Consider the following 54,355-nt stretch of genomic DNA (forward strand, 5'->3'; position numbering starts at 1 on the left):
GGTCGGAACCGCCGAAGGTGCACATCGAGGGCTTGGCGAAGGGAACATCGACGCGGCGGTCGAGCTTGCCGTCCGACGTGAAGCGCAGCAGGCAGCCTGCGTCGTTCGCGCACGTCCAGTAGCAGCCATCGGCATCCACGACGGCGCCATCGGGACGTCCAACGTGGTCGCCGAGATTGGCGAAGGCGCGGCGGTTCGACGGCACGCCGGCATCGGTATCGTAGTCGAAGGCCCAGATCTGGCGGCTGCTCGGATGCGAATCGGACAGGTACATCGTCTTCCCATCCGGCGACCAGGACAGGCCGTTCTGCGTGACCAGCCCTTCCACCACCGGCCCGGACAGGCCGCGTTCATCGTAGCGGTACAGCTGGCCGACCGCCTTCGCCGCACTCATGTCCATGAACATGGTGCCGCTCCAGAAGCGGCCCTGGCGGTCCGTGCGGCCGTCGTTGAAGCGCATGCCTGCGCCCAGCGCGTCCGCAGAAGGCTTCGCCAGCAGTTCGGTCTTCGCCACCGGACCGTCGCTCAGCATCACGCTGAACATGCCGGTCTCCATGCCCGCAATCAGGCCGCCGCCCGGACGCGGCGCGACGCATGCGGCCATTTCCGGAACTTCCCAGTAGCGCGAATTACCGGAGGCGTCCAGCCTCCAGATGCGCTTCGCCGGAATGTCGACCCAGAACCAGGCCTGGTGCGCCGCATCCCACGCCGGGCTTTCGCCCACCGTGCAGTGAACGCCGCTTACGCGTTCCATGCCAGGTCGCCGTTGACCACGCGCGCGATCTTCAGCGGGTTGTCGGTGGCCAGTTCGGCCGGCAGCAGTTCAGCCGGAACGTCCTGGTAGCTCACCGGACGCAGGAAGCGGTCGATGGCCGACGCGCCCACCGAGGTCGAACGGCTGTCCGAAGTCGACGGGAACGGGCCGCCGTGCACCATGGCGTGCGCAACTTCCACGCCGGTGCCGAAGCCGTTGAACAGGATACGGCCGGCCTTGCGCTCCAGCGTTGGCAGCAGCTTGCGGGCGGTGGCGATGTCGGCGCCGGTGGCGTGCACGGCCGCGGTGAGCTGGCCTTCCACGTGTTCGGCAACCTGGATCAGTTCCGCTTCGTTGCGGCAGCGGATCAGCAGCGAGCATGGGCCGAAGATTTCGCCTTCCAGCTCCGGCTTGGCCAGGAAGTTGGCCGCGTCGGTGGCATACAGCGCAGCAACCGCGCCGCAGGTCATGCCGGTGGTGGCGCCCTGTGCAACCAGCGATACGCCGTCGATGGCGGCCAGCTTGGCCACGCCCGAGGTGTAAGCCTGGTGGATGCCGGGGGTCAGCATCGTTGCCGGGTTCTTCGCTTCCAAAGCCGCTTTGGCGCCGGCCAGGAACTTGTCCAGCGCCGGGCTTTCAATCGCCAGCAGCAGGCCGGGATTGGTGCAGAACTGGCCCGCGCCCAGGGTCAGCGAATCGGCGAACTGCTGCGGCAGTTTTTCGTTCGAGGACAGCGCGCCTTCCAGCATGAACACCGGATTGATGCTGCTCATCTCCGCATACACAGGGATCGGCTCCTTGCGTTCCGCGGCAGTCTTCATCAGCGCCAGGCCGCCGCTGCGCGAACCGGTGAAGCCGACGGCCTTGATGCGTGCATCCGCCACCAGGTTCTGGCCGATGCTCTGGCCTGCGCCGATCAGCATCGAGAACACGCCTTCCGGCATATCGCATTCGATCGCAGCCTTCTGCACGGCCTTGGCCACCAGCTCGGAAGTGCCGAGGTGGGCGGAGTGCGCCTTCACGATCACCGGGCAGCCGGCCGCCAGCGCGGAGGCGGTATCGCCGCCCGCCACCGAGAATGCCAGCGGGAAGTTCGATGCGCCGAACACGGCCACCGGACCGAGGCCGATCTTGCGCAGGCGCAGGTCGGGACGTGGGGCAGGCGCACGGTCGGGCAGTGCAGAATCCAGCGTCGCGGTCAGGAAGCGGCCGTCGCGCACTACTTTCGCGAACAGGCGCAGCTGGTTGCAGGTGCGGCCACGCTCGCCTTCCAGGCGGGCTTGCGGCAGGCCGGTTTCCTGCATCGCGCGCTCGATCAGGGCCGGGCCCAGATCCATGATGCGGTCAGCGATGGTTTCCAGGAACTTGGCGCGCTTTTCCAGCGGCAGGTTGCGGTAGACGTCGAAGGCGTCCCACGCCAGCGCGCAGGCGCGTTCCAGCTCGGCAGCGCTGGCCAGCCCGAAGGCCGGCTCGATCTGCTCATTGCGCGATGGATCGATCGCTTTGACCGTGCCTTCCTTGCCTTGCACGGCCGAGCGGCCGATGATCATTTCGCCTTTGATTTGCATTTGTATTTGCTCCTTATTGAGGGCCTTGTGCCTTCATCAGTTTTGCGAGCATCGCGACTTCCTCTTCAGTGAGGTCGGTCAGCGGTGCGCGGACAGGACCAGCATCGTAACCTGCAATCTTCGCGCCTGCTTTGACAATGCTGACTGCGTAGCCGGCCTTGCGGTTGCGGATCTCCAGGTATGGCAGGAAGAATTCGTCCAGCATCTTGTTCTGCGCAGCGGAGTCGTTGGCAGCGATGGCGTGGTAGAAGTCCATTGCCAGCTTGGGCATGAAGTTGAACACGGCGGAGGAGTACACCGGCACGCCCAGCGCCTTGTAGGCAGCGGCGTACACTTCCGCGGTCGGCAGGCCGCCCAGGTAGCTGAAGCGGTCGCCCATGCGGCGCCAGATGGACACCATCAGTTCGATGTCGCCAATACCGTCCTTGAAACCGATCAGGTTCGGGTTACGGTCAGCCAGCTTCTCCAGCGAATCCGCGGTCAGGCGGCAGGCGCCACGATTGTATACCACCACGCCGAAGTCCACCGACTTGCAGACCTCTTCCACATGGCGGATCAGGCCGTCCTGGCTTGCCTCGGTCAGGTAGTGCGGCAGCAGCAGGATGCCGTGGGCGCCCACGCGCTCGGCTTCCTGGGCGTAGGCGATGGCCTGGCGGGTCGGGCCGCCGGCGCCGGCCAGGATAGGCACCTTGCCGCGGCAGGTGTCCACGGCGGTCTTGATGATGCCGGTGTATTCGTTCGGGGTGATCGAGAAGAACTCGCCGGTGCCGCCGGCGGCGAACAGCGCGCTCGCGCCGTAAGGCGCCAGCCATTCCAGGCGCTTGATGTAGCCGGCCTGGTTGAAATTGCCTTCGGCGTCGAAGTCGGTGACCGGGAAGGACAGCAGGCCGGCGGAAAGGATGGATTGAAGTTCTTTAGGTTGCATGTCTTCTCGCTCTCGATAAGGAAATGGAAAGAAACCGGTCTGGGTACCGATGTTGTATGACATCGTACAACTAGATGCAGCAGGGCGCAAGGGCTTTGTGCAAAACGCTCAGGTGGATGATCCGGTTTCGATGTTTTCCTGGGCCCGGCGCAGGCGTTCGCGCGAATTGGAGAGGTGGGTGCGCATGGCGGCGCGGGCGCCTTCCGGGTCCTGGCGCAGGATGGCCTGGTAGATATCCTCGTGCTCGTGCTGCACGCGCTGCAGGTAGACGGCCGGATCGTCATGCGCCAACTGCGCCGAGTTCACGCGGGCGCGCGGAATGATGGTGTTGCCCAGGTGGCTCAGGATATCGACGAAATAGGGGTTGCCGGTAGCCTGCGCGATCAGCAGGTGGAACTTCACGTCCGAGGCAACGGTAAGGCCTTCCTTCATCTCGGCCAGCACGGCGCCCATCTGCTCCACCTGCTGCGCGCTGCGGCGCGACGCCGCCAGCCAGGCGGCTTCCGTCTCCAGGCTGATACGCAGCTCCAGGATGGCCAGCACATCGCCGATGGTGCGGATGGTGTCGGCGGAGATGCGCAGCTGCGTCGGCGGCTCCAGCACGAAGGTGCCGATGCCGTGCCGGGTTTCCACCATGCCCGCCGCCTGCAGGCGCGAGATCGCTTCGCGCACCACGGTGCGGCTCACGCCATGCAGTTCCATGATGACGGATTCGGTCGGCAGTTTCTCGCCCGGCTTCAGCACGCCGTCGCGGATGCTGTTGGTGAAGGTCTCCACCACGCCCTCGGCGAGGTTGCGGTAGCGCTTCTTCGGTGCTGCGAGTGCGATGGTGTCGTTCATAAGCCCATTATACCAGTGTGGCATTGGTTGTACGACAACCACGCTTTATGCACGATGATGCGTGTTCATGTATGATCGTGTATTCCTGACGCAAAATCACGCATATGCTTCCCGAAGAACGCCGCCAACTCATTATTGACCGCCTGGAGCAGGACGGCCGGGTGCTGGCCGCCGACCTGGCGCAGCGCTTCGCCACCTCGGAAGACACCATCCGCCGCGACCTGCGCGATATGGACGTCGCCGGCCTGCTGCGCCGTGTGCATGGCGGCGCCGTCAAGCGCCACGGCGGCCCGCTCGCCTTCCAGCAGCGCGAAACCACGCAGCAGCCGCGCAAGGCGGCGCTGGGCCGCGGCCTGCGCTCGCTGGTGCGGCAGGGCGACGTGGTGCTGATCGATGCCGGCTCCACCAATCTCGCCATGGTGCAGCAGCTGGACGACGGCCATGCGCACAGCATCGTCACCAACAGCCCGGCGCTGGCGGTGGCGCTGTCCGGCTTCCGGCAGACACAGGTGGTGCTGCTCGGCGGCAGCTTCGTGGGCCAGCTGGGCGCCGTGCTGGGCGCGCGCACCGTCAGCGAAGTGGCGGCCATGCATGCGGACCTGTGCATCGTGGGCCTGTGCGGCGTGGAAGCGCGGCGCGGCCTGTCCGCCACGCACGCCGACGAAGCGGCCTTCAAGGCCGCCATGCTGGCCCACAGCAGCCGCCGCGCCGCCGCCGTGCTGAACGAACGGCTGGAAGCTCCCGCGCCCTTCCATATCGCACCGCTGGCGCAGCTCGACTACCTGGTGCTGGAACGCGATGCGCCGGCCGACCTGGTGGACGGCCTGCGCGAAGCCCAGCCCGATCTTGAATTCATCCTTGCAGAGAAAGCCCGTTCATGAGTGCCGTCTTGCCGCATACCGCGTCCATCCCCGCCGCGCGCTGGGCCATTTCCAGCATCTTCTTCCTTAACGGCGCCGGCATCGGCCTGTGGGCCGCGCACGTGCCGGTGGTGCAGGCGCGCGCCGGGCTGGATACCGGCGTACTGGGCCTGCTGCTGCTGACCATCGCGGCCGGGGCCATGGCCGCCATGCCGGTCACCGGCTGGCTGACGGCGCGCTACAGCACGCGCAAGGTCACGCTGTGCGCCGGCTTCATCTTCGCCATCATGACTGCGCTGCTGACCCGCAGCAGCGATATCGTGCCGCTGTTCCTTATCGCCTTCGGCTTCGGCGCCAGCAACGGCGCCATGGATGTGGCCATGAACGCCAATGCCAGCGAAGTGGAGACGGCGCGCGGCGTGCCCACCATGTCCTCCTTCCACGGCTTCTTCAGCCTTGGCGGGCTGGCGGGCGCCGCGCTGGGCGGCCTGCTGATCGGCCTGGGCTTGGGCGACGGCAGCGGCACGCTGCTGACCAGCATCGTTACGATGGCCGCGTTCGCGCTGGTGGCGCGGCACGTGCTGAAGGTGGCCGCCCATGCGGACGCGGCCAGCCACTTCGCCCTGCCGCGCGGCCCGGCGCTGTTCCTCGGCCTGCTGGCGCTGCTGTGCATGGCGGTGGAGGGCGCACTGGTGGACTGGAGCGCGCTGCTGCTGGCCGAACGCACCGGCGCCACTGCCGCCTCGGCCGCGCTGGGCTACTCTGCCTTCTCGATCGCGATGGCGGCCTGCCGCTTCGCCGGCGACGGCCTGGTGCTGCGCCATGGCGCGCAGCGCATCATGGTGGTGGGCGGACTGGCCATGCTGGCCGGCCTTGCGCTGGCAGCGCTCAGCACGGTGTACGCGCTGACGGCGCTGGGCTTCGCCCTGGTCGGCCTGGGCGCCGCCAATGTGGTGCCGCTGATCTTCGGCGCGGCCGCGCGCCTGCCGGGCATGTCGGCCGGCGGCGGGCTGGCGACCGCGGCCACCGTGGGCTACGCCGGTTTCCTGCTCGGTCCCGTCGCCATCGGCTGGATCGCCTCGCGCAGCAATATCGCCATCGCGCTGGGCGGCCTGTCGCTGGCCGGACTGGTCATCGCGCTCAGCTCTTCCGTCGTGAAGCGTGGATAATGTGCTGATGCGCCAAACCACTTCACGTCTGGTCCTGCGCCCGCCCGCCGCCGGCGATCTTGACCAGCTGTTCCGCATCTACAGCGACCCTGCCGTCCATCGCTTCAGTCCCCGCGGGCCGCTGACGCAGCCGGCGCAGGCGGAAACGCTGCTGGCTGCCTGGATGGACCATTGGCAGCGCAAGGCTTATGGCATGTGGGCGATCTCGGCGTGCGACGCGCCCGGCCAGCTTATCGGCTTCGGCGGGGTGGCCTCCTACCGTTATCTCGACGAGGAGCGCGAGAACCTGGGCTATCGTTTTGCGGAAGCCGCCTGGGGCAGGGGCTATGCCACCGAACTCGCCCGGTTTGCATTGGAGTTTGCCCTGGGCGAACTCGCGCTGCCGGAAGTGTTTGCCTTGGTCCGGCCGGCGCATGCGGCATCGATCCGGGTGCTGGAGAAAGCAGGCATGGCGCGTATCGGTGAGCTTGATGATGTGCCGGGGCAGCCGGCAAGCCATGTGTACAGGAAGCCGGGCCGCGGCCCTGGCGTTCCCGCCTAAGTCCAGCGGTGCGGCACGGGGTGCAGCTCGATCCAGGCCCGGGCGCTGGTGAAGGCTTCATCTTCCGCGGCCATGCTGTTCGGGAAACCGCCGCAAGCCGACGCCAGCTCATGCCGGAGTTCGCCGTCGGAACCGGACGTGACCGACACGGTGTAGCCGTAAGCGCCGGTGCCGCCAAAACTCTGCACACTGATGTGATGGCCGCGATATTGCTGCATCGACATTAATGCTCCCGTTCGCGCATCGCCTGCGCCTCATAGGCGGCATAACGCTCCTCACTGGCCTCGATGGCGTTGACGCCGTCGTCGATCGTCGAGGAGGCCCGTTCGGCGGTCCCGCTGATGCCGGCTACGGACTGGTCCGCATGCTCGGCACGGTCTGCGTCGTAGCGGTCGTGCCGCAGCGCGCGCATCCTGGAGGCCTTGGCCGCTGTGTTTTGCCGGGACGGGTTTTTCATAACGTTCTCCATTCAACAGGGCCGCAGCTATTTGCGGCCGTAGGGCTGCTGTTTCAGCGCGCGCCGGCGCCCGCTGGGGGACAGCAGCCGGAAGATGGTCGGCGCGTCCACGGCTTCGGCCAGCAGCATGGCCTCGGCCTGGGCGGGATGGCGCAGCGCGGCCAGCAGCACCCGGTCGATCGTCATCGACAGCACCACATTGCGGCGCGGCCGGGGAAAGGGGCGCATTGCGCCGGCGGTGGCCGATGCATTGCCGGGATGGCTGGACATGGTGTTCTCGTAAAGTGATCAGTACCCGAGCCTACTCCTGTTTGCCCGCCAGCCCCGTTCAATAGGACGGGCGGGCGTTCCGGCCCGGCGTACACTGGCAAGGCTGCGCCCTGAGAATGGCGCACGCGCCGGCCTGCCGGCCCCGCTTGAAGCTGGAGAACCCCATGAGCGATGAATTGGTATTGACGAATATGCATGTATGCGGCCGCCAGATTGCGCAGGTGTTCGAAACCGAACTGGATGCGCGGGCACGCGCGCGCCTGAGCGAAAAACTGCTGGCGCTGATGCGCCTGAGGGCGGCGGTGCAGGCTGATATGGAGCCGAGGCTGATGCTGCTGGGCGCCCTGTCGGCTGTCGGCCAGGAGGCGCTGGCGGACCCGCTGCCTGCCGGGTTTCACCGTCCCGGCACGGGACGTTGAGGAACTTTCATGGTGCCCCGGGCCGGAATCGAACCGGCACGCCTTGCGGCGGCGGATTTTGAGTCCGCTGCGTCTACCAATTTCACCACCGAGGCAGGTGTTGAGCGACCCGCATTATCACTGATTTAACCCGAACCGGCAACTCCGCAGCACGCCGTCCATCCGGAGCCGCGCGCATTCTATCCCGCGTTTTCAGCGTTTTATCGCTTTCCGCAAGCTTGCCGGATTCCCCTTTGCTACCTTGTCACTGTCGCCGCACATTATGAGAGGCGGGGACAAACAGGCAACCACTTGGAGAAACCCATCATGAAGAAGACCTTTATCGCTGCCCTTGCAGCCCTGTCCCTCACCGGCATGACCGTTGCCATCGCCGGTCCGCAGTCGGTGGAAGACGCCGCCAAGGCCGGCACCGTGCAGATCAGCAAAACCAACCAGTACCGCCTGGGCACCGGCGAGTTCAACGACTACGCCGCCACCTACAGGCTGCAAAACGGGAACACCGTGCGTTTCAGCCAGCAGGCCAACCGCTACTTCATCCAGCTGAAAGGCGAGGAGCGCACTGAACTGCATCCGGTCGCCGCCGCCAAATTCGTCACCGCGCAGGGCGTGGATGTCGAGTTCCGTGAAGAAGGCGACCTGGTCGCCATCACCAACATCCATCAGCTGCCAAGCTCCGTTGCCATGGCGCCGGTGGAAGGCTCGGTCGTCGCACGCCGCTAAGCTGATGCTGCGCAGGACGTGAAAGAAAAAGGCCCGCTTGGGCAGCGGGCCTTCCTTACTTATGCTGCCAAACGCAGCGGTTCGGGGTCGAGGCGTTCTTCCAACAGTGCGAAGATCTGGTCCTTGGACAGCACATACTGTTCCATCAGCACGTCCTTCAGTCCATCCATCACCTCGCGGTAATCGCCGATCGCCTTCAGCGTGTCGCTGTACAGTTCATCGGCCTTCGCTTCCACCTGCACCAGCGTGTGTTCGCCGCTCAGTTCGCTCTTGAACTGGCTATAGTCCAGCTTCGAGCGCGAATACATGGACAGGCGGTTCACCATCATGTCCAGCATGGAGGTGGCTTTCTGGATGTCGTTCTGCGAACCGACGGAGATGCCGCGCGCGCCGTAGAACAGCTCTTCGGCCGCCACGCCGCCGTACAGCTGCATCACGTCGCGTTCCATTTCTTCCAGCGTGCGCAGCGACATATCGTCGCCGGCCGACAGCACATAGCCCAGCGCATTCAGCTTCGATACGGACTCGGTCGAAATCTTCAGCAGGTGCGACTTTTCCTTCACTTCGGCCAGCGACAGGCCTTCGCGCAGGTAGGGGTCGATCTGCATGAAGAAGTGGCCCAGCTCGTGCAGCGCAATGCGTTCGCGCTGGCGGGTTTTCTCGGCGGTGGTGGCGCGGTCGGTCAGGCCGATGGTGGCGCGCTCGAAGGCGCGGAACATCAGGTCCGTATTGATCACGGTCTTTTCCTGGATCGACAGCAGCGAGGCGCGGTCCACCACGGTTTCCAGCAGCGCGGGGCTGAGGTTGTTGGTGATTTCGGCCACCTGCGCCAGGTCCATATCGTTCCAGTCCACCAGGCCTTCTTCCTTACGCTGCAGGAAGGAGCGCAGCAGCTGTTCGCGCTCGCCCTTGTTCGGCAGGCGGAAGTTGATCTTCACCGAGAAGCGGCGCAGCATCGCTTCATCCATCTGCGAATTCGCCTCGTCGAAGTTGGAGGCCACCACCCAGATCACGCCCTTGCCTTCGTCGCTCTTCACGCCGTCCAGCAGGCCGAGCAGGGTGTTGGCGGTATCGTCTTCCCACTTCTTCTCGCCGCGGCCGCGCGGCATGAACAGGGCCTGCGCTTCATCCAGGAAGATGATGCAGTTGCCGCGCGCCGCCGCCTTGCGGTACAGGGCGTTCAGCGCTTTCGAGCCGCCGCCGATATAGCCCGATTCGAGCGCCGAGCCGGAGGCCTGGATCAGCGGGTAGCCGAGGCGTTTCGCCAGGTAGCCGGCCAGCTTGGTCTTGCCGGTGCCTGCAGGCCCGGTCAGCATCACGTTGAAAGGCTTGTCGATGTTGTGCTGCTTGTAGACCGCGCGGTTACGGATCATGTCTTCCAGGTGCAGCACTTCCTGCTTGATGTCTTCCATGCCGATCAGGTCGTCCATCGAGCCTTTCAGCTTGTCCGGCGAAATCACGGAGGCGGACAGGCCCATGCCGGGAATGCCGAACTTCAGCACGAACAGCAGCAGCACCACGAGGAAAATGTCGAAGGCATGGCGCTGCACGAAGGAGCTCACGCCGGCCATGGCGCCGCCTTCATCCTGCAGCACCGCCTTGTGCGAGGCCAGGTAGTCGTCCCTCGCGATTGCATACGGCAGGCCGTTGCGCAGCAGGACTTCGCGTTCCAGGTTGATGTGCGACGTGCTTGGCACTTTCACCACGTGCAGCTGGGCCGAGTCCTTGAACTTGTAGATATAGCGCGGCGCATCCGACAGCGGACGGGCGATCAGCAGGTAGTCCAGCTTGTCGCGCTTGGCGACCAGGCCGGTGATCTCGGAGATATCCTGCGAGCGCACGATGGGGCTGGTGTCCTGGCCGGTTTGCGAGCCGAGCGCAATCCAGGCAACGAGCGATGCGGTGAGCAGCAGCAGGCCGATGCGGACCCAGGTGTTCTTGAGCGCGAGCTGGAGTTTGTAAAAATTGAACATGGAGCAGACTCAATAAAGCCAAACAAATGTCGTGAAGGTGGCGGATTGCAGCGCGTTTGTGTGGCGCAACAGATCGGGGCCGAAGAACCGGGGGCGCGAAGCGGGGCGCAGCCGGGAGAATATTATTGTCGATGCCGAACGGCAACGTAGCGTATATGTGGACTATAACGGCGTCCGCAAGCTTTGTGTTTAGTGTGCTGAAGAAAAATCGCTGTCACGCAACAGCGCAAAAATACAAGCTTTTATTTTTGATCAGACCAGTGCTCGTACTTGCGTTCGATGCGGGCAAAACTTCCGTCACGCCGCATTGTATCAAGGCTCGCGTTCATGCGCTCGACCATCGCATCCGGCACCGAAGGGTTGCAGGCGAGGTAGACCTTTACCTTGAGGAAGGTGAGCACGGGTGCAATCTTTCCATTCAGTCCGAACTGTTCCAGCGCCGTGCTGCCGGGCGGCAGCGCCGTCACCCACAGGTCGATACGGTTCAGCATCAGCTTCTTCGGGTTCGAGTGGTCGTTCTGCACCGGATCCACATTGAAGCCGCGCGCGCGCAGGTAGTCGTCGCGCGCGTCGCCGTTGTAGGTGCCGATGCGCAGCGGCCGGGCATCCTCCAGCGTGCGCAGCGTGAACTTGCGGTCGGTGCGTCCCACGAGCGACCAGTCCGCTTCATACGTCGGGCCTATCCATTTGAACAGCTTCTCGCGTTCGGGCGTGCGGGTGGTGGGGAAGATGCAGGTATTGGCGTCGCGCTGGGCCATGGTGTAGCCGCGCTTCCAGGGCAGGACGTCGAGCTGGTAGGAGATGCCGGTGCGGCTGAGCATTTCCTTCACCTTGTCCGTTTCGTGGCCGCTGACCTTGCCCTGATATTGCATGCTGGCGGGCGGCGATTGTTCGGTCAGTACGATGAGGGGCGGGAAGGACGGCGATGGAGGTGCGGCGTGGCCCGGCAGCACAAACGCCGCCAGCACAACCACCGATACCGCCTTCCTGAATGCCATGCCATCCCCGTAGATCCGCCAGCAATCTTCGCTGACGGAAACTAGCATAACAGTATTAACTTTCTGCGGGAATAGAAGAGGCCGCTGATTTATGGTGCGCTGCGAAACAGGCGGAAGCGTTCCGCGCGGTCGGAGGCGCGGCGGCCCTCCCACAGCAGGGTCCATTGCGGGCCGGGTGCGGGCAGCGCGCCGTTGCCGCGGGTACTGTCTTGCAGCAGCAACAGATCGCACTTGCCGGGGTTCACGCCGCCGAAGCGCAGCTTGCCGTAATAGGCGAAGGAGGCGCGTTGCGCCGGCCCGACATTGCTGGTGATGCAATGTGCGTCCGGCGGGATCGCGGTGGCGATCTGGTGCGCCACCGCAGCGTAGCTCTTGCTGTAGTTGATATTGGGAAGAAACAGCGTCATCAGCAGGATCCAGATCAGGATCAGGCCGCCGGACGACAGCACCACGGCGCGCCACAGCACCGAAGGCCGGCGCGACACGCGCCAGTGCACCAGCAGGAACCAGCCGACGGTGGCCGCCAGCGCCACCAGGAAGGCCAGCGGGCGGAATTCGGGCGTGAAGCCGGGAATCAGCTTCAGCACATTGTGCGCGGGCTTGGCGGGCCAGCCGGTGAGCTGGGCATACCAGAATATCCACAGCACGGCCGCGCCCAGGGTCAGCACCATCACCGAGAACCAGTCGATGGCGTTGATGGCGCCGCGCTGCACGGTCAGCAGGCCGAAGGCGGCCATGATGGCCAGCGGCGGCAGCAGCATCAGCAGCTGCGCATGCTCGGGCGCCGGGTGCAGCAGCAGCAGCAGGGTGGCGATGGCCACGAAGGTCATCGGCACCACGATGTGCAGCAGGTTGCTCTGGCGGCGCCAGGCGTAGACGGCCCACAGCGCGAAGGGCCAGGCCGGCCAGAAGAACCAGACGCCGTCCTTTAGGAAGGTGGACAGGGCCTTCAGGCTGGGCAGCGCGAGCTGGGCGATGTTCCAGCTGCCCCAGGCGCCCAGCACGTCCTGGCCGTAGGGACGCAGCAGGAAGGCGGGCAGCAGCCAGGGCAGGGTGACGGCGACGGCCACCAGCAGGGTCAGCGCCAGTTCGCGCAGCACCCGGGCGGCGGGCATGGCCAGGAAGCGGGTGCAGATGAACAGGGCGGCCAGCAGGAAGGCGGGCGCGACCCAGCCGCGCGTCAGCGTCATCAGGCCGAGCGCCAGGCCGATCAGCGTGGCATTGCGCAGCGAAGGCTTTTCCATATAGCGCACCGAGCGGTACAGCGTGAAGGCCAGCAGCGCGACCTGCAGCGATTCCGAGGTGGATTCATGGCTGTGCGTGAGCAGGCCGAGGCAGCCGAGGTAGATCAGCAGGGCGGCATCGGCCAGGGTGCGGCCGAAGTCGTTGGGCTCGGGCTGGCCGCCGAAGGCCAGGCGCAGCGGCTGGGCCTCGGGGCGGCGGCCCAGCGCGTAGGTGGTGTACCACAGCGACAGGGCGCCGGCCAGGAAGGCGGTCATGGTGGACAGGTGGCTGGCGAACACGTCGTTGCTGAACCAGCCGAACAGCTTGATGCACAGGGCGCCGAACCAGAAGGCCAGCGGGCCTTCCTCCGGCTGCGACAGGCCGGCGATATTCGGCCACAGCCAGTCCTGCCACGTGCCGTGCGCCATGGTCCACATGATGCCGAAGCTGGCGGCATCGTCGTTCTTCCACGGTTCGCGTCCGATCAGGCCCGGCAGGATGTAGAGCAGGCCCAGGGCAAACAGGGCCCAGCGCGGCAGGGCGAGGACGGCGGCGGCGGGAAGACGGACTGGCTTCATGCGGTCAGGAATGCTTATTATTGGAAAGTGGGAGTATCAGGCAAAACAATAAAAAAAGGCAGCCGCAGCTGCCTTTTTTTCGTGGCCGGGCTGATTAGCCTGCAGCGACGGCGGTCTTGGAACCGACTTTGCCGAACTTCTGGCGGAATTTTTCCACGCGGCCGGCGGTGTCGACGATCTTGTGCTGGCCCGTGAAGAACGGGTGCGATTCCGACGAAACCTCGATCTTCACCAGTGGGTAGTCTTTACCTTCGTGGTTGATGGTTTCACGGGTCTGGATCGTGGAACGGGTGATGAACTTGAAGTCGCACGACAGGTCGTGGAACACAACTTCACGGTAATCTGGATGGGTATCAGCTTTCATGCTTTTCTCTCAAATTTGGTAGCCAGACAGCACTTCGTCGGTCAGTACAGCTTCTCGACCCGATTGCCGACCACTTGCCGGGGTTTAAACAGCCGGGCAGTATAACATAAAAAAAGCCCCCGGAACCGGGGGCTTTGGGCGGGGCTCTCTTAGCCGCCGCGGCGCATCATGTCGAAGAACTCGGTATTGGTCTTCGTGGCGCGCATCTTGTCGAGGATGAACTCCATCGCCTCGATCTCGTCCATCGAGTACAGCAGCTTGCGCAGGATCCAGATTTTCTGCAGCTGGTCCGGCTTGATCAGCAGCTCTTCGCGGCGGGTGCCGGACTTGTTCAGGTTGATGGCCGGGTACACGCGTTTCTCGGCCAGGCGGCGCTCCAGGTGCACCTCCATATTGCCGGTACCCTTGAATTCTTCGTAAATCACGTCGTCCATGCGCGAACCGGTTTCGATCAGCGCGGTGGCGACGATGGTCAGCGAGCCGCCTTCTTCCACATTACGGGCGGCGCCGAAGAAGCGTTTCGGGCGCTGCAGCGCGTTGGCGTCCACACCGCCGGTCAGCACCTTGCCCGAAGCCGGGATCACGGTGTTGTAGGCGCGCGCCAGGCGGGTGATCGAATCCAGCAGGATCACCACGTCCTTCTTCATTTCCACCAGGCGCTTGGCCTTTTCCATGACCATCTCGGCAACCTGCACGTGGCGGGTGGCCGGTTCGTCGAAGGTGGAGGCCACCACTTCGCCGCGCACCGAGCGCTGCATCTCCGTCACCTCTTCCGGACGTTCGTCGATCAGCAGCACGATCAGCGTCACGTCGGGGTGGTTGGCGGTGATGGCGTGCGCGATATGCTGCAGCATCACGGATTTACCGGACTTCGGCGAGGCCACCAGCAGGCCGCGCTGGCCCTTGCCGATCGGCGCGATCAGGTCGATGATGCGGCCGGTGATGTTCTCGGCGCCGTTCATCTCGCGTTCCAGGCGCAGCGGCTCGTTCGGGTGCAGCGGCGTCAGGTTCTCAAACAGGATGCGGTGTTTCGAGGCTTCCGGCGATTCGCCGTTGACCTTGTCTACCTTCACCAGCGCGAAATAGCGTTCGCCGTCCTTCGGGGTGCGCACCTCGCCCTCGATCGAATCGCCGGTGTGCAGGTTGAAGCGGCGGATCTGGGACGGGGAGATATAGATATCGTCGGTGGAGGCCATATAGCTGGCGTCCGGCGAGCGCAGGAAGCCGAAGCCGTCCGGCAGCACTTCCAGGGCGCCGTCGCCGAAGATCTGCTCGCCCGATTTGGCGCGCTTCTTCAGGATGGCGAACATCAGTTCCTGCTTGCGCAGGCGCGCCGCGTTGTCGATATCGAGCCCGATGGCCATTTCCAGCAATGCGGAAACGTGCAAGGCTTTTAGTTCAGATAGATGCATAGGTGTTTGAGTGTCCCGAGACGGGAAAGTAAGGTAGGGGAGGGAACTGCGTGGACTTAATTGTCAAAAGGGAAAGGGCTGGTGCCTCATTCCCGGCCAGGCAGGCAGTGCTGCGAGCGCAGCGCTGCCTATATTAACTCAAATATTGCTGTCGATAAAAGAGGTCAGCTGGCCTTTTGCCATGGCGCCGACTTTTTGTGCCGCTGGAACACCATTTTTGAACAGGATCAGGGTCGGAATGCCACGGATGCCGAATTTGCCCGGCACCGCCTGGTTCGAATCCACGTCCAGCTTGGCGATGGTCAGCTTGCCGTCGTATTCCTTGGCCACTTCTTCCAGGATCGGGGCAATGCTCTTGCAAGGACCGCACCATTCGGCCCAGAAATCGACCAGCACCGGACGGTCGGCCTTGAGCACGTCGGCTTCAAAGGAGGCGTCGGTGATGTGTTTGATATTTTCGCTCATATTGGTTTCCTCTTTCAGAGGGTAAGGTTTAATGTTGCCTGGCACATGCCATGTGCAGCACATGGAGGCGCCACTGCGTCTTTCAATGCAACAATCATAACCTATTTTTTCCGGATGCGTCCCGCGTGTGCAAGCAGGTCGCCCAGCTCGCTTTCCGAGACCGGTTTGGCGCAGCTGCCCAGCATGGTCAGCCCAAGCGCCATGCCCAGGGTTTCCGCGGCCCGCACGATGGCCGCGTCCATGCCGGACAGCAGCAGCACCATGCCGCCGAAGCGGCGTTCGGCGGCCAGACGCAGGAACTCGATGCCGTCCGTTTCCGGCATCGACAGGTCGCAGATCATCAGTTCCGGACGGAATTCCTCCAGCTGCACCAGGCCGGCGCGCGCATCGGGCACGCGCAGCACTTCATGCTCGCCCAGGCCGGCGATCATGTCGCCCAGCATATTGAGCTGGAATTTGTCGTCGTCCAGCAGCAGGATCTTCATCGGTCAGTCCTCGCTGGCGAAGGTGGTGTTGGCCATGATCTGTTCGGTAATGCGTGCCAGCAGGGGCCACAGGCGGGCCATCAGGGCGCGTGCCATGGCCGCCTCTTCTTCAGGCTCGGCAGGCGGCAGGCGCTCCAGGCGCTGGCACAGCTCGCCCAGTCCCAGGGCGCCCACGGTGCGCGCGGCGGCCTTCACCCGGTGGCCCAGCTCGCGGATCTGCTGGATATCGCCCTGCTGCAGCGCCGTTTCCATCTCGCTGAAGGCCTGCTCGCTGCTCTGCAGGAACTTGAAGGCGAATTTGCGTATCTTGTCCGGATGGTAGCCCAGAAGCTGGGCCAGCACCGTTAAATCGATCACTTCCGGATCGCCCGCCAGCGTCGGGAAGGCGGCGGCCGCGCGCGGCGCCGGCGCCTCGTCTGCGGCCGGGCGCTCCGGCAGCCAGCGCGCAATGGTTTGCACCATCAGCGCGGGCTGGATCGGTTTCGAGATGAAGTCGTCCATCCCGGCCTCGATGCAGCGCGCGCGGTCCTCGCTGGTGGCGGTGGCCGTCATGGCCAGCACGCGGGTATGGGCCAGGCGCGCATCGGCGCGGATATGGCGGGTGGCTTCCAGGCCGTCCATCAGCGGCATCTGCACATCCATCAGCACGCAGTCGAAGGGCGCCTGGCGCAGCAGGTCGAGCGCCTCGGCGCCGTTATTGGCGAGGCAGACCACGCAGCCCGCTTCTTCCAGCATCTCCAGCGCGATCTGCTGGTTGAAGGTGTTGTCCTCCACCAGCAGGATGCGGGCGCCCTTCAGCGCAGCCAGCACCGCGCTGTTGCGGGCGCTGTCCGCCAGCTCGGCCGCGGCATCGCCGACCTGCTTGATGATGTCCGGCACGCTGCGCGTGGACACGCCCAGCTGGGCCGTGAACCAGAAGGTGCTGCCCGCGCCCGGCGCGCTGTGCACGCCCACCTCGCCGCCCATCAGCTGCGCCAGCTGCTTGCAGATGGCCAGGCCCAGGCCGGTGCCCCCGTATTCGCGGGTGGTGGAGGTGTCCGCCTGCTGGAAGGACTGGAACAGCTTGCCGATTTCGTGTTCGGACAGGCCGATGCCGTGGTCGCTCACCTCGAAGCGCACCACGCAGTGCTGCGCATCGCTGACCACATTGATCACGCGCACGATGATGCTGCCTTCCTCGCTGAACTTGATGGCGTTGTTGGCGTAGTTGATCAGCACCTGGCCGATGCGCAGCGGGTCGCCGCGCAGTACCGGCGGCAGCGCCGGATCGACTTCGAATTCCATCAGCAGGCCCTTGCCGGCCGCCTTCGGCGCCACCACGGTGGTCAGCGTCTGCAGCACATGGTCCATCGAGAAGTCCAGCTGCTCGATCTGCAGCTTGCCGGCTTCGATCTTCGAGATATCCAGGATATCGTCGATGATGCGCAGCAGGTGCTCGCCGGCGAAACGGATTTTTTCCAGGTAGTCGCGCTGGCGCGGATCGAGTTCGGTTTTCAGCGCCAGGTAGGCCATGCCGATCACGCCATTCATCGGCGTGCGGATCTCGTGGCTCATATTCGCCAGGAACTGGCCCTTGGCCAGGCTGGCTTCCTCGGCCACCTGCTTGGCCTGGTCGAGCTGGCGGGTGCGCTGGGCCACGCGCTCTTCCAGGTGTTCGTTCAGGTCGCGCAGGTCGCGCTCCACCTTCTTGCTGTCGGTGATGTCGATCGACATGCAGATCAGGTAGGCCGGGCTGCCTTTTTCGTTGTACACCGGCTTCTTGAAGGTGCGCAGGTGGCGCTGCTGGCCGATCTTGGGATTAAAGATGGTTTCTTCATAGTCGATCAGCTCGCCGTGCTCGAAAGCCTGCAGGTCGCGTTCGCGGAAGCGCGCCGCCTCCTCCTCGGTATGCATGGGGCGGTAATCGCCCGCGCGCAGCTGCTCCAGCGAGTAGCCGAACTGCTGTTCGCTGGCGGGATTCATCAGGATCATATGGCTGTCCGGCGCCTTCAGGAACAGGCCGATCGGCATCATCTTGATGATTTCCTGCAGCCGCTGCTCGCCGCGCCGCACCGCGTCTTCGCTGCGCTTGCGGTAGGTGATGTCGGTGAGGCTGGCCACGGCCATGGTGGCGGCGCCGAATTCGTCGCGCATCGGTTCCGCGTTCACGGAAAGCCAGACCGTGCTGCCTGCCGTGCCCACGCCCATCACCACGTCGCGCACGGATTCGCCCGAGAGCAGGGCGCGCCGCACCGGATGCTCGTCCGTCTCGTACTGGCGGCCGTCTTCGTGCACGCCGGGCCACAGCGGCGCGCCGCTGGCGGAGAAATCGCCCAGCATGCGCGCGGCGGCGGCATTGCATTCGAGGACAGTGCCTTCGCCGTTCAGCACCACCAGGCCATTGGTGACGGCATTGAACACGGAGGCCATGCGCTGGCTGGAGTTGCGCAGCGCCACTTCGGCCAGGCGGCGGTCGGTGATGTCGGTAATCATGGCCAGCGTGCCGGCATAGGCGCCGTCGTCGGCATGCACCAGGGTGGTGGACAGCAGGCACCACAGCGAGGAACGGTCGCGCCGGTAGAAGCGCGCGTCGCCCTGTTCCGCCTGGCCCGGCCGGCGCTGCTGGTGCTGGCGCTTGAGCAGGGCGCGGCTTTCCTCGTCCATGAAGTCGCTCATCGGCCGCCCCAGCATGGCTTCCGTTTCATAGCCCAGCATGCGCGCCATGGTCGGGTTGACGAAGGTGGTGCGGTCATCGGCATCCGTCATCCAGATGCCTTCGGCGGCGGTCTGCACGATCAGGCGGTAGCGCTCGGAACTCGTATGCAGCGCTTCGTCGCTGCGCTGGCGCTGCGTCATGTCGCGCAGCGACACCACGGACAGGTTCTGGCCCGGCAGCTGGATCGGCGCGATATGCACCATGGCCGGGAAATGGCTGCCGTCCTGGCGGCGCGCGGTCAGCACGCGGCCCGGCAGGCGCGGGCGCGAGAACAGCTCGCGCAGGCCGCCCGGCACGCTGCGCATCAGGTCCGGCACCAGCAGTTCCATGGACAGGCTGCTCATCTCGCCGCCTTCGTAGCCGAAGCATTCGGTGCAGGCGGCATTGGCATAGCGCACGCGGCCCGCGCTGTCGGCCGCCAGCATGGCGCCCGGCATGGCGTCGAGGATGGCGGCCACGCGCGCCTCCTCGGCCTGCGCGCGGTCGCCGATATCGGCCATGGTGCCGCTGATGCGCAGCGGACGGCCATCGGCGTCGCGCGCCACCACCATGCCGCGCGACAGCACCCAGCGCCAGCTGCCGTCCTTGCAGCGCATGCGGAACTCCCACAGGAAGCGCTCCTTCTCCGCATCGGGCGCTTCCACGCGCGCCATTTCCTGCAGCAGGCGCGGGCGGTCGTCCGGATGCACCAGGTCCAGCCACTGCTCCAGCGTATGCGGCAGCAGTTCGCCGTGGCGGTAGCCCAGGATCTCGCAGTAGCGTGCCGACAGCTGCAGCACGGGTTGCTGCGGCTGCCAGTCCCACAGGCCCTCGCCGGAACCTTCCAGCGCAAAGCTGGCCAGGCGCTCGGCGTCGTCGGCCCGCTGTTCGGCGCCGCGCAGCACCACGGCCACGCGGCGCTGGCGCCATGCCACAAAGCCCAGCAGCAGGGCGGCCAGCGCCGCGCCGCCGAGATATATCCAGCGCATGCTGCGTTCCGGTTCCTCGTACAGGAAGCCGTCCAGCGGGAAGCCGCGCGGCATCATGCCGAGGGCGGCATAGCTGTCCGCAATCGCTTGCCAGCGCGCCGGATTGCTGTAGCCCAGGTCGACCAGGTTCTGCTCCAGCAGCGGCGCGGTCTGCTGCGCCTCGAACATCAGGTGTTCGCGCTGGTTGCGGTTCGGGTAGCGCGCGCGGATCAGGTCCACCATCTCCGCCGGATGCGCCATGGCATAGCGCCAGCCGCGCAGGGTGGCTTCGCGCATGGCGCGCGCCCGGTCCGGATGCTTGCGCAGTTCGTCCTCCGTGGTGTACAGCACGTCGCCGTAGAAATCGATGCCTGCGGCGCGCGGCGAGATGGTGTCGTAAGCGAAGCCCGCGCGATCCAGTTCAAAGGGCGCTTCGGTGATATAGCCCGTCATCGCATCGAGGCGGCCCTGCAGCAGGTCGGTATGGCGGTGCGTGTGCGGCACCAGCGTCAGATCCTGCAGCCGCAGGCCCTGCTTGCGCAGCATGGCGCGGATTTCGTCGTCGGCCAGCGCCATCATGATGCGGTTGCCGGGACGCGGAATCTTCAATCCCTGCGGATCCTTGCGCGCAAACAGCGCCAGCGGGGAATGCTGGAAGATGGAAGCCAGCACCACCACCGGCTGGCCTTGGGCGCGCACCAGCAGCAGGCTGCTGTTGCCGGTGCCGTACTGGGCATGGCCTTCCAGCACCGACTGGGTGGGATTCTGGCCCGGCTCCGCTTCCAGCAGCGTGACATCGAGGCCGGCCTCCTTGTAGAAGCCCTTGTCCTGCGCCGCGTAGAAGCCGGCGAACTGGAACTGGTGCGTCCATTTCAGCTGCACCGTCACCTTTTCCTGCGCCGCGGCATGCACCTGCCACGCGAGCAGGGTCAGCACGGCGAGGCGCTTCAGGAGAGGTTTGCGGAACGGCGGCATCAGCGCGGGGCTCAGGAGACCGTGCCGGTGAACTGGTAGCGGTGGCCCGGATGCCACATGGTGACAATGGAAGCAACCCGGCCGGCGGAACGGGTCTGGCGCTTGAGCACCAGGCAGGGCTGGCGTGCCTCCATGGCCAGCATGTCGGCGATATCGCGCGGCGCGGCCAGCGCTTCCAGGCTGTAGCTGGCGCCCTGCAGCGGCGCGGCGGCCACCAGGTATTCGTTCGGCGTCTGCTGCGTGAAGTCCTGCTGGATATAGTCCGGCGCGCACAGGGGATTGACCCAGCGGTCCTCCACCTGGATCGGCACCCCGTTCTCATAGTGCACCAGCACCGAGTGGTACAGCACATGGCCGGCCGGCAGGTCGAACTGCTTGGCCAGCAGCTCATTGGCCTTGGCGCGCTCCAGCAGCTGCAGGCTGCTGCGGTGGGCATGGCCGCGCGCACGCACTTCGTCCGCAATGCTGCGGATTTCGAGCAGGGTAGCCTGGTATTTTTGCGGAGCGACGAAGGTGCCGGAACCCTGGCGGCGCGTGAGCACGGCTTCGGCCGTCAGCTCGCGCACGGCGCGGTTGACCGTCATGCGCGACACGCCAAACTGCTTGACCAGCGCCTGTTCAGACGGAATGACGTCACCTTCCTTCCAGTGACCGGCTGCGATCTGTGCGGTCAGGAAATCTTTGATGCGCTGGAAGATGGGGGTGCCGTCCTGTACTTGCTGTGCGTCCAATCAATTCTCCGCGGGCGAGGGTATTGCGATTCTAGCATCGCTTACTCCGAATTCAAAAGCAAGAGCCGGAGTGTAGGATGTGGTCTGGCTCCGTACCATGCAGCTATCGACATTCAATCCGGAGTACGAGATGAGCAAGACCAGATTCCTGAGCGACGACGAGCGCTGGGCCGCCGTGCAGCAGCGCGACCATGATGCCGACGGCCAGTTCTACTATTCGGTGCGCACCACCGGTGTTTACTGCCGCCCGTCCTGCGGCGCGCGGCCTGCGCTGCGCGGCAACGTGGCCTTCCATGCCAGCACGGCGGATGCCGAAGCGGCCGGTTTCCGCGCCTGCCTGCGCTGCAAGCCGGACCAGCCGCCGCTGGCCGAGCGCCACGCCGCCATGGTGGCCGAAATGTGCCGCCTGATCGACGCGGCGGAAGAGGAGCCGGACCTGGCCGCGCTGGCCGAAGCCAGCGGCATGAGCCGCTTCCATTTCCACCGCATCTTCAAATCCGTCACCGGCATCACGCCCAAAGCCTATGCGGTGGCCCAGCGCAAGGCGCGCATGCAGCAGGGTCTTGCCAAAGAAGCCACTGTTACCGACGCCATCTACGCGGCAGGCTTCAATTCCAGCGGCCGCTTTTACGCCGCCTCGCAGCAGGCGCTGGGCATGACCCCGTCGGCCTACCGATCCGGCGGCGCCGGCTCGGTAATCCGCTTTGCGATTGCGGAGTGCTCGCTGGGCCCTATCCTGGTGGCGAGCACGGAAGTGGGCATCTGCGCCATCCTGATGGGCGACGACCCGGAAGCGCTGGCGCGCGACCTGCAGGACCGCTTCCCGAAAGCGGAGCTGATCGGCGCCGATCCGGGCTTCGACAAGGTGGTGGCGAAAGTGATCGGCCTGGTGGAAGCCCCCGAAATCGGCCTCGACCTGCCGCTGGACGTGCGCGGCACGGCCTTCCAGCAGCGCGTGTGGCAGGCGCTGCGCGAAATCCCGGCCGGCCGCACGGTAAGCTACGCCGAGCTGGCCGACATGATCGGCGCCCCCAAAGGCGCGCGCGCCGTGGCAGGCGCCTGCGCCGCGAACGCCATCGCCGTCGCCATCCCCTGCCACCGCGTAGTCCGCAACGACGGCTCGCTGTCCGGCTACCGCTGGGGCGTCGACCGCAAAGTCGCCCTCCTCGAACGCGAGGGCGGCAAATGAGCACCACCCATGGCCCCGCCGCCGGCCCACGTGTCCACCTTGGGGTCAGGCACCAAGGTGGACACGGCCTCAGCGGTGAACTCGGCGGCACAAGCCCATTCGATTGGGCCGCGGTCGCGGCCGAGCTCGATGAATTCGGCTGCGCCGTGGTGCGCGGCGTGCTGAGCCCTGAAGAATGCGCCGCGCTGGCCGCCTGCTATGCGGAACCGGGCCACTTCCGCAGCCGCGTCGTCATGGAGCGCCACGGTTTCGGCCGCGGCGAATACCAGTACTTCCGCTACCCGCTGCCCGGCATGGTGGCCGCACTGAGGGAGCGGATGTATGCCCCGCTGGCCGCCATCGCCAACCGCTGGTACGAAGCGATGCAGATCGACATCCGCTTCCCGCCCACGCACGCGGCATTTCTCGACCGTTGCCACGCCGCAGGACAGGAACGCCCCACGCCGTTGCTGCTACAATACGAGGCAGGCGACTACAACTGCCTGCACCAGGACCTGTACGGCGACCACGTCTTCCCCTTGCAAGCGGCCTTCCTGCTGTCGCAGCCGGGCAAGGATTTCGAAGGCGGCGAATTCGTGCTCACCGAGCAGCGGCCGAGAATGCAGTCGCGCGCTGAAGTGGTGCCGCTGCTGCAGGGCGACTGCGTGATCTTCCCGGTGTTTCACCGCCCGGTAAACGGCACGCGCGGCATCTACCGCGTGAGCATGCGGCACGGCGTGAGCCGCCTGCGCAGCGGCCGGCGCCATACCCTCGGCATCATCTTCCACGACGCCAGCTGAAATCAGGGCAGTTCGCTGCCCGAATGCGGATCCACCGAGTACGGGTAATGCTGGTCGAGGAAGCCCGGCTGCGCCTTCACGCGGCCGATCCAGGCACAAACGGCAGGGAAGTCCGATAGCGGCAGCCCCGCCTCATCCGCCCGGTGTACATAGGCGAACAGCGACATATCGGCAATCGTATACAGCTCGCCGGTGATGAAGGGCCGCACGGTGAGCTCGCGTTCGAGGATTTCCAGCGCCTTCAGGCCGCCCGCGCGCCGCATCTTCACCAGCGCTTCCGGCCGGCGTTCCAGCTTGCCCGTCATGCGCCAGTAGCGCAGCGAGGCAATCGCCAGCACATAGTCCTGTTCGAAGGACATCCACTGCTGTACCTTGGCCGCGCCAAATGCATCGGCAGGCAGGTAGGGCGTGCCATGCGCTAAATAGGTCAGGATCGCATTCGACTCGGCCAGCACGCGTCCATCATCCAGCTTGATCGCAGGCACGGCGCCCCCCGGGTTCACGGCGAGGAATGCCGGGGTCTGTCCTTCGCCCTCGAAAATGCTGACGATCTGCTGCCGGTAAGGCATCTGCAGGTGATTGAGCAGCAGCCGTACTTTGTAGGCGTTCTGCGAGGGAAGGTAATCAAATAAGGTCAACATGGGGCTCTCCAGTCCAAAACCAGATTGGACCAGCCGGCGAAATTCGCTACACTCTGATTCTTGCTTTCGAATCCGACAATAGTGAAAGGCCGACCATGTCCCCACGCCGCACCCTGCTCGCCGCAGCCATCCTCAGCCTCGCCTCGCAGGCGATTGCGGGCACCCTGATCGAAAACGCCAACGGCTACACGCTGAACGCACAGGGCCAGCTGGTGAAATTCTCCACGCTGGCTTTCGACGACGCGGGCCGCATCATCGCCGTCGGTACCGCGCGCGAGGTAGCCGCGAAAGCGAAGGACTTCAAGCGCGTGGACGTGCAGGGCCGTACCGTGCTGCCCGGCCTGATCGACGCGCACGGCCACGTATTCCGACTGGGCGCCATCGCCACGGAAGCCGACCTGTACACGCCGCCCACGCTGGCCGAAGCGCTGAAGTCCGTTGCCGGCTTCGCGAAGAAGAACCCGCAGCGCAGCTGGGTGCTGGGCAATGGCTGGAACCAGGAAATCTGGAAGCTGGGCCGCTTCCCCACCGCGGCCGAACTGGATAGCGTGGTGGCCGACCGCCCGGCCATGATGCAGCGTATCGACGGCCACGCCATGTGGGTCAACAGCAAGGCGCTGGCGCTGGCAGGCATCACGAAGGACACCAAGGACCCGGCCGGCGGCAAGATCGAGCGCGATGCGAACGGCAATGCCACCGGCATCCTGGTGGACGGCGCCATGGATCTGGTGCGCGCCGTGATCCCGGCGCCGACGGAAGCCGAAGCGCGCGCCTCGCTGGACGGCGCGCTGGCCGAAATGGCCCGTATCGGCCTTACCGGCGCGCACGATGCAGGCATCGACGTGGAAACGGACCGCCTGTACCGCGACTACGCCGACCACGGCAAGCTGACCGCCCGCGTCTACGCCATGATCGGCGATACCGGGAAAGACTTCGACCAGCTGGCGAAAAACGGCCCGCTGCAATCCTACGCCAACGACCTGTACGCGCTGAGCTCCGTCAAGCTCTATTCGGACGGTGCGCTCGGCAGCCGCGGCGCAGCGCTGATCAAGCCATACAGCGACGATCCGCATACCCACGGCCTGCTGTTCTACAAGAACGATGAAATGCTGGCCAAGATGGAGAAAGCGATGAAGGCCGGCTACCAGGTCAACGTGCACGCCATCGGCGACGCGGGCAACCGCCAGATCCTGGATGCCTACGCCAAGCTGCTGAAGAAGTATCCGGCATCGGCCGCGAAGCGCCACCGCATCGAGCACGCGCAGGTGGTGGCGCTGTCCGATATCCCGCGCTTCAAGAAGCTCGGCATCATCCCTTCGATGCAGCCCACCCATGCCACCTCCGACCAGAACATGGCCGAGCAGCGCGTGGGCCCGCAGCGCATCAAGGGCGCCTACGCATGGCATACCTTCCTGAAGCAGGGTTCGCGCATTGCCTGCGGCTCGGACTTCCCGATCGAGTCGCCGAATCCCTTCCAGGGCATCCACGCCGCCGTCACCCGCCAGGACATGGCCAATGTGCCCGCCAGCGGCTGGTACAAGGAGCAGGCGATGACGCTGCAGCAGGCCTTCCGCTGCTTCACGCTGGACGCCGCCTGGGCCGCACGCCAGGAAAAAGTGCTGGGCACCCTGGAGGAGGGCAAGTGGGCCGATTTCGTGGTGACGGACCGCGACCTGTTCACCATTCCCGCTGCCGATATCGGCAAGATCGGCGTGCTGGAAACCTGGGTTGGCGGCAAACAGGTGTACAAAAAATAAGGTTGACTCGGTTGTATAGACAACTTATCCTGTGAAGATGCGCGGGCTTCCGCCTGCCCGCCCCTTCATTCAAGGAGACGAGATGAGCACCCAACCGACCAACGATCCCCGCTACGACGCCAGCCGCGATATCCGCGCGCCGCGCGGCCCGGAGCGCGTGTGCAAAACCTGGGGCGCGGAAGCCGCCTACCGCATGATCCAGAATAATCTGGACAAGGAGGTGGCGGAGAACCCGAAACATCTCGTCGTTTATGGAGGTATCGGCCGCGCCGCCCGCAACTGGGAATGCTTCGACCAGATCCTCGCTTCGCTGAAGGAGCTGGAAGCGGACCAGACCCTGCTGATCCAGTCCGGCAAACCGGTGGGCGTGTTCCAGACCCACGAAGACGCGCCGCGCGTGCTGCTCGCCAATTCCAACCTGGTGCCGAAATGGGCCAACTGGGAGCACTTCAATGAACTGGACCGCAAGGGCCTGTTCATGTATGGCCAGATGACGGCCGGCAGCTGGATCTACATCGGCACGCAGGGCATCGTGCAGGGCACCTACGAAACCTTCGCCGAGGCGGGCCGCCAGCACTTCGGCGGCGACCTGAAAGGCCGCTGGATCCTGACCGCAGGCCTGGGCGGCATGGGCGGCGCTCAGCCGCTGGCGGCAACGATGGCAGGGGCCGTGTCGCTCACCGTGGAGTGCCAGCAGAGCAGCATCGACTTCCGCCTGCGCACGCGCTACCTGGACAAGCAGGCATCCAGCATCGATGAAGCGCTGGCCATGGTGCGCGAGCACAAGGAGCGCGGCGAAGCCATCTCCATCGGCCTGCTGGGCAACGCGGCCGACGTGCTGCCGGAACTGGTGAAGCGCGCGAAGGCGGGCGGCCTGGTGCCCGACCTCGTCACCGACCAGACTTCCGCGCATGACCTGATCAACGGCTACCTGCCGCAAGGCTGGCAGGTGGCGGACTGGAAGGCGGCCCAGCACGATGCCGCGCGCCACGCCGAACTGAAAGCCGCCGCATCGCAATCCTGCGCCGTGCATGTGCAGGCCATGCTGGACTTCCAGCAGCTGGGCGCCAAAGTGGTCGATTACGGCAACAATATCCGCCAGGTGGCCTTCGACCAGGGCGTGAAGAATGCCTTCGATTTCCCCGGCTTCGTTCCCGCTTACATCCGCCCGCAGTTCTGCGAGGGCCGCGGCCCGTTCCGCTGGGTGGCCCTGTCCGGCGATCCGGAAGACATCTACAAGACCGATGCCAAGATCAAGGAACTGTTCCCGCACCACGCACAGGTGCACCGCTGGCTGGACATGGCGCGCGAGCGCATCGCCTTCCAGGGCCTGCCCGCGCGTATCTGCTGGCTGGGCCTGGGCGAACGCCACATTGCCGGCCTGGCCTTCAACGAAATGGTGCGCAATGGCGAACTGAAAGCGCCCATCGTGATCGGCCGCGACCACCTGGACACCGGCTCGGTCGCCAGCCCGAACCGTGAAACCGAAAGCATGAAAGACGGCACCGACGCCGTTTCCGACTGGCCGCTGCTGAACGCGCTGCTGAACACCGCCGGCGGCGCCACCTGGGTGTCGCTGCACCACGGCGGCGGCGTGGGCATGGGCTATTCGCAGCACTCCGGCGTAGTGATCGTGGCTGACGGCACCGACGCCGCCGCGAAGCGCCTGGCGCGCGTGCTGGTCAACGACAGCGGCTCCGGCGTGATGCGCCATGCCGATGCGGGCTATGAGACCGCCGTCGCCTGCGCCAAGCGCAATGGCCTGAACCTTCCAATGATCAAGTGAACCTATGAAGAACAATAGCTGGACTCTCAAACCGGGCAAGATCACGCTGGCCGAACTGCGCGCCGCATGGGCTGCGCATGGCAGCGTCACGCTGGCTGCGGAAGCATGGCCCGTCATCGAAGCCTCCGCGCAGGCGGTGCAGGCCATTGTGGCCAAGGGCGATGCCGCTTACGGCATCAACACCGGTTTCGGCCTGCTGGCCAAAACCCGCATCCCGGACGACAAGCTGGAACAGCTGCAGCGCAACCTGATCCTGTCGCATTCCGTGGGCACGGGCGAGCTGATGGCCGACCACGTGGTGCGCCTGCTGATGCTGATGAAGATCGGCAGCCTGGCGCGCGGCTACTCCGGCATCCGCCCCATTGTGATCGAAAGCCTGATCGCGCTGTACAACGCGGGCATCATGCCGGCGATTCCGGTCAAGGGTTCGGTCGGCGCCTCCGGCGACCTGGCGCCGCTGTCGCACATGACGCTGGCGCTGCTGGGCGTTGGCGAAGTGCGCGTAAACGGTGAGCTGATGCAGGCCGCCGATGCGCTGAAAGCCGCAGGTATCGCCCCGGTGGTGCTGGCTGCGAAGGAAGGCCTGGCGCTGATCAACGGCACCCAGGCCTCCGCTGCGCTGGGGCTGCATGGCCTTTTCATGGCCGAGCGCCTGCTGGAAGCGGGCATGGTAACGGGCTCGCTGTCGATCGACGCCGCCAAGGGCAGCGATTCTCCGTTCGATGCGCGCGTGCATGAAGTGCGCGGCCAGCCGGGCCAGATCGCGGCAGCATCCATCTACCGCCAGCTGGTGAGCGGCAGCGCCATCCGCGCCTCGCACCTGGTGGGCGACGAGCGCGTGCAGGATCCATACTGCCTGCGCTGCCAGCCGCAGGTGATGGGCGCGTGCTGGGACATCATCGGCAACGCGGCCCGCACGCTGCTGATCGAAGCCAATGCCGTAACGGACAATCCGCTGCTGTTCAACGACGGCGAAGTGCAGGTCGTCTCCGGCGGCAACTTCCACGCCGAGCCTGTGGCCTTCGCAGCGGATACGCTGGCGCTGGCCATTGCCGAAATCGGCAGTATTTCCGAGCGCCGCATCGCGCTGCTGATCGACGCCACGCTGTCCGGTCTGCCGCCCTTCCTGGTGCGCGAACCCGGCGTGAATTCCGGCTTCATGATCGCCCACGTTACGGCCGCCGCACTGGCCTCGGAAAACAAGGCGCTGGCGCATCCCGCCAGCGTGGACACGATTCCCACGTCCGCCAACCAGGAAGACCATGTGAGCATGGCCACCTTCGCGGCGCGCCGTCTGGACGATATGGCGCACAATACGGCAACCATCGTCGGTATCGAACTGCTGGCTGCGGCGCAGGGCATCGACTTCCACCGTCCGCTGCGTACCGCCGCGCACCTGGAGCACGTGCACGCGCAGCTGCGCCAGAAAGTGCCGTTCTTCGACGCCGACCGCTACTTCGCGCCGGACATCGAGGCGGCAAAGCAGATGGTGCTGAAAGGCGAGCTGAGCGCGAGCTGCAAGAGCCTGTTCACGCCGCTGCATCCGTAAGGAGAGGCCATGGAATATCAATTCAGTGCAGGCAGCATTCCGCTGCTGGTATCGATGCCCCATGCAGGCACCGATATTCCGGACGATATTTTCGCCACCATGGAAGCTTGCGCCCAGGTCAAAGCCGATACCGACTGGCACCTGCCGGAGCTGTATGGCTTCCTGAAGGAGATGGGCGCCTCCACGCTGGCGGCGCGCTGGTCGCGCTATGTGATCGACCTGAACCGCCCGCCCGAAGACACCAACCTCTATCCGGGGCAGGACACCACGGGCCTGTGTCCCGTGGATACCTTCGGCCGCGAGCGCCTCTACAAGCCTGGCCTGGCGCCGAACAGCGCCGAAGTGGCGCGCCGCCTGGCCACCTACTGGCAGCCCTACCACCAGCAGCTGCGCGCGGAGCTGGACCGCCTGCTGGCGCTGCATGGCCGCGTGGTGCTGTGGGAGGCCCACTCGATCGCCTCCGTGGTGCCGCGCTTCTTCGACGGCAAGCTGCCGGACCTGAACTTCGGCACCGCCGGCGGCGCAAGCTGCGACCCTGCCATGAGCGAAACCATCACCAGTATCGCGCAGGCCGACGGACACTACACGATGGCCATCAACGGCCGCTTCAAGGGCGGCCATATCACGCGCTTCTACGGCAGGCCGGAGCAGGGCGTGCATGCGATCCAGCTGGAGATGTGCCAGTCGACCTATATGGACGAGACGCCGCCTTTCGCCTACCGTCCGGACCTTGCCGCCCAGGTGCAGCCGCTGCTGCGCCGCATGACGCAGGCGGCCGCCGGCTGGGCGCGCGGATGAACCGCCTGTTCGCCCATCATGCGCTGCTGCCGGAAGGCTGGCGCAATAACGTGCTGCTGGAATGGAGTGCGGACGGCACCCTGCATGCGGCGCGCGCCGAAGTGGAAGCGCCCACCGGCGTGCAGCGCGCGCACTACGTGCTGCCGGGGATGGTCAACCTGCATTCGCACAGCTTCCAGCGCGCGCTGGGCGGCATGACGGAAGCGGCGGGCGATACGCCGGACAGTTTCTGGACCTGGCGCGACCTGATGTACCGCTTCGCGCGCCAGATCACGCCGGAGCAGATGGGCGCCATCGCCGCGCAGCTGTTCAGCGAATGCCTGCGCCACGGCTATACCTCGATCTGCGAATTCCATTACGTGCACCGCCAGCCGGATGGCGGCATGTACGCGCAGCCTGCCGAAACCGCGCAGCATATCGCCGACGCGGCGCGCCTGAGCGGCATCGGCCTCACCATGCTGCCGGTGCTGTACAGCTATTCCGGCTTTGGCGAAGCGCCGCTCAAGCCGGAACAGAGCCGCTTCCGCACCGATGCGCAGGATATCCTGCGCATCATCGATGCGCTGTCGGCGCAGCGCGGGCCGCAGCTGGAAGTGGGCGTGGCGCCACATTCGCTGCGTGCGGCCTCGGTGGGGCAGATCAGGGAAGTGCTGGCCGCCTTGCCGGCCCGGCGCCCGGTGCACATCCACATCGCCGAGCAGCAGGGCGAAGTGCAGCAGTCGCTCGATTTCAGCCGGCGCCGCCCGGTGCAATACCTGTACGACCAGTTGCCGGTAGACCAGCGCTGGTGCCTGGTGCATGCAACGCACTTGGTGGATGGAGAGGTAAAGCAGATCGCACGCAGCGGCGCGGTGGCGGGCCTGTGCCCGACCACCGAAGCCAACCTGGGTGACGGCCTGTTCCCGCTGGAAGCTTTCCTGGCCGAGGGCGGCAGGATCGGCATCGGCAGCGACAGCCATGTTTCCCAGAGCCCGGTAGAGGAGCTGCGCTGGCTCGAATACGGCCAGCGCCTTGCTCATCAGCGCCGCAATATTGCAGTCTCGCGCAGCCAGCGCAGGGTGGGCGATTTCCTGTGGCAGGCCGCTCTGCAAGGCGGGGCGCAGGCGGCAGGGCGCCCGGTTGGCGCACTGGAAGCAGGCAAGCGGGCCGACCTGCTGGTGCTGGATGAGCAGCATCCCAATCTGGATGGTTTGCGGACGGATGACCTACTGGGCACCCTTATCTTCAACGGAAATGATAATCTAGTAAAAGATGTTATGGTTGGCGGCCACTGGGTGGTGCGCAACCGGGAGCATGTGGCGCAACCGGCCATCGCCGCCCGCTTCAGACAGACGCTGGCCGAACTGCGCGAGCTACGATCATGACCCGATTGATTCAGTACGCAAGCCTGCATGCCACGCCCTGGAAAAACGGCGGCGGCTCCACGACGGAGCTGATCGTCTCTCCGCCCGGCGCCACCTTCGAGGATTTCGACTGGCGCATCAGCATCGCCACCATCTCGCAAAGCGGCCCTTTCTCGCAATTTCCCGGTATCGACCGCACGCTGACCCTGATCGACGGTCCCGGCGTGGTGCTGGACGTGGGGAACGAGCGCCGCGTGGCGCTCAGCGAGCGCGAACCGGTGGTGGCCTTTCCCGGCGAGACAGCGGTAATGGCCACGGTGGATGGCGGCGCCACTACCGACTTCAATGTGATGACGCGCCGTGACTGCTGCGAACACCAGGTGGAGCGCCGCGTCGTGCGCGATTTCTCCACCCTGGAGCGGCGCAGCGAAGTCACCGTGCTGTTCCTCGCGGAAGGGGAGAGCATGACGGTGCACAGCGGCAGTGAACGGATTGCCATGGTGCGCTATGATGCGCTGGTGCTGGACAAGGAAGAGACCTGGACGCTGGAAGCAGGCCTCGCAACGGTATTCATCGTCGATATCATGGCGACGGAAAAAGAGGAAGCATGACGCAACACTGGGATCTGCTGATCCGCAATGTTCACCTGGCGACGATGCGCGATGGCTACGGCGAGATCCGCCACGGCGCGATCGCTGTCAGCGCCGGCCGCATCGCCTGGCTCGGTCCGGAAAACGAAGCGGCACAACACGGCAGCGCGGCCGAAACGCGCGATGGCGGCGGCGGCTGGCTCACGCCGGGCCTGATCGACTGCCACACCCACATCATCCACGCGGGCAACCGCAGCGACGAATTCGAAGCGCGCCTGAACGGCGCCACCTATGAAGATATTGCGAAGGCGGGCGGCGGCATCATGTCCACCGTGCGCGCCACGCGTGCGGCCGGCGAAGATGAGCTGCTGCGCCAGAGCCTTCCGCGCATTGCCAGCCTGCTGGCCGAAGGCGTCACCACGCTGGAGATCAAGTCCGGCTATGGCCTGTCCCTGGAGGCGGAAGCAAAGATGCTGCGCGCCGCGCGCCGCGCCGGTGAGCTGCTGCCGGTGCGCGTGGCTACCACTTTCCTCGGCGCGCATGCGCTGCCTCCTGAATTTGCAGGGCGTGCGGACGACTACGTGGCCGAAGTCTGCGCCATGATTCCTGTGCTGGCGCGCGAGGGGCTGGCCGATGCGGTGGATGCTTTCTGCGAGCGCATCGGCTTCACGCGCGAGCAGACGGAGCGCATCTTCCTCGCGGCGCAGCAGCAGGGGCTGCCCGTCAAGCTGCATGCGGAACAGCTGTCCGACCAGCAGGGCGCGGAGCTGGTCGCACGCTTCAAAGGCCTTTCCGCCGACCATCTTGAACACCTGGGCGCCGGCGGCATCGCCGCCATGCGCCGCGCCGGTACGGTGGCCGTGCTGCTGCCGGGCGCCTATTACTTCCTGCGCGACACCACGCCGCCCCCGGTGGCGGCGCTGCGCGAAGCGGGTGTGCCCATGGCCGTGGCTACGGATAACAATCCCGGCACCTCGCCCATGACATCGCTTCTGCTGGCGATGAATATGGTCTGCACACTGTGGCGCCTTACGCCGCAGGAAGCGCTGGCAGGGTGCACGGTTCACGCCGCGCGCGCCCTCGGCCTGCAGAACGAAGCAGGTACGCTGGAACCCGGCAAGCGCGCGGACTTCGCGCTGTGGCAGATTGCACGGCCGGCCGACCTTTCCTACGCCTTCGGCTTCAACCCCTGCAAGGCGGTGGTGAACGGCGGCGTGTGGCGCGATCCCCTTGTGGCGCTGCCGGAACTGGGCGCCTGAGTGCGGCGCTGGTGGCTATGGCTGTTCTGCCTTGCCGCCGGCAGTGCGCTGGCGGATGACGGCGTGCTGCGCGTCGGCTCCAAGCGCTTCACGGAATCCTATATCCTCGGCGAGCTGATTGCGCAGACGGCCGCTCCGCACGTCCGCACCGAGCACCAGCAGGGGCTGGGCAACACGGCCATCGTGCTGGAGGCGCTGAAGGCGGGCAGTATCGATGTGTACGCCGAATACGCAGGCACGATCAGCCAGGAGATCCTGAAGAACCCGGCGCCCGTGCCGCTTGAGGCAATGCAGAGCGCGCTGGCGCCGATGGGGCTGGGCGTCGCAGTGCCGCTTGGCTTCAATAACACTTATGCCCTGGCGGTGCGCGGCGATGCGCGTGGCGTGCGGGTCTTGAGCGATCTCGCTGCGCATCCGGAGCTGCGCTTCGGCCTTTCGCATGAATTCATCGGCCGCGCGGACGGCTGGCCGGGACTGGCGCGCAGCTACCAGCTTCCGCAGCACCCGCGCGGGCTCGATCACGGCATCGCCTATGAAGCGCTGAAGCAGAAGCAGGTGGATGTGATCGACATCTACTCGACGGACGCGAAGATCAGCGAATATGGCCTGCGCGTGCTGGCGGACGACCGCAACTACTTCCCGCGCTACGACGCTGTGCTGCTGTACCGCCTCGATGCGGTGCAGCGCTTCCCGGCCGCGTGGCGGGCGCTGCAAGGGCTCGCGGGCCGCATCAGCGAAGCGGACATGATTGCGATGAACGCCGCCGCCGAGCTGCGCGGCCAGCCCTTCGCCGCCATCGCCCGCGACTGGCTCGCACGCCAGCCTCCCGCCGCGCCCGGCGCCGTCTTCGCCACCGCGCAGGGCACCAGGGGCGGCGCCGGCTCGCCGGCAGCCGCGCTTGCGGGACCGGCTGATGCTGCCGCGCCGGGCGCGCCGGATGCGGCATTGCACGCAGCAGGCGCAGCGTCGGCCGTGGCCGGCACGCCGCATGCTGCGCCTGCGACGCCCGTTTCGCTGGCCGGCCGCCTGTTCGCCGACGACCTCTGGCCACTGACCCGTCAGCACATCACGCTGGTTGCGCTGTCGGTCGCCATCGCCTGCGCCATCGGCATTCCCCTCGGGATTCTCGCCGCGTTTACGCCCGCCCTGCGCCAGCCGGTGCTGGCCGCCACAGGTGTGCTGCAGACCATTCCATCGCTCGCACTGCTGGCCATGCTGATTCCCTTGCTGGGCGCCATCGGCACCATCCCCGCCCTGGTGGCATTGACCGTGTATGCACTGCTCCCGATTGTGCGCAACACCTGCACCGGCATCACGGGCGTGCCGGAAGGGCTGCGCCAGGCCGCGCTGGCATTGGGGCTGACGAAGCCGCAGCGCCTGCGGCATGTGGATCTCCCGCTGGCGATGCCGGTGATTCTTGCTGGCATCAAAACCGCCGCGATCATGTCTGTCGGCACGGCAACAATCGCCGCCTTCATCGGCGCGGGAGGTTACGGGGAGAGGATCACCACCGGACTGGCGCTGAACGACAACGGCCTGCTGCTGGCCGGCGCGATTCCGGCCGCAGTGCTCGCCTTGCTGACGCAGGCGCTGTTCGAGTTGATCGAGCGCTGCTTTTGTAAGCAAGCCTCGCTATCCGGTAAGAGTTTGTAAGTTCCGGTTGCGCCAATTTCCGGGAGGACTATAGTGAAATCGTTGATTCATCTCCCCTCCCAACTGACAACTGGGTTCGAGCCCACGCAGTAACAATTGCTGCGTGGGATTTTTTTTTCGCCCCTCAGGCGGCTGCCAGCGCGTCCAGGGCCTCGCCCGTGACACGGCAGATGCGCCAATCGGGCATCACCACCGCCCCCACCTTCTCGTAGAACCGGATCGCGTTCTCGTTCCAGTCCAGCACCGACCATTCGAAACGGCCGCAATCGCGTTCCACCGCCAGCTGCGCCAGCGCCACCAGCATCTGCTTGCCATAACCGTGGCCGCGGCGGTTCTGCTTCACATACAGGTCTTCCAGGTACAGGCCTTTCTTGCACAGGAAGGTGGAGAAGTTATGGAAGAACAGCGCGAAAGTCACCACTTCGCCATTCGCTTCCTCACCCACGATGGCCTCGCATGGCGGTTTCGGGCCGAACAGCGCCTCCTGCAGCATGGCTTCATTCGCCACCACCATGTGTTCCAGTTTTTCGAAGACGGCCAGTTCGTGGATCATGCCGAAGATATGCGGCACGTCCTGCGGGCGTGCGGGACGGATGTTCAGATTGCTCATGAGGCTTTTTTCAATGGTTCGGAAATGGATTCTTCAATCGGCGCCGGCTTCGCTTCGGTGGGCGCGCGCAAGGCCCAGGCCACGCTGGCCAGGCACAGCACCATGCCCAGGCACTCCACCAGGCCGGGACGGAAGTTTTCGAGGCGGATCGACAGCAGCACGGAGATCACCGGCGTCACCACACCAATATATACGGCCTTCTGGCCGCCGATGCGGTCGATCAGCGTAAAGTAGCAGGCAAAGGCAATGACGGAGCCGAACAGCGCCAGGTACAGCAGCCCGGCCCAGTACCTGGGTGCCGTCGGCAGCGCGAAGCTCTGGCCGCTGGCGAACACCCAGGCCGTCACCAGCAGTGTGCCCCACAACATGCCCCAGGCCATGGTCAGCAGCACGTTCGGTGCATGTTCGCGCACCTTCACCACCAGCACATTGCCGAGCGAGCTTGCAATGGTTGCCGTCAGCGCGAGCATCAGGCCCAGCAGGAAGTGGCCTTCGCCTCCGAGGCTGATATCGTGCAGTGCAATAGAAATGGATTGATAGAACAGCAGGATGACTCCGCTCACGGCCACGCCGCCCCCCGCCCAGGTGCGCCAGGTCAGGGGCGTGCCGAAGGCCACGCGCGACATCAGTGGAATCCAGAACACCATCAGCGCAAACAGCACGCCCACCAGCGCGGACACCAGATACTGCTCGGAAGAATAGGTGCAGATATAGCTCACTCCAAAGCTGGCGCAGCCTTGCAGGATGGTCCAGCGCTGCGCCTTCCATGGCAGGCGCAGCTTGTCGCCGCGCAGCCAGCACCAGGCAAACAGCACGGCGGACGACAGCGCAAAGCGATACACCACCGAAACGGACGGGGCAACTTCCCCTAACTGCAGAGTAATGGCCCAGAAAGTGGAACCCCAGATCAGGCAGGCGGTAATAAAGAGAAGAGGAGAGGGCATCGGACAAGTATAAGCGTTTCCCCCTGCTCTTGCTTAGGGGATAGTCCGTGTTGTTGCGGCGCAGCGAAAATACGCGCCTGCGAGCAGACCGGCGCGCGAAGGCGTATGATAAAGAACAACTTGGCGTTCAGGGAAACGGCAATGCAAAGGTCGCTGCGAAACAAAGTCTTGACGGTGATGGGCTACATCGCCGCCGTTCTGGGTCTGCTCGTGTCGGTGGCCGACGTGCTGCCGCCCAGCGTTCTGATCCGGGGCGCCAGCTTCAGCTGATCAGTAAGCCCAGCGCAGGCGTCGGTACAGGAAGCTCAGCACGAACAAGGGGCCGATCAGGAGGAAGCGCAGGTCGTCGAAGAAGGACGGCTTCCTGCCTTCGATCTGGTGCCCGATGAACTGGCCTACCCAGGCCAGCACAAAGATCGCGATACTCAGGGGCAGCACGGTAATCGGCGGCAGCGCCGCCAGCACGCCCAGCATGACCAGTGCCATGATCAGCATGCCCTTCGCGAAGGGCACCGACAGCTTGAAGTAATACACCATCGCCGCTGCCGCCGCAGCGGCCGCCACCAGCGGATGCAGCGCCCACAGCAGGCCGAGCAGCGAAAACACGATCAGCGGCACGCAGACCATGTGAATCAGTTCGTTTACGGGATTGCGGTGGCTTTCGCTGTATTGCTCCAGCAGTTCGTGGATCGAGCGGCTATCGGACATGGCGTACTCCGGCTTGTTATTGTTGGCAAAGCGCTACCGTTTGATTCTACACCTGAACATAGCGCTACAATGCACGAATGGCAGATTCCCTTACCGGCCTGGCGCCGGTGCTCGATTCCCGCACCCGTATCCTGATCCTCGGCAGCTTCCCCGGCGCGGCTTCGCTGGCCGCGCAGCAGTACTACGCGCACCCGCGCAACGCGCTGTGGCCTATTCTCTCTGCGCTCACCGGCGAGGACCTGGCCGGCATGCCTTATGCCGGGCGCCTGCCGCGCCTGCTGGCGCACGGCATCGGCTTATGGGATGTGCTGGGCGCCTGCGAGCGCGAAGGCAGCCTGGACTCCGCCATCCGCAAACCCGCCGCTAACGACTTCGCCCGCCTGCGCCAGCTCTGCCCCGAGCTGCACACGGTCGGCTTCAACGGCCAGACCTCCGGCAAGTTCGCGCCGCAGTTCGCCGCCGAAGGATATCGTACTGTGGTGCTGCCATCTAGCTCGCCGGCACACGCCTCAATGTCGCTTGAGGCAAAGCTTGTAGCATGGCGGCATCTCGTTCCATAACTATCGACGAGCTATCTCATCGTGATAGCGCTTATTTGAGAGCGAAGAACTGGCCAAAAATGCTCATTTCCTGCTTTTGTCTCCGAGTGAAGCGAATCTTTGGATTGGGTGTCTTCAGAAGGTACGTATTTCCGTAGTCGATACTTACTAGATAGCACGCCCGAAATGCTTTTCGAACTGCGCGCGACATGAATTCGAAGCGCAAAAGAAAGGAGATCATCTCGTCTTGGCCCCATGTAGTTTCTATGTCATATTGAGGGTGAGTGGTTAGCCCATGTACTAGCTGGTTGCGCATTTGTAAAAACCATTCAAGTGCTGGCTTGAATGTGGATTCCAGCTCATATGATTCCTCTATCGTACGAATTAACTGTCCCATTGTCTTTTTCTTCCATGCTTGCGTGAGATCATTAATGGTCTCGTACTTCGACTTTTCTTTTGCAGACACGGCCAATATGAAGGAATGCGCAATGTAGTGCTCAATTTCCTGACATCGAGCTACGCAAATGCCGAGAAGGTTGAAAAGGACGTTTTGACGATTAGTGAATTTGTCTTCTTCAAAGCTTGTAATTTCTTTGCTCTGTCGGAACGCTTTTATGAAACGTTCTCCTATTGCTCTAGGAGGCTCACCTTGGCTATATACAATATCGTTGAGCAATATTTCTTCCCGTCCGTCTACGTCACGGAACTCAGCGCCAAGCAGTTTGAGTAAGTCATTCCAGCCGTACCAAGGCCAAGTGATCTTTTTTCTTGCATAGGAAGCGAGTTTGCGCTTGGCCAAGCTTTCGGGTATGCGACAGACATGCACAGCACCAACTTCATCAGTGTCGAATCCGTTCATCTCGCATTCAATCTTAATTGCGCTGCGGATGTTTCTTGCGACAACAAAACAATCTTCTAGTCCATCGGAGTAGACCCAGTATAAGTTCCAACCTGCGGATTTTCGAAGGGTCTTGGGCATAAGACTAGAATTTTAAGATAGTGCGAAGATACAAGCGGAATTCCAGTCTGATGGGGCTTCAAGTTAACTCTTACATCAAACGAAGGCAATCTCGGCTCCACCATCGGGTGACTCGCGCCACCTACTTCGCAGCGCCTACGCTAGCGCTGCGCTGAACTGCGCGCTGCCGATTCCAACGGTTTATACCTCCGGAAATTTGCTCTGCGCTGTATCGCTTAAGTTGTCGGGCGTGCGTGCTGGCAATGTATCCTCACACTAACTCAAGCCGCGAGAATTCGAAATTCTGTCGCTTTGGCAACCGGGCGTACTTGATTGCGTTCGCGCCTCAATTCCACAATGCCGTAGTTAGACATTGTCTTCAATGTCCGGGAGAGATTACTGGGTTTGCGGCCGGTGGTCTCGGCCAGCTCAGAGATTGATTCGGGTTTGGTCTCGGTGATGACGCGCAGCAGGGCGCGATTGTCGTCGCTTAGCACCTCGGCGAGTGACTTCATCGACGTGAACCAGATCTTTGGTTCAGTTGATTTTGGCTTGTAATACCCACGCGCGATCGCCAGTACGCGTTCGCGGATTTTTTCCTGCGGCATGATGCCAATCACGATAGCTTTCATGGCTTCCTGACCTCCTGCAGCACGCGGTCCACGTCAGCGAAGAAATCGTTGAGCAGCTGCTGCGCGTCTGTGAATTCATATGGTATGCCGTGATCCGAAGCATGCCGGTGTTTGTGGTCATATGCCAAAATCCGTCCCGCATGCTTGAACTTCTTCGGCGGTTTGACCGCATGGGCATTGTCGTAGCCAAGGATACGCTTGCCGTAGGGCTCATGAAGCGTCAGCGAGTAGTGAATGCCATGTGGCACCACTGTTGAAACGCCAACTCGCCGCGCTTCAATCTTGATCCAGTAACCGCCTCCCTGGTCGAGAATTGAGCCGTCCAGATCCAATAATGCATCGATGGCCGGATCGCGCTTCATTTGAACTATATCATCAGTTGATATGATTTTGCGTTACCGGCCACACTATTACGAAGCCTTGGATTTTTTCTTCTTCGCGCGTTCCTTCTCGTCGAGCTGCCATTCTTCGAACTGCGGTTCGTGGCGCAGCACGCGCGAGTGAGGATCAATCGTGTAGAGCACCTTCGCCGGCACGGTGATTTCACCTTTGCCGTCCGCCATGGACAGGCGCTCGATGCGGTTGCCGACGCGCACCTCCAGTGGCATCGGGAAAGCGCCGCCGTCCTTCAGCTTCCAGCTCAGCTGCAGCTTGTCGCCGGCGCGCGTAGCCACCAGCTCCGGCAGGGCGGCGTGATAGAGATATGCGTCGAAGAACCAGTTCAGGTCGCGGCCGGTGATCTCGTTGACGATGGCGATGAATTCCTTGGTTGTAGCGTAGCGCGGCTGGAAGTTGCCGGGCTTCGGCGTTTCGGTGCCGTACACCAGGCGGCGCGTGGCGCGGAAGAAGGCGTCGTCGCCGATCAGGTTGCGCAGGGTGTGCAGGATCAGCGAGCCTTTGACATAGATATCGTTGGCCGGGCCGCCGCGGTCGTCGTTGTAGACGTCTTCGATGACCTTGGACTTGCCGCTCACCACTGGCACTTTGTTCATGATGCGCTTGCGCTGGTCGAACAGCGCGCCATGATAGGCCAGGTCGCCGCGCAGCCATTCAAGGTAAAGCGGCTGCATATAGCTGCCGAAACCTTCGTGTAGCCACATATCGTCCCAGTCCGCATTCGTCATCTGGTTACCGAACCATTCGTGCGACAGCTCATGGTGCAGCAGCCAGTCGTAGCCGCTCGGCGCCTTGGTGTAGCCGTTGCCATAGGCATTGATGGTCTGGTGTTCCATGCCCAGGTGCGGGGTCTCGACCACGCCCATTTTCTCGTCGCCGAAGGGATATGGGCCAATGCGGTCTTCGAAGAAGGTCAGCATGGGCGTGAATTCCGAGAACAGGCCTGCGGCCTGCTTGTCGTGGCCTTTCAGGTACCACATGCGCATCGGGATCTTGTTGCCGAAGGCGCTGTCGTATTCGCCGGACAGCATTTCATAAGGGCCGATATTGAGGGCGATGCCGTAGGTGCTCGGGTTCTTCGCACGCCAGTGGTAGGTGCGCCAGCCGTCCTTTTCATCCATGCCCATGGCAATGCCGTTGCCTGCAGCCACCAGCGGCGACGGCACGGTGATGTGCGTGTCCATCAGCTTTGGCTTGCCTTGCGGGTGGTCGATGCAAGGCCAGAACAGGTCGCAGCCTTCGCCCTCCACGGTGGTGGAGATCCAGGGCTGTCCATCTTCCGTTTTGCTCCACATGAAGGCGCCGTCCCATGGTGCGCGCTTGGCCACGTGCGGCACGCCGCTGTAGCGGATGCGCACGGTGGTGTCGACGCCGGCCGCCAGCGGCGACGGCAGCGTCAGGTAAAGGCGGCCGTCTTCGTTGCTGATGGCGGTTGGCGCGAGCGTTACGCCGTCCACGCTGGCGAAGCTGACCGGCAGGTTGCGGTCCAGTTCCACTGCGATGCGCGCCAGCGGCGCGGTGGTGCGGAAGGTCAGCGCCGCGTCGCCCGCAATGCTTTGCGTGGCAGGGTCAACGCGCAGTGCCAGATCGACTTTCTCGAAGCTCACCGCCATTTGCTCCGGCGCGCGCGGATTGCCGGAGTTGTTGGTGAAGGTGGTGAGGGTAGTTGGAGCAGGTGTAGTGGCGCAGCCGGCCAGCAGGGCGCTGGCGGCCAGGAAGAGCGGAAGGCGTGTCATCGGAAGTCCCGTAGTTATTTTGTACGCGCAATATAGCAGATGGACAGATGACACTAAATAGCCGGATGTAGTCCCAGGTAGGTAAGGAAAGGATCGAAATCCTTGTCGCTGTACAGCAGGGAGAGTTTGTGCTCGATGCAGTAGGTGGCAATCAGCGTATCGATTGTTTTACGTACCGTAACCCCGCGCGACCTCAGGGCCCGAAAGTTCCTTGCTCCCTTGATTGCGATATCGCGTCCGACCAGATCTACCACCATAAGAGAAGTCAGAGAATCAGGTCGCCAATGACGACTGGTTCACGCGCGAGCGCGGCGTCCAGCGCATCGGTTTGTGGCGTGACGCTGCCCCTGAAATAGTCGATCCAGACACTTGAGTCGGCGAGAATCACTCGTCCGCTCTCATGGTATCCAGATTGCCAACCCAGGAGAGCTTGCCGCGCAGCTGCCGGATCTTCTGTTGCTGGTGCAGCTGAATGACGCGGTACAGCGAGTCCGCGCTGAGGACTTCGCCGTCACCGAATGCATCGCTGAGGGAGCGTAATGCATGGGTGACATCTGTTTCATCGCCAGAAGCGAGAACATCGTTCAGATAGTCGACCGCAAGTTTCGGATCCTTCCGAAACATCTCGACGGTAGCATCGGCATGGGAGCGGCTGATTGAGGACATTCGAGCCTCCAGTTTGAATGGTGGCGCAGTTCACATATTCTAATGCTCTTCCGATCATATCCTGCGCTAGTCTAATTTACTTGATTACTTAAGCCAGATACTGAGCCAGCGCAGGTGAGGCGGCCCAGCGGGCGGTGAGGAAGTCGAGGAAGGCGCGGGCGGCGGGGCCGAGGGGATGGGCGGGGCGGACGGCGTAGACGCCGGTTTCGCGGCCGGTCCAGTCCGGCATCAGCTGCACCAGCTCGCCGCTGCGGATCGATTCGGCCATGGTGACGGCGGAGTGGAAGGCGATGCCGTGGCCGTCTACGCAGAAGCGGTGCACGGCGTCGCCGTTGTCGGCGCGCAGGTGGCGCCGGGAGCGGAAGCTGCGCTCGCCGCTGGGGCCGAACAGGCGCCAGCTTTCGCCGTCGTGGCTGGCGGTGGAGACCAGGCAGCGGTGCGCGTGCAGCTCGTCGACCGTGGACGGCGCGCCGTGGCGCTGCAAATAAGCCGGCGCGGCGACCAGGATGCGGCGGTTGCGCAGCAGCTTGCGGGCGACCAGGCTGGAGTCATCCATCTGGCCGATGCGGATCGCCAGCGTGACGCCTTCACCCACGATGTCCACATAACGGTCGCTCATCACGAGGTCGAGCTGCACGCCCGGATGCTCGTGCATGAAGGCCGACAGATGCGGCACCACATGCGTGCGGCCGAAGGCGAGCGGGATGCTGAGCTTGAGGATGCCGCGCGGGAGTTCCTGTGCGTCGCGCAGCCTTTCCCATGCGCCGCGCAACTGGTCCAGCGCGGCGCCGCATTCGGCGAAGTAGCGCTGGCCCGTATCGGTCAGCGACATGGCGCGCGTGGTGCGGTTGATGAGCGTGACGCCAAGATGCTGCTCCAGCGTCTTGACCAGGCGGCTGATGGAGGATGCCGTCATGCCAAGGTCTTCTGCCGCGCGCGCAAAACTGCGGCGCTCGGCGACGGCGACAAAGGCGCGGACCAGGTGCAGCGGCGGTGCTTCCATTGCTTCCTCACGCAAAAGAATGTGTGCTTATTATGGCTATTATCATCGCAATTGGTGGTGATTAGAATGGATTTTTTTGTCCGGAGAGTCCATGGCCAGCACCTTTCACGTCCTGCATCAGCAAGCCCTTCCCCTTATCCTGCCGAATGCCTGGGACGCCGGCAGCGCGCGCCTGATCGCGGGCGCCGGCGCGCAAGCCATCGCCACCACCAGCGCCGGCGTGGCCTGGTCGCTGGGCTACCGCGATGGCGATGTGCTGCCGGTGGAAGAGCACCTGGCGGCCGTGCGCCGCATCCGTCGCGTGATCGAAGTGCCGCTCAGTGTGGATATCGAAGGCGGCTATGCGGATGACGCAGCCACCGTGGGCGAGCACGTGGCGCGCTTCATCGAGGCGGGTGCGGTGGGCGTCAACCTGCAGGACGGCAGCGGCGATCCGCTCCTGCTGTGCCGCAAGATCGAAGCGGCGCGCGGGGCGGCGGAGCGCCATGGCGTGCCGCTGTACATCAATGTGCGCACCGATGTGTATGCACGCAAGCTGGCGCCGCCGGGCGAGTGTGTGCAGGAGGTGCTGCGCCGCGCCGCCGTTTATGAACGCGCCGGTGCGGACGGGCTGTTTGCACTGGGGGCGGCCGATGCTGCGGAGATCGGCGCTATCGCGGCGGGCACGCCGCTGCTGCTGAATGTGGTGGCGTGGCCGGGACTGCCGCCGGTGCAGGAGCTGGCAAAGCTCGGCGTGCGCCGCCTGAGCGCAGGCTCCTGGCTGCCGCAAACGCTGTGGACGCACACGGCGGCACTGGCGCGCGGCTTCCTCGAAGATGGCCGCTCCGAGCCGCTGATCGCCCATGCCGCAGCTTACGGCGACGTCAATGCGAGCCTGCCGGCCTAGCGCGCGGCTGTGTCCCCGAAAGCGCCGGATGCATGGATGGTGGCGACCAGATGGTCGAACACCAGCCGCACGCGCGCGGACACCGGGCCGCGCTGCGGACGGTAGACGTAAATATCCCATGGCGCCGGTGCATACTCGTCCAGCACCGTGACCAGCTGCCCGCTGGCGAGATAGCCGGCGTAAAGGAAGTGGCCCAGCTGGCCGAAACCCAGGCCTGCGAGCACCGCATCGCGCTCGGTCTCGGGATCGTCGGCGACGAAAGCGGGGGCCGAGGGCACGAACTGCTGGTTGCCCGCAAAGTACCAGGGCCAGGCGCGCCCGGTGTTCGGGTCGTTCAATGCCGTCACGGGCATCTGGTACAGGTCGCGCAGCGTGGAAGGCCGCATGCGCGCCACCAGCTCAGGCGTGCCCACCACGCCCAGCGTCACCTTTCCTGCCGGCCGCACCACCAGGCGGCTATCGCGCATCTGGCCCACGCGCACGCCGATATCGATCTTCTCGTCCACCACATCGGCCAGCACTTCCGTGAGATTGAGTTCGAGCTTGATGCCCGGATGCGCGCGCGCCAGTTCCAGCAAGGGCCGGGTGAGGTAGGAGCGCGCCACGCTGCGCGGCGCCGTAATGCGCACCGTGCCTGTCAGTTCCGCACCGTCGGCCGCATGCGCGGGCTCGAACAGCCGGTCCACCCGCCCCACCATCTCGCGCGCCTGGGCGGTGAAGCGCGTGCCGAATTCGGTGATCTGCACGCCGCGCGTATTCCGGTGGAACAGCAGCTCGCCCAGTTCGTCCTCCAGGTCCTTGACGGCGCGCGTGATGGCCTGCGGCGAGGTGCCGAGCCGGGCCGCGGCTTCCTTGAAGCTGCTGGCATCGGCCGCTGCGCAGACGAGGCGCAGCATTTCAAGTCGGTTCAGCATGGGTCAGTGTTCCGTTTTTTGGAATTGTCAAATCGTAACATTTTCATTTATTCCGCGTGCGCGGCTTGCAATACTCAAAGATGCTCGACCGTTCATAACAGGGAGAAAACATGGCGACCACACTCACACTCAATGGCAAACAGACCCGCATCGATCTTCCGGGCGATACTCCGCTGCTCTGGGCCCTGCGCGATGAACTGGGCATGACCGGCACCAAATTCGGCTGCGGCATGGCGCTGTGCGGCGCCTGCACTGTGCACCTGGACGGCGAAGCGATCCGCGCCTGCATCACGCCGATCTCCAGCGTGGCCGGCAAGCGCATCACCACCATCGAAGCCATGGAAAAAGACAAGGTCGGCAAGGTGGTGCAGGAAGCCTGGATGGCGCTGGGCGTGCCGCAATGCGGCTACTGCCAGGCCGGCCAGATCATGACGGCCACCGCTTTCCTCAAGAGCAAACCGAATCCCACCGACGAAGAGATCGACGGCGCCATGTCCGGCAATATCTGCCGCTGCGGCACCTATACCCGCATCCGTGCGGCCGTAAAGCAGGCTTCGGAAAAGATCGGGGGCGGCAAATGAACGCGATGAGCGAACTGAATACCATCAGCCGCCGCAGCTGGCTGAAAAGCGCGGCCGCGCTGACCGGCCTGGCCCTGACCGTGGGCGCCAATGGCCTGGTGCGCGCCGAAGAGGCGAAGAAGTTCGGCGGCGACGGCATGCCGGGCGGCCTGGTGGATGACCCGCTGGTCTTCGTGTCGATCGGCGCGGACGGCATCGTCAGCATCGTCTGCCACCGTTCCGAAATGGGCCAGGGCATCCGCACCAGCCTGCCGATGGTGGTGGCCGATGAGCTGGACGCCGACTGGAGCAAGGTGCGCGTGGTGCAGGCGCCTGCTGCCGAAAAGCGCGTGGGCAACCAGAATACCGACGGCTCGCGCAGCATGCGCCATTCCTTCCAGCCCATGCGCCATGTGGGCGCCTGCGCGCGCCGCATGCTGGAACTGGCGGCGGCGCAGCAGTGGAATGTGCCGGTGGATGAAGTGCGCGCGGCGAACCACGAAATCGTGCACGCGAAGAGCGGCCGCAAGCTGGGCTACGGCGCGGTGGCGGTAGCGGCGTCGAAGCTGCAGGTGCCGCTGGAAAAAGAGCTGCGCTACAAGACGCCTGCCGAGTTCCGCTACATCCGCAAGGAAGGCGTGCGCGGTATCGATGCGAAGAAGATCGTCACCGGCAATACCCAGTACGGCATCGACACGCGCCTGCCCGGCATGACTTATGCCGTGGTGGCGCGCCCTCCCGTCATGGGCGGCAAGGTGAAGAGCTTCGATGCCAGCGCTGCGATGAAGGTGCCGGGCGTGGTCAAGGTGGTGGAGATCAAGGCCAGCCCCGCGCCCGCCATGTTCAACCCGCTGGGCGGCGTGGCCGTTATCGCGCGCAATACCTGGGCCGCCATCAAGGGCCGCGAGGCGCTGAAGATCGAGTGGGACAACGGCAAGCACGCCAGCTACGAGTCGGCGGCCTACAAGAAGACCTTGCAGGAAGCGGCGCGCAAGCCAGGCAAGGTGGTGCGCAATGACGGCGATGCGATGAAGGTACTGGGTGAATCGCAGCGCCGCATCGAGGCCGAGTACTATCTGCCGCACATCGCCCACGCCACCATGGAAGCGCCGGCGGCTGCCGCGCGCATCGAGAAGGGCAAGGTTGAAGTGTGGGCTCCCGTGCAGGCGCCGCAGGCCACCGTGGAAACCGTGGCAGCACATCTGGGTGTGAAGCAGGAGGATGTCACCGTCAACGTCACGCTGCTGGGCGGCGGCTTCGGCCGCAAGTCCAAGCCGGACTTCGCTGCCGAGGCGGCGCTGCTGTCCAGGGCGATGAACGGCAAGCCGGTGAAAGTGACCTGGACCCGCGAGGACGACCTGCATCACGACTACTTCCATACCGTGTCGGTGGAGCGCATGGAAGCCGCGCTGGATGCCAACGGCAAGCCGACAGCGTGGCTGCACCGCACCGCCGCGCCGACCATCATCGCGCTGTTCGCGGAAGGCGCGAAGGGCGGGGCGGACTTCGAACTGGGCATGTCGGCCACGAATATTCCGTTTGCGATTCCGAACTTCCGCGTTGAATCGCCAGAGGTAGAAGCGCATACGCGGGTGGGCTGGTTCCGTTCCGTGTCGAATATTCCGCACGCCTTTGCGGTGCAGTCCTTCGTGGCCGAAATGGCTGCGGCGGCGGGACGCGACCATCGCGACTATCTGCTGGAACTGATCGGGCCTGCGCGCAAGGTCGACCCGAAGGCAATGTCCGACGGCTGGAACTATGGCGAGTCGCCGGAACGCTACCCGCTGGATACCGGCCGCCTGCGCAAGGTAGTGGAGCTGGCCACGGAGAAGGCGGGCTGGGGACGCCAGCTGCCGAAAGGGCAGGGCCTGGGCCTGGCGGTAGCCTACAGCTTTGTTACCTATGTGGCGGCCGTGGTGGAAGTAAAGATCAGCGACAGCGGCGAGCTCAGTGTGACGAAGGTGGATATGGCCGTGGACTGCGGCCCGGCCATCCATCCGGACCGTGTGCGCTCCCAGATGGAAGGCGCGGCCGTGATGGGCCTGAGCCTGGCCATGAGCGGCGAGATCACCTTCAAGGACGGTGCTGCGCAGCAGGGCAACTTCCACGAGTACGAGGTGCTGCGCGCGAACCAGGCGCCGCGCGCCATCAACGTGCACATCGTCGAGCATGGGCTGGATGTGCCGCTGGGCGGGGTGGGTGAACCGGGGACGCCGCCGATTGCGCCGGCCCTGTGCAATGCCATCTTCGCGGCCACCGGCAAGCGCATCCGCGAGCTGCCGATCCGCGAGCAGTTCAAGGCATAGTTGGCAGAGGGGGCAGATCCCACACGCGAAGCGTGCGGGGCTGTCCCCGAAAGCCTGGTCCGTCACCGGGCACAGGCGGCGCGGACTGCGGTTCAGGCAGCGCTGGGGGCCATTTCCTCCAGCGCTGCCGGCGCGAATTGCGCCGTCAGGAAGCGCGCGATGCGCTGCTGGGTTTCCGGCAGATAGGGAATATCCATATGGTCGGAATCCGGAATGGTTTCGTCCAGGCGTACGCTGGTCAGCTGGGATACCAGCTGGTCGGTGTGCGAATGGGGCACGATATCGTCGCGGGCCGCGCGCAGGATATAGGTCGGCGCCTTCAGCAGCGAGGCGTACTTCACCGATTCGAAGCGGTGCTTCAGCACGAAGCTCACCGGCACGCCGCGGAAGCGGCGCTGCGCAATCGCGAGAATCGAATCATAAGGCGTGATCAGCACCATCGCGCTGGCCGGACGCTCCTTCGCCACCTGCACCGCCACGCCTGAACCCAGGCTGCGGCCCACCACGGCGATGCGCTGCGCGTCCACATTGCGGCGGCTGGCCAGCCAGTCGTACAGCATGCAGCCATCTTCCACCATATGCTCTTCGCCGGGAATGCCGCGCGAGTCGCCATAGCCGCGGTAGTTCATGGCCAGCACCGTCATGCCGGGGAACAGTGTGCCCGCATCGCGCACCACCCACGATACTTCCTCCGATCGCCCGCCGAAATACAGCACGGCCGGATGCGGGCCGGGTTCCTTGGGCGTCATCAGCCAGCCCGCCAGGCGCGTGCCGTCATGCGCGCGCAGCACGATGGCGCGCGTGCGGTGGCCGCTGCTGCGGGGGCTCTGCACTTCACGGATCAGGGTAGGGTTGAACAGCAGCTTGCGCTGCCCGGCGGCCATGGCGGAAACCACGCTGGCCCACAGGAAGCCTGCCACGCCCGCCACGATCGCCATTTTTTTCGAGTTGTTCATGTTGCCCAGTCTAACGGCAAATGCAGCAAGGCAGCGCCCGATGGGCGCGCCTTGTTGCTTTTTCGCAGATTACTGCTGGGGCAGTACCAGAAGTTGCAGGCCGGAGGCCATGTCCGGTGCGTGATACACGCGCTGCGTGGCCTTTTTGAAGTCTTCAGGCTTCGCCTTGGGAATGCTGACGAAGGTCTGCGGATTCAGGTCCACCAGCGGGAACCAGGAGCTCTGCACCTGCACCATGATGCGGTGGCCGCGGCGGAAGGTGTGGTTCACATCGCCCAGGTGGTAGCTGATGGCTTCCACCTTGCCCGGCGTGAAAGGCTCCGGCTTCTCGAAGCTGTTGCGGAACTTGCCGCGCAGCGGATTGCCGCGCACCAGCATCTGGTAGCCTGCCATGGTCGGCTGCGGCGCCTGCACATCCTTCGCCGGCTTGCGCTCCTCGCCTTGCGGGTATTCCTGCGGATAGACGTCGATCAGCTTCACCACCCAGTCGGCATCGGTGCCGGTGGTGGAGACGAAGAGCTTGGGCGTGACCGGGCCTGCAATCGTCACATCCTCTTCCAGCACATCGCTCTGGTACACCAGCACGTCCGGACGGCTGGCGGCAAAGCGCTGGTCGGACACCATGTACTCCTGCGGCACGCCGGTGGCCGGATAGCCGATATACGGCACCGGCTTGCGCGGATCGGCCACATACTCGTCGAAGGCGGCGCCGCCGGCGGCCGGCTGCTGCCAGCTCAGTTTTCCGTCCGCGCCGAAGTACAGGGTGCGGGCCTTGGCCGGCGCCGGCGGCCATGCCGTGTACTGGCGCCACACATTGCTGCCGGTTTCGAAGGCCGTGACTTCAGCAATCGGCTTCGCCGGCTTCACGCCCTTCAGGTGCTGCTCGAAGAAGGGGAACTGGATCTGCGAGCGGAAGTATTCGCTGGTCTTGCTGTCGAACTGCACACGGCCCAGGCTCTTGCCTTCGGCGCGCGCCCAGCCGCCGTGCACCCATGGCCCCATCACCAGGCTGTTGACGATGCCCGGGTTCTGGCGCTCGATGGCGTGGTAGGTGCTGAACGGGCCTTGCGGATCTTCCGCATCGAACCAGCCGCCCACGGTCAGCACGGCTGCCTTCACGTTCTTCAGGTGCGGGGCGATATTGCGGGCTTTCCAGAACTCGTCGTAGGTATCGTGTTCGATGGTTGGCTGCAGCAGCGCGCGCTGCTTGTCCGTCAGCGTGCCGAGGATATTCGATAGCGTCAGTTTGCCGAGGAAGAAGTCGTAGCCGTCCGCCATATCGTAGTCGAAGCGCGACCAGGTCTTGGGCAGCGGCGTGGGGTTCGGCGCCTCGGTAAAGGCCGAATAGAAATCGAAGTTCGCCGCCAGCATGAAGGCGCCGCCGTGATAGGAATCGTCGCCCTTGAACAGGTCCGCGATCGGCGCCTGCGGCGAAGCGGCCTTGATCGACGGGTGGGAGTCGATGATGCTGGCCGAGGTATAGAAGCCCGGATAGCTGATGCCGTAGATGCCGGCCTTGCCGTTATTGTTCGGCACATTCTTCAGCAGCCACTCCATGGTGTCGTACATGTCGCGGCTCTCATTGCCTTCGCCTTTGGCGAGCGAGGCGTTGGCATGCGGCGTCATCTCCTGCCACTTGCCTTCGGACATATAGCGCCCGCGCACATCCTGCTTCACGAAGATATAGCCGGCGTCCTCGAACTCCTTCGACGGGCCGATGGCGTTCGGCACATAGTCCACACCGTAATGCAGCTCGCCGTCCGCCTGCACGCCCGCGCTGTAAGGCGTGCGCTGGATCAGGAAAGGATAGCTTTTCGAGCTGTCCTTCGGCACATAGACGGTGGTGAACAGGCGCACGCCGTCGCGCATGGGAATGCGGAACTCGTACTTGGTATAGGTCTCGCGCAGGGAACGCTTGGCGGCGGCCGGCGCTTCATCGGCGGCATTCTCCAGCGCTGCCGCATGGGCAGCGCCGAAGGCCAGGGAAAGGGACAGGGCTAAGGCAGTGAGCTGGCGGGGCATGATTTCCTTCAAACAGTGAATACATGGGCCCGCCAGTGTAATCCAGTTTGAAGGAAAAAAATGTCACTGGCGCAATTTTGTCTGGTAGGCGCGCAATCGGTCCAGCTTGGCGGCATACAGGTCGTGGTCGCCCGGCGTGGTGCTGCTGCTGAGGGCCAGCTTCATCTCCGCGTTCGCCGTCTTGAGGTCGCCGAGCTGGAAGGCGGCGGCAGCCAGCCAGAAATGGAACTCGTGGTAGGTGTTGTCGCGTGCCAGTTCGCGTTCGAACAACTTGCGGGCACGCGCGTAGTCGCCTTCCTGCATGGCCAGCTGCCCCTGGTTGAAGAAGTAGAACGGCGGCTGCGGCTGCAGCTCGGCAAGGCGCGTGCGCAGCACGGCAGCTTCGGCGTATTGCCCGTTCGCATTCAGTACCTGCGCCAGGTTCGACATGACCATGGTGTTCCCGGGGTCAGCCTGCAGCGCGTAGCGCAGCGCGGTTTCGGCCTGCGGCAGGTCGCCATGGCGCTGATAGACGATCGCCAGGGTGTTATAGGCATGCAGCAGGGCAGGAGCCTGCGCGATGGCATTGCGCGCCCACCAGTAGGCATTGTCGATCTGGCCGCGCACCAGCGCTTCGGCCGCACGGTTATTCATGAACATTGCGATGACGGTGCTGCGGTCGATTGGCTCGGACCGGGCACGCGCACCGTCCACCGGCGGCATGAAGTCGATCAGCGCATAAGGTATGTCCTCCCACAGCAGGAAATTGCTCCTGGGGGTGCCCAGTTTCAGGTTGACGTGCCCGCTGTTGAAGTACAGGTTGCCGCTTCGCGTCCAGCTCTCCTCCGTGCTGACGGACTGCAGCACAACGGGGATATTCAGTTCTTCAGCCAGCGCCGCCGTCATGATGACCAGCGACAGGCAGTTGCCGCGCCGGGCATCGAAGGCCTGGGCTGCCGTGCGCGTCTGCGAGGAGTCGTATTCGAGCTGCAGCTGGTCGCGGCGGTACAGGGCGTCGAACAGGGCCTTGCGGATTTCCTTGCTGCGCTTGCCGTGGCTTACCTCCTCGACGTACTTCGCCATCTGCGGGGAGACGGCGAAGATCTCCTGCGGGGAAATCTGGTCGGTAGGCGGCTGGAACAGGTGGTCCGCAAACAGCTGGGGCGGTGGCGGCGGCAGCCTGGTGGCGCAGGCTGACAGCAGCAGCGGGAACAAGAGGAAAAGAAGCGAACGCAAATGTCTCATGATGTGCCTCCGTTTTATGAAGTCAGTATCCTCTTGAGAAATTTGCTTGTCAAAGCAAAACTTATGTTGGGGCCGGCTCCTTCACCTCGATACTGGTAATGCCCAGGGTGCCGAGCGCGTCGCGCAGGTCGTCCACTGCCAGCTGCAGGTCGTCGCCCAGGTCGAAGGGCTGGTCGCTGGCGGCCAGCAGCGTGGTGCCGCCGAACAGCTGCACGCGCAGCACCATTTCGCCGCCGGTATCGGCGGGCGTAATGGAGGCGCTGACGGGACCGCCGTGGGCGCGCGCCGCCGCACCCAGTTCGGCCATCGTCGCCAGCATGCCGCGCTCGGCAAGCCCCTGCTGGCGGGCGCTGAAGAAATGGTCCTGGTAGAGGAAATTCAGTTCCAGCGTGCGGCCCGCTTTGGCCAGGCAGCGCTGCAGCAGCGGGGCGGCCTTGATGGTCCACTCGCGGTAGCGCTCCATGCGGGCCGCGAACCAGGCGTCGGCATCGGCATCGTTTTGCGGCACCTGGTAGAACCTGTCGTCGGCCCGTTTCAGCGAGAAGCCGAGCAGGAAGCGCAGCTCCACGGCTTCATCATCGGCCGCGAAGGACGACGCCGTCCAGCCCGCGATGCTGCGCTGCAGCGCGGGCGCTTCGCTCATTTTCTTTTCGGTCAGCGAGGCGGCGGCCTCGCGCACCATGGCATTCATCTGGCCATAGCTGATGCGCTCGGCTTCGGCCGCGTCATAGGCGTGCTGCACCAGCACCAGCCTGGCATCGGGGCTCTCCAGGCCGCAATCGCGGAAGCTGGCCAGCAGGGCTTCGTAGGCGGCTTCGTCCTGGAAGGTTTCCGCCTGCACCAGGCCGCCCTGGCTGTGCACGAACACCGGCACGGCGAAGGCATCGATTTCCATCAGCGGTGCATTGTCCCGGCGCAACTGCTGGGTGCAGGCCGCTTCCGCGATGGCGCTGCGCAGCAGCAGGTAGGCGCCCACGTCCTCATAGCGCGCCTGCTCGATGGCGCCGTACAGGATGTCGTCCTTGTTCTGGTTCAGGTAGCGGCGGATCTGGCGCTGGAACTCCGGCTCCTTGTCCTGCAGGGAGCTGCCCGGTTCCTCGCTGTCCTCCTGTTCGGCCAGCTCCAGCGCCAGGCTGCACAGGGCCTGGCTCAGGGCTTCTTCTTTCTCTTCCGGCGGGGTGGCGGACTTGCGGGGGACGGGACGCTTATTCTTGGGCATGTGTGGCTTGCCCGGCTGGCGGGCTCAGTGTTCGGTGTGGAAAGTTTCGTGCAATTCTTCGAGCAGGTCGTCGGCTTCGTCTTCTTCCACGCCGAGATGCTGGCAGGCGACGGCGCCGCCTTTTTCCCACTCCAGCGAATCGCGGTTGCCATGGTAGCGCTGAATGCCCCGTTCGGCCAGCACCGATGCCGCCACCAGCGAGCGGATGGCATCGTCGGTGTTTTCATCGCCCAGCACTTCGTAATCGTGATGGTGCAGGATGGCCCAGGACACGTCCGGCGACAAGCCCCAGTTGCGGGCCAGCAGGCAACCGATTGCCGCATGGTTGGTGTTGTGGCGGGCGTCTTCGATGTCGGTGAACTTGCGTTCCGCCGATTTCATGGCACGGTCGAAGGTATCGCGGTAGTCGGGGAAGCGGTCCATCAGCAGCGGCACGCCGATATCGCAGAACAGGCCGAAGGTGTGGGCGATGTCCGGCGGCGCAATGCGCAGCTTGCGCGAGATGAACACCAGGGCCTGGGCGCGGCGCGCCGAGGTCTCCCAGAACTGGTTCAGCGAGCCGTCCTTGCCGTCGATGGCCTGCCGCGCCAGCAGGCCGGTGAGCAGGGCCGCGCAATGGTTGATGCCGAGGAAATTGATGGCCTGTTCCACCGACTTGGCCTTGCGCGCCGCGCCGAAGAAGGGCGAATTGGCCAGCTTGAGCAGGGCGCCGGACATGCCGACGTCATTGCCGATGATGCGGGCAATGCGGCGCGGCGAAGGATCGGCCTCGGCCAGCTCCTGCTGCAGGTCGACCAGCAGGCTGGGACGCGGCGGAATGCGAATGGAACGCAGCAGGGCGTCTTCGACGGAGGTATCCATTACCGGGGCATGGGCTGCTGCTGAAGTCATCTTTATAAAGGGCAATTTGCTGAATGCGCAGTCAGTATTATCACCTGTTTCGGCAAAGCAATTGCATTTCGTAGCCGGTTTTTCTTCACTTTTTGTCGCTATTTGGCCGGTTTGATAGCGTTTTGTCAGTGTTGGGGACGTTTTCCGGGACAGGCTAGAATGGACGGCATGACAATACTTGCCGGAATTGACTTCAGCCAGCCATCCCACGAGGTGGCCCGCCGCCTGATCGGGGTGACGGTGCTGGTGGACGGCGTGGGCGGGCGCATCGTGGAAACCGAGGCCTACGACCGGGAAGATCCGGCCTCCCACAGTTTCTCGGGACCGACCGAGCGCAACCAGGCCATGTTCGGGCCGCCGGCCCATGCCTACGTCTACCGTTCCTACGGCATCCACTGGTGCCTGAATTTCGTGTGCCGGGAAGACGGCCATGGGGCCGGGGTGCTGATCCGCGCCATCGAGCCGGTGCTG

54 protein-coding genes and 1 tRNA gene (1 of these 55 cut by a window edge) are annotated in these 54,355 nt (G+C 64.5%); 21 read left to right on the forward strand and 34 right to left on the reverse strand.

From position 1 onward, the window contains the following. The 4 genes from ACJRPG_RS00005 to ACJRPG_RS00020 all read right to left on the reverse strand — a co-directional run. The coding region (locus tag ACJRPG_RS00005; protein WP_407997979.1) for an SMP-30/gluconolactonase/LRE family protein at positions 1 to 754 on the reverse strand (754 nt) is incomplete at its 3' end. Next, positions 742 to 2,322 (reverse strand): aldehyde dehydrogenase (NADP(+)), encoded by a 1,581-nt coding sequence (locus tag ACJRPG_RS00010; RefSeq protein WP_407997980.1) that lies wholly within the window; start codon positions 2,320 to 2,322, stop codon positions 742 to 744. The genes ACJRPG_RS00005 and ACJRPG_RS00010, both read right to left, overlap by 13 nt. Before the next feature lie 13 nt (positions 2,323 to 2,335). Further along, positions 2,336 to 3,247 (reverse strand): 5-dehydro-4-deoxyglucarate dehydratase, encoded by a 912-nt coding sequence (gene kdgD / locus ACJRPG_RS00015; protein WP_407997981.1) that lies wholly within the window; start codon positions 3,245 to 3,247, stop codon positions 2,336 to 2,338. A 108-nt stretch (positions 3,248 to 3,355) separates the two neighbouring features. Continuing rightward, positions 3,356 to 4,087 (reverse strand): FadR/GntR family transcriptional regulator, encoded by a 732-nt coding sequence (locus ACJRPG_RS00020; protein ID WP_407997982.1) that lies wholly within the window; start codon positions 4,085 to 4,087, stop codon positions 3,356 to 3,358. Between the two features lie 104 nt (positions 4,088 to 4,191). Here ACJRPG_RS00020 and ACJRPG_RS00025 point away from each other — a divergent pair, with 104 nt between their 5' ends. From ACJRPG_RS00025 to ACJRPG_RS00035, 3 genes are read left to right on the forward strand one after another with little or no spacing between them, the layout of a single operon-like run. After that, positions 4,192 to 4,968, forward strand: a complete 777-nt coding sequence (locus ACJRPG_RS00025) for a DeoR/GlpR family DNA-binding transcription regulator (protein WP_407997983.1) — start codon at positions 4,192 to 4,194, stop codon at positions 4,966 to 4,968. Beyond that, positions 4,965 to 6,116 carry an MFS transporter gene (locus tag ACJRPG_RS00030; protein WP_407997984.1) on the forward strand — a complete coding sequence of 384 codons (1,152 nt, stop codon included), beginning with the start codon at positions 4,965 to 4,967 and terminating at the stop codon, positions 6,114 to 6,116. The genes ACJRPG_RS00025 and ACJRPG_RS00030 overlap by 4 nt, the downstream gene beginning before the upstream one ends. A 7-nt stretch (positions 6,117 to 6,123) precedes the next feature. Further along, on the forward strand, positions 6,124 to 6,657 hold the full coding sequence (locus ACJRPG_RS00035) for a GNAT family N-acetyltransferase (protein WP_407997985.1): 534 nt from the start codon (positions 6,124 to 6,126) through the stop codon (positions 6,655 to 6,657). Here the strand turns inward: ACJRPG_RS00035 and ACJRPG_RS00040 are convergent. The 3 genes from ACJRPG_RS00040 to ACJRPG_RS00050 are packed head-to-tail and all read right to left on the reverse strand — an operon-like array spanning position 6,654 to position 7,384. After that, complete coding sequence (locus ACJRPG_RS00040; RefSeq protein ID WP_407997986.1) at positions 6,654 to 6,881, reverse strand: hypothetical protein; 228 nt, start codon at positions 6,879 to 6,881, stop codon at positions 6,654 to 6,656. The two genes, ACJRPG_RS00035 and ACJRPG_RS00040, sit on opposite strands and share 4 nt — an antisense overlap. Next, on the reverse strand, positions 6,881 to 7,114 hold the full coding sequence (locus tag ACJRPG_RS00045; protein ID WP_407997987.1) for a hypothetical protein: 234 nt from the start codon (positions 7,112 to 7,114) through the stop codon (positions 6,881 to 6,883). Before ACJRPG_RS00045 ends, ACJRPG_RS00040 begins: the two co-directional genes overlap by 1 nt. A 27-nt stretch (positions 7,115 to 7,141) precedes the next feature. Further along, positions 7,142 to 7,384 (reverse strand): hypothetical protein, encoded by a 243-nt coding sequence (locus ACJRPG_RS00050; protein ID WP_407997988.1) that lies wholly within the window; start codon positions 7,382 to 7,384, stop codon positions 7,142 to 7,144. Between the two features lie 164 nt (positions 7,385 to 7,548). Between ACJRPG_RS00050 and ACJRPG_RS00055 the strand changes: the two genes are divergently transcribed. Beyond that, on the forward strand, positions 7,549 to 7,803 hold the full coding sequence (locus ACJRPG_RS00055; protein ID WP_407997989.1) for a hypothetical protein: 255 nt from the start codon (positions 7,549 to 7,551) through the stop codon (positions 7,801 to 7,803). A gap of 10 nt (positions 7,804 to 7,813) precedes the next feature. Here the strand turns inward: ACJRPG_RS00055 and ACJRPG_RS00060 are convergent. After that, a tRNA-Leu gene (locus ACJRPG_RS00060) sits at positions 7,814 to 7,898 on the reverse strand. 211 nt (positions 7,899 to 8,109) lie between these two features. Between ACJRPG_RS00060 and ACJRPG_RS00065 the strand changes: the two genes are divergently transcribed. Next, complete coding sequence (locus ACJRPG_RS00065) at positions 8,110 to 8,523, forward strand: hypothetical protein (protein WP_407997990.1); 414 nt, start codon at positions 8,110 to 8,112, stop codon at positions 8,521 to 8,523. 59 nt (positions 8,524 to 8,582) lie between these two features. On the opposite strand, the gene ACJRPG_RS00070 is transcribed toward ACJRPG_RS00065, so the two are convergent. The 9 genes from ACJRPG_RS00070 to hutC form a co-directional block, all read right to left on the reverse strand. After that, positions 8,583 to 10,496 (reverse strand): AAA family ATPase, encoded by a 1,914-nt coding sequence (locus ACJRPG_RS00070; protein ID WP_407997991.1) that lies wholly within the window; start codon positions 10,494 to 10,496, stop codon positions 8,583 to 8,585. A 242-nt stretch (positions 10,497 to 10,738) separates the two neighbouring features. Further along, on the reverse strand, positions 10,739 to 11,494 hold the full coding sequence (locus tag ACJRPG_RS00075) for a substrate-binding periplasmic protein (protein WP_407997992.1): 756 nt from the start codon (positions 11,492 to 11,494) through the stop codon (positions 10,739 to 10,741). 89 nt (positions 11,495 to 11,583) lie between these two features. After that, entirely contained in the window at positions 11,584 to 13,296 is a 1,713-nt protein-coding gene (locus ACJRPG_RS00080) for an ArnT family glycosyltransferase (RefSeq protein WP_407997993.1), read from the reverse strand. 94 nt (positions 13,297 to 13,390) lie between these two features. Next, positions 13,391 to 13,660 (reverse strand): type B 50S ribosomal protein L31, encoded by a 270-nt coding sequence (locus ACJRPG_RS00085; RefSeq protein ID WP_407997994.1) that lies wholly within the window; start codon positions 13,658 to 13,660, stop codon positions 13,391 to 13,393. Between the two features lie 149 nt (positions 13,661 to 13,809). Then, a complete protein-coding gene (rho, locus tag ACJRPG_RS00090; RefSeq protein WP_407997995.1) occupies positions 13,810 to 15,072 on the reverse strand; it encodes a transcription termination factor Rho in 1,263 nt (420 codons plus the stop codon). A 138-nt stretch (positions 15,073 to 15,210) separates the two neighbouring features. Next, on the reverse strand, positions 15,211 to 15,537 hold the full coding sequence (trxA, locus tag ACJRPG_RS00095) for a thioredoxin TrxA (protein ID WP_407997996.1): 327 nt from the start codon (positions 15,535 to 15,537) through the stop codon (positions 15,211 to 15,213). A gap of 101 nt (positions 15,538 to 15,638) precedes the next feature. Next, positions 15,639 to 16,022, reverse strand: a complete 384-nt coding sequence (locus ACJRPG_RS00100; RefSeq protein WP_407997997.1) for a response regulator — start codon at positions 16,020 to 16,022, stop codon at positions 15,639 to 15,641. A gap of 3 nt (positions 16,023 to 16,025) precedes the next feature. Next, positions 16,026 to 20,639: a PAS domain S-box protein gene (locus ACJRPG_RS00105; protein WP_407997998.1), complete on the reverse strand. Its 4,614-nt coding sequence runs from the start codon at positions 20,637 to 20,639 to the stop codon at positions 16,026 to 16,028. 11 nt (positions 20,640 to 20,650) lie between these two features. Further along, positions 20,651 to 21,370 carry a histidine utilization transcriptional repressor HutC gene (gene hutC, locus ACJRPG_RS00110; protein ID WP_407997999.1) on the reverse strand — a complete coding sequence of 240 codons (720 nt, stop codon included), beginning with the start codon at positions 21,368 to 21,370 and terminating at the stop codon, positions 20,651 to 20,653. A 130-nt stretch (positions 21,371 to 21,500) separates the two neighbouring features. Between hutC and ada the strand changes: the two genes are divergently transcribed. Next, a complete protein-coding gene (gene ada, locus ACJRPG_RS00115) occupies positions 21,501 to 22,559 on the forward strand; it encodes a bifunctional DNA-binding transcriptional regulator/O6-methylguanine-DNA methyltransferase Ada (protein WP_407998000.1) in 1,059 nt (352 codons plus the stop codon). Beyond that, entirely contained in the window at positions 22,556 to 23,338 is a 783-nt protein-coding gene (locus tag ACJRPG_RS00120) for a 2OG-Fe(II) oxygenase (RefSeq protein ID WP_407998001.1), read from the forward strand. The genes ada and ACJRPG_RS00120 overlap by 4 nt, the downstream gene beginning before the upstream one ends. A 2-nt stretch (positions 23,339 to 23,340) precedes the next feature. Here ACJRPG_RS00120 and ACJRPG_RS00125 read toward each other — a convergent pair whose 3' ends face one another. Beyond that, on the reverse strand, positions 23,341 to 23,979 hold the full coding sequence (locus tag ACJRPG_RS00125) for a glutathione S-transferase family protein (RefSeq protein ID WP_407998002.1): 639 nt from the start codon (positions 23,977 to 23,979) through the stop codon (positions 23,341 to 23,343). A 95-nt stretch (positions 23,980 to 24,074) separates the two neighbouring features. Between ACJRPG_RS00125 and ACJRPG_RS00130 the strand changes: the two genes are divergently transcribed. The 8 genes from ACJRPG_RS00130 to ACJRPG_RS00165 all read left to right on the forward strand — a co-directional run bounded on the left by ACJRPG_RS00130 (position 24,075) and on the right by ACJRPG_RS00165 (position 34,714). Beyond that, a complete protein-coding gene (locus ACJRPG_RS00130; protein WP_407998003.1) occupies positions 24,075 to 25,736 on the forward strand; it encodes an amidohydrolase in 1,662 nt (553 codons plus the stop codon). Between the two features lie 82 nt (positions 25,737 to 25,818). Then, on the forward strand, positions 25,819 to 27,522 hold the full coding sequence (hutU, locus tag ACJRPG_RS00135; protein WP_407998004.1) for a urocanate hydratase: 1,704 nt from the start codon (positions 25,819 to 25,821) through the stop codon (positions 27,520 to 27,522). A 4-nt stretch (positions 27,523 to 27,526) separates the two neighbouring features. Then, positions 27,527 to 29,071, forward strand: a complete 1,545-nt coding sequence (gene hutH / locus ACJRPG_RS00140) for a histidine ammonia-lyase (RefSeq protein ID WP_407998005.1) — start codon at positions 27,527 to 27,529, stop codon at positions 29,069 to 29,071. Positions 29,072 to 29,080: 9 nt separating this feature from the next. Next, on the forward strand, positions 29,081 to 29,869 hold the full coding sequence (gene hutG / locus ACJRPG_RS00145; RefSeq protein ID WP_407998006.1) for an N-formylglutamate deformylase: 789 nt from the start codon (positions 29,081 to 29,083) through the stop codon (positions 29,867 to 29,869). Further along, the gene (locus tag ACJRPG_RS00150; RefSeq protein WP_407998007.1) at positions 29,866 to 31,233 is read left to right on the forward strand and encodes a formimidoylglutamate deiminase; all 1,368 of its coding nucleotides are present in this window, start codon (positions 29,866 to 29,868) and stop codon (positions 31,231 to 31,233) included. Before hutG ends, ACJRPG_RS00150 begins: the two co-directional genes overlap by 4 nt. Beyond that, positions 31,230 to 31,823 carry a HutD/Ves family protein gene (locus ACJRPG_RS00155; RefSeq protein ID WP_407998008.1) on the forward strand — a complete coding sequence of 198 codons (594 nt, stop codon included), beginning with the start codon at positions 31,230 to 31,232 and terminating at the stop codon, positions 31,821 to 31,823. Before ACJRPG_RS00150 ends, ACJRPG_RS00155 begins: the two co-directional genes overlap by 4 nt. Beyond that, complete coding sequence (gene hutI, locus ACJRPG_RS00160; RefSeq protein WP_407998009.1) at positions 31,820 to 33,061, forward strand: imidazolonepropionase; 1,242 nt, start codon at positions 31,820 to 31,822, stop codon at positions 33,059 to 33,061. Before ACJRPG_RS00155 ends, hutI begins: the two co-directional genes overlap by 4 nt. Next, positions 33,062 to 34,714, forward strand: coding sequence for an ABC transporter permease/substrate-binding protein (locus ACJRPG_RS00165; protein WP_407998010.1), 1,653 nt, complete (start codon positions 33,062 to 33,064; stop codon positions 34,712 to 34,714). It begins immediately after the preceding gene. Between the two features lie 124 nt (positions 34,715 to 34,838). Here ACJRPG_RS00165 and ACJRPG_RS00170 read toward each other — a convergent pair whose 3' ends face one another. Both ACJRPG_RS00170 and ACJRPG_RS00175 read right to left on the reverse strand, forming a co-directional pair. After that, complete coding sequence (locus ACJRPG_RS00170; RefSeq protein ID WP_407998011.1) at positions 34,839 to 35,324, reverse strand: GNAT family N-acetyltransferase; 486 nt, start codon at positions 35,322 to 35,324, stop codon at positions 34,839 to 34,841. Next, entirely contained in the window at positions 35,321 to 36,268 is a 948-nt protein-coding gene (locus ACJRPG_RS00175) for a DMT family transporter (RefSeq protein WP_407998012.1), read from the reverse strand. The genes ACJRPG_RS00170 and ACJRPG_RS00175 overlap by 4 nt, the downstream gene beginning before the upstream one ends. Before the next feature lie 141 nt (positions 36,269 to 36,409). Between ACJRPG_RS00175 and ACJRPG_RS00180 the strand changes: the two genes are divergently transcribed. Next, the gene (locus ACJRPG_RS00180; RefSeq protein ID WP_407998013.1) at positions 36,410 to 36,538 is read left to right on the forward strand and encodes a hypothetical protein; all 129 of its coding nucleotides are present in this window, start codon (positions 36,410 to 36,412) and stop codon (positions 36,536 to 36,538) included. Here ACJRPG_RS00180 and ACJRPG_RS00185 read toward each other — a convergent pair whose 3' ends face one another. Further along, positions 36,539 to 36,976, reverse strand: a complete 438-nt coding sequence (locus ACJRPG_RS00185) for an Mpo1 family 2-hydroxy fatty acid dioxygenase (protein ID WP_407998014.1) — start codon at positions 36,974 to 36,976, stop codon at positions 36,539 to 36,541. Between the two features lie 77 nt (positions 36,977 to 37,053). Between ACJRPG_RS00185 and ACJRPG_RS00190 the strand changes: the two genes are divergently transcribed. After that, positions 37,054 to 37,536 carry a DNA-deoxyinosine glycosylase gene (locus ACJRPG_RS00190; RefSeq protein WP_407998015.1) on the forward strand — a complete coding sequence of 161 codons (483 nt, stop codon included), beginning with the start codon at positions 37,054 to 37,056 and terminating at the stop codon, positions 37,534 to 37,536. Between the two features lie 31 nt (positions 37,537 to 37,567). Here ACJRPG_RS00190 and ACJRPG_RS00195 read toward each other — a convergent pair whose 3' ends face one another. From ACJRPG_RS00195 to ACJRPG_RS00225, 7 genes are all read right to left on the reverse strand, one after another. Further along, positions 37,568 to 38,374: a hypothetical protein gene (locus ACJRPG_RS00195; RefSeq protein ID WP_407998016.1), complete on the reverse strand. Its 807-nt coding sequence runs from the start codon at positions 38,372 to 38,374 to the stop codon at positions 37,568 to 37,570. Between the two features lie 380 nt (positions 38,375 to 38,754). Further along, entirely contained in the window at positions 38,755 to 39,105 is a 351-nt protein-coding gene (locus ACJRPG_RS00200; RefSeq protein WP_407998017.1) for an HVO_A0114 family putative DNA-binding protein, read from the reverse strand. Continuing rightward, complete coding sequence (locus ACJRPG_RS00205) at positions 39,102 to 39,467, reverse strand: toxin-antitoxin system TumE family protein (RefSeq protein ID WP_407998018.1); 366 nt, start codon at positions 39,465 to 39,467, stop codon at positions 39,102 to 39,104. The genes ACJRPG_RS00200 and ACJRPG_RS00205 overlap by 4 nt, the downstream gene beginning before the upstream one ends. A 48-nt stretch (positions 39,468 to 39,515) precedes the next feature. Beyond that, entirely contained in the window at positions 39,516 to 41,237 is a 1,722-nt protein-coding gene (locus tag ACJRPG_RS00210) for a M1 family metallopeptidase (protein ID WP_407998019.1), read from the reverse strand. Positions 41,238 to 41,502: 265 nt separating this feature from the next. Continuing rightward, on the reverse strand, positions 41,503 to 41,625 hold the full coding sequence (locus ACJRPG_RS00215; protein WP_407998020.1) for a PIN domain-containing protein: 123 nt from the start codon (positions 41,623 to 41,625) through the stop codon (positions 41,503 to 41,505). Continuing rightward, on the reverse strand, positions 41,622 to 41,903 hold the full coding sequence (locus ACJRPG_RS00220; protein WP_407998021.1) for a hypothetical protein: 282 nt from the start codon (positions 41,901 to 41,903) through the stop codon (positions 41,622 to 41,624). The genes ACJRPG_RS00215 and ACJRPG_RS00220 overlap by 4 nt, the downstream gene beginning before the upstream one ends. 88 nt (positions 41,904 to 41,991) lie before the next feature. Further along, positions 41,992 to 42,906: a LysR family transcriptional regulator gene (locus tag ACJRPG_RS00225; RefSeq protein WP_407998022.1), complete on the reverse strand. Its 915-nt coding sequence runs from the start codon at positions 42,904 to 42,906 to the stop codon at positions 41,992 to 41,994. A gap of 91 nt (positions 42,907 to 42,997) precedes the next feature. Between ACJRPG_RS00225 and ACJRPG_RS00230 the strand changes: the two genes are divergently transcribed. Further along, positions 42,998 to 43,792 carry an isocitrate lyase/PEP mutase family protein gene (locus tag ACJRPG_RS00230; protein WP_407998023.1) on the forward strand — a complete coding sequence of 265 codons (795 nt, stop codon included), beginning with the start codon at positions 42,998 to 43,000 and terminating at the stop codon, positions 43,790 to 43,792. Here the strand turns inward: ACJRPG_RS00230 and ACJRPG_RS00235 are convergent. Beyond that, the gene (locus ACJRPG_RS00235; protein ID WP_407998024.1) at positions 43,789 to 44,706 is read right to left on the reverse strand and encodes a LysR family transcriptional regulator; all 918 of its coding nucleotides are present in this window, start codon (positions 44,704 to 44,706) and stop codon (positions 43,789 to 43,791) included. The two genes, ACJRPG_RS00230 and ACJRPG_RS00235, sit on opposite strands and share 4 nt — an antisense overlap. A 110-nt stretch (positions 44,707 to 44,816) precedes the next feature. Between ACJRPG_RS00235 and ACJRPG_RS00240 the strand changes: the two genes are divergently transcribed. Continuing rightward, positions 44,817 to 45,287 carry a (2Fe-2S)-binding protein gene (locus ACJRPG_RS00240; RefSeq protein WP_407998025.1) on the forward strand — a complete coding sequence of 157 codons (471 nt, stop codon included), beginning with the start codon at positions 44,817 to 44,819 and terminating at the stop codon, positions 45,285 to 45,287. Then, positions 45,284 to 47,572 carry a xanthine dehydrogenase family protein molybdopterin-binding subunit gene (locus ACJRPG_RS00245; RefSeq protein ID WP_407998026.1) on the forward strand — a complete coding sequence of 763 codons (2,289 nt, stop codon included), beginning with the start codon at positions 45,284 to 45,286 and terminating at the stop codon, positions 47,570 to 47,572. Before ACJRPG_RS00240 ends, ACJRPG_RS00245 begins: the two co-directional genes overlap by 4 nt. 92 nt (positions 47,573 to 47,664) lie before the next feature. On the opposite strand, the gene ACJRPG_RS00250 is transcribed toward ACJRPG_RS00245, so the two are convergent. The 5 genes from ACJRPG_RS00250 to ACJRPG_RS00270 form a co-directional block, all read right to left on the reverse strand. Further along, positions 47,665 to 48,528 carry an alpha/beta hydrolase gene (locus ACJRPG_RS00250; protein WP_407998027.1) on the reverse strand — a complete coding sequence of 288 codons (864 nt, stop codon included), beginning with the start codon at positions 48,526 to 48,528 and terminating at the stop codon, positions 47,665 to 47,667. A gap of 69 nt (positions 48,529 to 48,597) precedes the next feature. Continuing rightward, positions 48,598 to 50,550, reverse strand: a complete 1,953-nt coding sequence (locus ACJRPG_RS00255; protein ID WP_407998028.1) for a CocE/NonD family hydrolase — start codon at positions 50,548 to 50,550, stop codon at positions 48,598 to 48,600. 63 nt (positions 50,551 to 50,613) lie between these two features. Then, positions 50,614 to 51,774, reverse strand: a complete 1,161-nt coding sequence (locus ACJRPG_RS00260) for a tetratricopeptide repeat protein (RefSeq protein WP_407998029.1) — start codon at positions 51,772 to 51,774, stop codon at positions 50,614 to 50,616. Between the two features lie 61 nt (positions 51,775 to 51,835). After that, the gene (locus tag ACJRPG_RS00265; RefSeq protein WP_407998030.1) at positions 51,836 to 52,993 is read right to left on the reverse strand and encodes a hypothetical protein; all 1,158 of its coding nucleotides are present in this window, start codon (positions 52,991 to 52,993) and stop codon (positions 51,836 to 51,838) included. A 24-nt stretch (positions 52,994 to 53,017) separates the two neighbouring features. Beyond that, positions 53,018 to 53,884: an HDOD domain-containing protein gene (locus ACJRPG_RS00270; protein WP_407998031.1), complete on the reverse strand. Its 867-nt coding sequence runs from the start codon at positions 53,882 to 53,884 to the stop codon at positions 53,018 to 53,020. A gap of 168 nt (positions 53,885 to 54,052) precedes the next feature. On the opposite strand from ACJRPG_RS00270, the gene ACJRPG_RS00275 reads away from it, so the two are divergent. Beyond that, positions 54,053 to 54,355 carry the 5' portion of a DNA-3-methyladenine glycosylase gene (locus ACJRPG_RS00275; protein ID WP_407998032.1) on the forward strand. The gene runs 261 nt beyond the window's last position, so only the first 303 of its 564 coding nucleotides appear in the window; the start codon lies at positions 54,053 to 54,055; its stop codon lies off the right edge, out of view.

Origin of the sequence: Pseudoduganella rhizocola (assembly GCF_045984285.3) — a bacterium.
Lineage (GTDB): Bacteria > Pseudomonadota > Gammaproteobacteria > Burkholderiales > Burkholderiaceae_D > Rugamonas.

What these genes read in the sequence shown, in the direction of transcription:
- ACJRPG_RS00130 (WP_407998003.1), top strand. Translation starts at nt 24,075, where the DNA reads ATGTCCCCACGCCGCACCCTGCTCGCCGCAGCCATCCTCAGCCTCGCC.
- ACJRPG_RS00190 (WP_407998015.1), top strand. Translation starts at nt 37,054, where the DNA reads ATGGCAGATTCCCTTACCGGCCTGGCGCCGGTGCTCGATTCCCGCACC.
- ACJRPG_RS00180 (WP_407998013.1), top strand. Translation starts at nt 36,410, where the DNA reads ATGCAAAGGTCGCTGCGAAACAAAGTCTTGACGGTGATGGGCTACATC.
- hutH (WP_407998005.1), top strand. Translation starts at nt 27,527, where the DNA reads ATGAAGAACAATAGCTGGACTCTCAAACCGGGCAAGATCACGCTGGCC.
- ACJRPG_RS00030 (WP_407997984.1), top strand. Translation starts at nt 4,965, where the DNA reads ATGAGTGCCGTCTTGCCGCATACCGCGTCCATCCCCGCCGCGCGCTGG.
- ACJRPG_RS00195 (WP_407998016.1), bottom strand. Translation starts at nt 38,374, where the DNA reads ATGAACGGATTCGACACTGATGAAGTTGGTGCTGTGCATGTCTGTCGC.
- ACJRPG_RS00035 (WP_407997985.1), top strand. Translation starts at nt 6,124, where the DNA reads ATGCGCCAAACCACTTCACGTCTGGTCCTGCGCCCGCCCGCCGCCGGC.
- kdgD (WP_407997981.1), bottom strand. Translation starts at nt 3,247, where the DNA reads ATGCAACCTAAAGAACTTCAATCCATCCTTTCCGCCGGCCTGCTGTCC.
- ACJRPG_RS00125 (WP_407998002.1), bottom strand. Translation starts at nt 23,979, where the DNA reads ATGTTGACCTTATTTGATTACCTTCCCTCGCAGAACGCCTACAAAGTA.
- hutU (WP_407998004.1), top strand. Translation starts at nt 25,819, where the DNA reads ATGAGCACCCAACCGACCAACGATCCCCGCTACGACGCCAGCCGCGAT.
- ACJRPG_RS00150 (WP_407998007.1), top strand. Translation starts at nt 29,866, where the DNA reads ATGAACCGCCTGTTCGCCCATCATGCGCTGCTGCCGGAAGGCTGGCGC.
- ACJRPG_RS00225 (WP_407998022.1), bottom strand. Translation starts at nt 42,906, where the DNA reads ATGGAAGCACCGCCGCTGCACCTGGTCCGCGCCTTTGTCGCCGTCGCC.
- ACJRPG_RS00255 (WP_407998028.1), bottom strand. Translation starts at nt 50,550, where the DNA reads ATGCCCCGCCAGCTCACTGCCTTAGCCCTGTCCCTTTCCCTGGCCTTC.
- ACJRPG_RS00175 (WP_407998012.1), bottom strand. Translation starts at nt 36,268, where the DNA reads ATGCCCTCTCCTCTTCTCTTTATTACCGCCTGCCTGATCTGGGGTTCC.
- ACJRPG_RS00055 (WP_407997989.1), top strand. Translation starts at nt 7,549, where the DNA reads ATGAGCGATGAATTGGTATTGACGAATATGCATGTATGCGGCCGCCAG.
- ACJRPG_RS00155 (WP_407998008.1), top strand. Translation starts at nt 31,230, where the DNA reads ATGACCCGATTGATTCAGTACGCAAGCCTGCATGCCACGCCCTGGAAA.
- hutG (WP_407998006.1), top strand. Translation starts at nt 29,081, where the DNA reads ATGGAATATCAATTCAGTGCAGGCAGCATTCCGCTGCTGGTATCGATG.
- ACJRPG_RS00220 (WP_407998021.1), bottom strand. Translation starts at nt 41,903, where the DNA reads ATGTCCTCAATCAGCCGCTCCCATGCCGATGCTACCGTCGAGATGTTT.
- ACJRPG_RS00270 (WP_407998031.1), bottom strand. Translation starts at nt 53,884, where the DNA reads ATGACTTCAGCAGCAGCCCATGCCCCGGTAATGGATACCTCCGTCGAA.
- ACJRPG_RS00065 (WP_407997990.1), top strand. Translation starts at nt 8,110, where the DNA reads ATGAAGAAGACCTTTATCGCTGCCCTTGCAGCCCTGTCCCTCACCGGC.
- ACJRPG_RS00080 (WP_407997993.1), bottom strand. Translation starts at nt 13,296, where the DNA reads ATGAAGCCAGTCCGTCTTCCCGCCGCCGCCGTCCTCGCCCTGCCGCGC.
- ACJRPG_RS00170 (WP_407998011.1), bottom strand. Translation starts at nt 35,324, where the DNA reads ATGAGCAATCTGAACATCCGTCCCGCACGCCCGCAGGACGTGCCGCAT.
- ACJRPG_RS00245 (WP_407998026.1), top strand. Translation starts at nt 45,284, where the DNA reads ATGAACGCGATGAGCGAACTGAATACCATCAGCCGCCGCAGCTGGCTG.
- ACJRPG_RS00020 (WP_407997982.1), bottom strand. Translation starts at nt 4,087, where the DNA reads ATGAACGACACCATCGCACTCGCAGCACCGAAGAAGCGCTACCGCAAC.
- ACJRPG_RS00010 (WP_407997980.1), bottom strand. Translation starts at nt 2,322, where the DNA reads ATGCAAATCAAAGGCGAAATGATCATCGGCCGCTCGGCCGTGCAAGGC.
- ada (WP_407998000.1), top strand. Translation starts at nt 21,501, where the DNA reads ATGAGCAAGACCAGATTCCTGAGCGACGACGAGCGCTGGGCCGCCGTG.
- ACJRPG_RS00120 (WP_407998001.1), top strand. Translation starts at nt 22,556, where the DNA reads ATGAGCACCACCCATGGCCCCGCCGCCGGCCCACGTGTCCACCTTGGG.
- ACJRPG_RS00075 (WP_407997992.1), bottom strand. Translation starts at nt 11,494, where the DNA reads ATGGCATTCAGGAAGGCGGTATCGGTGGTTGTGCTGGCGGCGTTTGTG.
- ACJRPG_RS00205 (WP_407998018.1), bottom strand. Translation starts at nt 39,467, where the DNA reads ATGAAGCGCGATCCGGCCATCGATGCATTATTGGATCTGGACGGCTCA.
- hutI (WP_407998009.1), top strand. Translation starts at nt 31,820, where the DNA reads ATGACGCAACACTGGGATCTGCTGATCCGCAATGTTCACCTGGCGACG.
- trxA (WP_407997996.1), bottom strand. Translation starts at nt 15,537, where the DNA reads ATGAGCGAAAATATCAAACACATCACCGACGCCTCCTTTGAAGCCGAC.
- ACJRPG_RS00250 (WP_407998027.1), bottom strand. Translation starts at nt 48,528, where the DNA reads ATGAACAACTCGAAAAAAATGGCGATCGTGGCGGGCGTGGCAGGCTTC.
- ACJRPG_RS00100 (WP_407997997.1), bottom strand. Translation starts at nt 16,022, where the DNA reads ATGAAGATCCTGCTGCTGGACGACGACAAATTCCAGCTCAATATGCTG.
- ACJRPG_RS00200 (WP_407998017.1), bottom strand. Translation starts at nt 39,105, where the DNA reads ATGAAAGCTATCGTGATTGGCATCATGCCGCAGGAAAAAATCCGCGAA.
- ACJRPG_RS00085 (WP_407997994.1), bottom strand. Translation starts at nt 13,660, where the DNA reads ATGAAAGCTGATACCCATCCAGATTACCGTGAAGTTGTGTTCCACGAC.
- rho (WP_407997995.1), bottom strand. Translation starts at nt 15,072, where the DNA reads ATGCATCTATCTGAACTAAAAGCCTTGCACGTTTCCGCATTGCTGGAA.
- ACJRPG_RS00230 (WP_407998023.1), top strand. Translation starts at nt 42,998, where the DNA reads ATGGCCAGCACCTTTCACGTCCTGCATCAGCAAGCCCTTCCCCTTATC.
- ACJRPG_RS00265 (WP_407998030.1), bottom strand. Translation starts at nt 52,993, where the DNA reads ATGCCCAAGAATAAGCGTCCCGTCCCCCGCAAGTCCGCCACCCCGCCG.
- ACJRPG_RS00235 (WP_407998024.1), bottom strand. Translation starts at nt 44,706, where the DNA reads ATGCTGAACCGACTTGAAATGCTGCGCCTCGTCTGCGCAGCGGCCGAT.
- ACJRPG_RS00025 (WP_407997983.1), top strand. Translation starts at nt 4,192, where the DNA reads ATGCTTCCCGAAGAACGCCGCCAACTCATTATTGACCGCCTGGAGCAG.
- ACJRPG_RS00240 (WP_407998025.1), top strand. Translation starts at nt 44,817, where the DNA reads ATGGCGACCACACTCACACTCAATGGCAAACAGACCCGCATCGATCTT.
- ACJRPG_RS00045 (WP_407997987.1), bottom strand. Translation starts at nt 7,114, where the DNA reads ATGAAAAACCCGTCCCGGCAAAACACAGCGGCCAAGGCCTCCAGGATG.
- ACJRPG_RS00040 (WP_407997986.1), bottom strand. Translation starts at nt 6,881, where the DNA reads ATGTCGATGCAGCAATATCGCGGCCATCACATCAGTGTGCAGAGTTTT.
- ACJRPG_RS00185 (WP_407998014.1), bottom strand. Translation starts at nt 36,976, where the DNA reads ATGTCCGATAGCCGCTCGATCCACGAACTGCTGGAGCAATACAGCGAA.
- ACJRPG_RS00260 (WP_407998029.1), bottom strand. Translation starts at nt 51,774, where the DNA reads ATGAGACATTTGCGTTCGCTTCTTTTCCTCTTGTTCCCGCTGCTGCTG.
- ACJRPG_RS00105 (WP_407997998.1), bottom strand. Translation starts at nt 20,639, where the DNA reads ATGCCGCCGTTCCGCAAACCTCTCCTGAAGCGCCTCGCCGTGCTGACC.
- ACJRPG_RS00070 (WP_407997991.1), bottom strand. Translation starts at nt 10,496, where the DNA reads ATGTTCAATTTTTACAAACTCCAGCTCGCGCTCAAGAACACCTGGGTC.
- ACJRPG_RS00210 (WP_407998019.1), bottom strand. Translation starts at nt 41,237, where the DNA reads ATGACACGCCTTCCGCTCTTCCTGGCCGCCAGCGCCCTGCTGGCCGGC.
- ACJRPG_RS00050 (WP_407997988.1), bottom strand. Translation starts at nt 7,384, where the DNA reads ATGTCCAGCCATCCCGGCAATGCATCGGCCACCGCCGGCGCAATGCGC.